The sequence below is a fragment of the Vicinamibacterales bacterium genome, assembly GCA_041659285.1.
In the GTDB taxonomy this organism is placed as follows: domain Bacteria; phylum Acidobacteriota; class Vicinamibacteria; order Vicinamibacterales; family UBA2999; genus 12-FULL-67-14b.
The window spans coordinates 115,343-173,013 of sequence record JBAZYO010000010.1 but is presented as its reverse complement, the minus strand read 5'-3'; the positions used below and the strand labels follow the sequence as shown (position 1 = coordinate 173,013).

Annotated in this window: 45 protein-coding genes (2 of these 45 running past the window's edge); 28 read left to right on the top strand and 17 right to left on the bottom strand. The window is 66.4% G+C overall.

Features of this window, described 5'->3' with window-relative positions; translation table 11 throughout:
• Positions 1 to 1,245: the 3' portion of an aconitase family protein gene (locus tag WC815_16930; protein ID MFA5910470.1), read on the top strand. The gene continues 792 nt to the left of window position 1, outside the view; only the last 1,245 of its 2,037 coding nucleotides appear in the window; its start codon lies beyond the left edge, outside the window; its stop codon occupies positions 1,243 to 1,245.
• A 195-nt stretch (positions 1,246 to 1,440) separates the two neighbouring features.
• On the opposite strand, the gene WC815_16925 is transcribed toward WC815_16930, so the two are convergent.
• A complete protein-coding gene (locus WC815_16925) occupies positions 1,441 to 1,917 on the bottom strand; it encodes an OsmC family protein (protein ID MFA5910469.1) in 477 nt (158 codons plus the stop codon).
• Between the two features lie 264 nt (positions 1,918 to 2,181).
• On the opposite strand from WC815_16925, the gene WC815_16920 reads away from it, so the two are divergent.
• The 9 genes from WC815_16920 to WC815_16880 all read left to right on the top strand — a co-directional run bounded on the left by WC815_16920 (position 2,182) and on the right by WC815_16880 (position 14,796).
• Positions 2,182 to 4,824: a M14 metallopeptidase family protein gene (locus tag WC815_16920; protein ID MFA5910468.1), complete on the top strand. Its 2,643-nt coding sequence runs from the start codon at positions 2,182 to 2,184 to the stop codon at positions 4,822 to 4,824.
• Positions 4,825 to 4,944: 120 nt separating this feature from the next.
• Positions 4,945 to 6,036 carry a serine hydrolase gene (locus WC815_16915; protein MFA5910467.1) on the top strand — a complete coding sequence of 364 codons (1,092 nt, stop codon included), beginning with the start codon at positions 4,945 to 4,947 and terminating at the stop codon, positions 6,034 to 6,036.
• Between the two features lie 229 nt (positions 6,037 to 6,265).
• Entirely contained in the window at positions 6,266 to 7,105 is an 840-nt protein-coding gene (locus WC815_16910) for a sigma-70 family RNA polymerase sigma factor (protein MFA5910466.1), read from the top strand.
• Positions 7,102 to 10,425: a CHAT domain-containing protein gene (locus tag WC815_16905; protein MFA5910465.1), complete on the top strand. Its 3,324-nt coding sequence runs from the start codon at positions 7,102 to 7,104 to the stop codon at positions 10,423 to 10,425. Before WC815_16910 ends, WC815_16905 begins: the two co-directional genes overlap by 4 nt.
• A gap of 32 nt (positions 10,426 to 10,457) precedes the next feature.
• Positions 10,458 to 11,330 (top strand): hypothetical protein, encoded by an 873-nt coding sequence (locus WC815_16900; protein MFA5910464.1) that lies wholly within the window; start codon positions 10,458 to 10,460, stop codon positions 11,328 to 11,330.
• A gap of 9 nt (positions 11,331 to 11,339) precedes the next feature.
• Positions 11,340 to 12,080: a hypothetical protein gene (locus WC815_16895; protein MFA5910463.1), complete on the top strand. Its 741-nt coding sequence runs from the start codon at positions 11,340 to 11,342 to the stop codon at positions 12,078 to 12,080.
• Positions 12,081 to 12,527: 447 nt separating this feature from the next.
• A complete protein-coding gene (locus WC815_16890) occupies positions 12,528 to 13,253 on the top strand; it encodes an iron-containing redox enzyme family protein (protein MFA5910462.1) in 726 nt (241 codons plus the stop codon).
• On the top strand, positions 13,250 to 14,149 hold the full coding sequence (locus WC815_16885; protein MFA5910461.1) for an acyl-CoA desaturase: 900 nt from the start codon (positions 13,250 to 13,252) through the stop codon (positions 14,147 to 14,149). Before WC815_16890 ends, WC815_16885 begins: the two co-directional genes overlap by 4 nt.
• Complete coding sequence (locus WC815_16880; GenBank protein MFA5910460.1) at positions 14,146 to 14,796, top strand: hypothetical protein; 651 nt, start codon at positions 14,146 to 14,148, stop codon at positions 14,794 to 14,796. The genes WC815_16885 and WC815_16880 overlap by 4 nt, the downstream gene beginning before the upstream one ends.
• 53 nt (positions 14,797 to 14,849) lie before the next feature.
• Here WC815_16880 and WC815_16875 read toward each other — a convergent pair whose 3' ends face one another.
• On the bottom strand, positions 14,850 to 16,145 hold the full coding sequence (locus WC815_16875) for a pyridoxal phosphate-dependent aminotransferase family protein (GenBank protein MFA5910459.1): 1,296 nt from the start codon (positions 16,143 to 16,145) through the stop codon (positions 14,850 to 14,852).
• 97 nt (positions 16,146 to 16,242) lie between these two features.
• On the opposite strand from WC815_16875, the gene WC815_16870 reads away from it, so the two are divergent.
• The 4 genes from WC815_16870 (at position 16,243) to WC815_16855 (ending at position 20,653) form a co-directional block, all read left to right on the top strand.
• The gene (locus WC815_16870) at positions 16,243 to 16,830 is read left to right on the top strand and encodes an isoprenylcysteine carboxylmethyltransferase family protein (protein MFA5910458.1); all 588 of its coding nucleotides are present in this window, start codon (positions 16,243 to 16,245) and stop codon (positions 16,828 to 16,830) included.
• 108 nt (positions 16,831 to 16,938) lie between these two features.
• A complete protein-coding gene (locus WC815_16865; protein ID MFA5910457.1) occupies positions 16,939 to 17,511 on the top strand; it encodes an isoprenylcysteine carboxylmethyltransferase family protein in 573 nt (190 codons plus the stop codon).
• A gap of 129 nt (positions 17,512 to 17,640) precedes the next feature.
• Positions 17,641 to 17,970, top strand: coding sequence for a PadR family transcriptional regulator (locus WC815_16860; GenBank protein ID MFA5910456.1), 330 nt, complete (start codon positions 17,641 to 17,643; stop codon positions 17,968 to 17,970).
• A 28-nt stretch (positions 17,971 to 17,998) separates the two neighbouring features.
• Positions 17,999 to 20,653, top strand: a complete 2,655-nt coding sequence (locus WC815_16855; GenBank protein MFA5910455.1) for an ABC transporter permease — start codon at positions 17,999 to 18,001, stop codon at positions 20,651 to 20,653.
• Positions 20,654 to 20,776: 123 nt separating this feature from the next.
• On the opposite strand, the gene WC815_16850 is transcribed toward WC815_16855, so the two are convergent.
• Complete coding sequence (locus WC815_16850) at positions 20,777 to 21,961, bottom strand: dipeptidase (protein MFA5910454.1); 1,185 nt, start codon at positions 21,959 to 21,961, stop codon at positions 20,777 to 20,779.
• A gap of 140 nt (positions 21,962 to 22,101) precedes the next feature.
• Between WC815_16850 and WC815_16845 the strand changes: the two genes are divergently transcribed.
• Together WC815_16845 and WC815_16840 are read left to right on the top strand one after the other, a co-directional pair.
• Complete coding sequence (locus WC815_16845) at positions 22,102 to 24,591, top strand: thiamine pyrophosphate-dependent enzyme (protein ID MFA5910453.1); 2,490 nt, start codon at positions 22,102 to 22,104, stop codon at positions 24,589 to 24,591.
• Positions 24,592 to 24,600: 9 nt separating this feature from the next.
• Positions 24,601 to 25,602, top strand: coding sequence for a hypothetical protein (locus WC815_16840; protein ID MFA5910452.1), 1,002 nt, complete (start codon positions 24,601 to 24,603; stop codon positions 25,600 to 25,602).
• 9 nt (positions 25,603 to 25,611) lie between these two features.
• Here the strand turns inward: WC815_16840 and WC815_16835 are convergent, their stop codons facing one another.
• Positions 25,612 to 25,974, bottom strand: coding sequence for a hypothetical protein (locus WC815_16835; GenBank protein ID MFA5910451.1), 363 nt, complete (start codon positions 25,972 to 25,974; stop codon positions 25,612 to 25,614).
• Positions 25,975 to 26,090: 116 nt separating this feature from the next.
• Here WC815_16835 and WC815_16830 point away from each other — a divergent pair, with 116 nt between their 5' ends.
• The 4 genes from WC815_16830 to WC815_16815 are packed head-to-tail and all read left to right on the top strand — an operon-like array spanning position 26,091 to position 31,781.
• Positions 26,091 to 28,694, top strand: coding sequence for a TonB-dependent receptor (locus WC815_16830; GenBank protein MFA5910450.1), 2,604 nt, complete (start codon positions 26,091 to 26,093; stop codon positions 28,692 to 28,694).
• Between the two features lie 8 nt (positions 28,695 to 28,702).
• A complete protein-coding gene (locus WC815_16825) occupies positions 28,703 to 29,860 on the top strand; it encodes a 3-dehydroquinate synthase (protein MFA5910449.1) in 1,158 nt (385 codons plus the stop codon).
• A complete protein-coding gene (gene eboE / locus WC815_16820) occupies positions 29,857 to 31,053 on the top strand; it encodes a metabolite traffic protein EboE (protein MFA5910448.1) in 1,197 nt (398 codons plus the stop codon). The genes WC815_16825 and eboE overlap by 4 nt, the downstream gene beginning before the upstream one ends.
• Positions 31,053 to 31,781 carry a UbiA family prenyltransferase gene (locus WC815_16815; protein MFA5910447.1) on the top strand — a complete coding sequence of 243 codons (729 nt, stop codon included), beginning with the start codon at positions 31,053 to 31,055 and terminating at the stop codon, positions 31,779 to 31,781. Before eboE ends, WC815_16815 begins: the two co-directional genes overlap by 1 nt.
• Positions 31,782 to 31,908: 127 nt before the next feature.
• Here WC815_16815 and WC815_16810 read toward each other — a convergent pair whose 3' ends face one another.
• Genes WC815_16810 through WC815_16800 form a run of 3 tightly spaced genes read right to left on the bottom strand, consistent with a single transcriptional unit; the run spans position 31,909 to position 34,862 of the window.
• Positions 31,909 to 33,282 carry a nucleotide pyrophosphatase/phosphodiesterase family protein gene (locus WC815_16810; GenBank protein MFA5910446.1) on the bottom strand — a complete coding sequence of 458 codons (1,374 nt, stop codon included), beginning with the start codon at positions 33,280 to 33,282 and terminating at the stop codon, positions 31,909 to 31,911.
• A gap of 15 nt (positions 33,283 to 33,297) precedes the next feature.
• The gene (locus tag WC815_16805; protein ID MFA5910445.1) at positions 33,298 to 34,170 is read right to left on the bottom strand and encodes a TatD family hydrolase; all 873 of its coding nucleotides are present in this window, start codon (positions 34,168 to 34,170) and stop codon (positions 33,298 to 33,300) included.
• Positions 34,167 to 34,862 (bottom strand): EboA domain-containing protein, encoded by a 696-nt coding sequence (locus tag WC815_16800; protein ID MFA5910444.1) that lies wholly within the window; start codon positions 34,860 to 34,862, stop codon positions 34,167 to 34,169. The genes WC815_16805 and WC815_16800 overlap by 4 nt, the downstream gene beginning before the upstream one ends.
• Positions 34,863 to 34,918: 56 nt before the next feature.
• On the opposite strand from WC815_16800, the gene WC815_16795 reads away from it, so the two are divergent.
• Genes WC815_16795 through WC815_16780 form a run of 4 tightly spaced genes read left to right on the top strand, consistent with a single transcriptional unit; the run spans position 34,919 to position 39,913 of the window.
• Positions 34,919 to 35,932 carry a methyltransferase gene (locus WC815_16795; protein ID MFA5910443.1) on the top strand — a complete coding sequence of 338 codons (1,014 nt, stop codon included), beginning with the start codon at positions 34,919 to 34,921 and terminating at the stop codon, positions 35,930 to 35,932.
• A gap of 8 nt (positions 35,933 to 35,940) precedes the next feature.
• Positions 35,941 to 37,215 (top strand): hypothetical protein, encoded by a 1,275-nt coding sequence (locus tag WC815_16790; GenBank protein ID MFA5910442.1) that lies wholly within the window; start codon positions 35,941 to 35,943, stop codon positions 37,213 to 37,215.
• A 3-nt stretch (positions 37,216 to 37,218) separates the two neighbouring features.
• Entirely contained in the window at positions 37,219 to 38,604 is a 1,386-nt protein-coding gene (locus tag WC815_16785; protein MFA5910441.1) for an ATP-binding protein, read from the top strand.
• Positions 38,597 to 39,913 carry a sigma-54 dependent transcriptional regulator gene (locus tag WC815_16780; GenBank protein ID MFA5910440.1) on the top strand — a complete coding sequence of 439 codons (1,317 nt, stop codon included), beginning with the start codon at positions 38,597 to 38,599 and terminating at the stop codon, positions 39,911 to 39,913. The genes WC815_16785 and WC815_16780 overlap by 8 nt, the downstream gene beginning before the upstream one ends.
• Positions 39,914 to 39,938: 25 nt before the next feature.
• Here WC815_16780 and WC815_16775 read toward each other — a convergent pair whose 3' ends face one another.
• From WC815_16775 to WC815_16765, 3 genes are read right to left on the bottom strand one after another with little or no spacing between them, the layout of a single operon-like run.
• Positions 39,939 to 40,568 (bottom strand): VTT domain-containing protein, encoded by a 630-nt coding sequence (locus WC815_16775; GenBank protein MFA5910439.1) that lies wholly within the window; start codon positions 40,566 to 40,568, stop codon positions 39,939 to 39,941.
• A 34-nt stretch (positions 40,569 to 40,602) separates the two neighbouring features.
• The gene (locus WC815_16770; protein MFA5910438.1) at positions 40,603 to 41,709 is read right to left on the bottom strand and encodes a prenyltransferase/squalene oxidase repeat-containing protein; all 1,107 of its coding nucleotides are present in this window, start codon (positions 41,707 to 41,709) and stop codon (positions 40,603 to 40,605) included.
• A gap of 32 nt (positions 41,710 to 41,741) precedes the next feature.
• Entirely contained in the window at positions 41,742 to 42,461 is a 720-nt protein-coding gene (locus tag WC815_16765; GenBank protein MFA5910437.1) for a YdjY domain-containing protein, read from the bottom strand.
• 317 nt (positions 42,462 to 42,778) lie between these two features.
• Between WC815_16765 and WC815_16760 the strand changes: the two genes are divergently transcribed.
• The 3 genes from WC815_16760 to WC815_16750 all read left to right on the top strand — a co-directional run bounded on the left by WC815_16760 (position 42,779) and on the right by WC815_16750 (position 48,511).
• Complete coding sequence (locus WC815_16760; GenBank protein MFA5910436.1) at positions 42,779 to 43,171, top strand: hypothetical protein; 393 nt, start codon at positions 42,779 to 42,781, stop codon at positions 43,169 to 43,171.
• A gap of 20 nt (positions 43,172 to 43,191) precedes the next feature.
• Entirely contained in the window at positions 43,192 to 47,544 is a 4,353-nt protein-coding gene (locus tag WC815_16755; protein MFA5910435.1) for an Ig-like domain-containing protein, read from the top strand.
• 97 nt (positions 47,545 to 47,641) lie between these two features.
• Positions 47,642 to 48,511, top strand: a complete 870-nt coding sequence (locus WC815_16750; GenBank protein MFA5910434.1) for a hypothetical protein — start codon at positions 47,642 to 47,644, stop codon at positions 48,509 to 48,511.
• Between the two features lie 468 nt (positions 48,512 to 48,979).
• Here WC815_16750 and WC815_16745 read toward each other — a convergent pair whose 3' ends face one another.
• The 7 genes from WC815_16745 to WC815_16715 form a co-directional block, all read right to left on the bottom strand.
• Positions 48,980 to 49,210 (bottom strand): hypothetical protein, encoded by a 231-nt coding sequence (locus WC815_16745; protein ID MFA5910433.1) that lies wholly within the window; start codon positions 49,208 to 49,210, stop codon positions 48,980 to 48,982.
• Between the two features lie 228 nt (positions 49,211 to 49,438).
• Positions 49,439 to 49,762 carry a Rieske 2Fe-2S domain-containing protein gene (locus tag WC815_16740; protein MFA5910432.1) on the bottom strand — a complete coding sequence of 108 codons (324 nt, stop codon included), beginning with the start codon at positions 49,760 to 49,762 and terminating at the stop codon, positions 49,439 to 49,441.
• 2 nt (positions 49,763 to 49,764) lie between these two features.
• Positions 49,765 to 51,591, bottom strand: coding sequence for a M28 family peptidase (locus WC815_16735; GenBank protein MFA5910431.1), 1,827 nt, complete (start codon positions 51,589 to 51,591; stop codon positions 49,765 to 49,767).
• 48 nt (positions 51,592 to 51,639) lie between these two features.
• On the bottom strand, positions 51,640 to 52,656 hold the full coding sequence (locus tag WC815_16730) for a hypothetical protein (protein MFA5910430.1): 1,017 nt from the start codon (positions 52,654 to 52,656) through the stop codon (positions 51,640 to 51,642).
• Positions 52,657 to 52,856: 200 nt separating this feature from the next.
• On the bottom strand, positions 52,857 to 53,279 hold the full coding sequence (locus tag WC815_16725) for a type II toxin-antitoxin system VapC family toxin (GenBank protein ID MFA5910429.1): 423 nt from the start codon (positions 53,277 to 53,279) through the stop codon (positions 52,857 to 52,859).
• Positions 53,276 to 53,587, bottom strand: a complete 312-nt coding sequence (locus tag WC815_16720; protein MFA5910428.1) for a hypothetical protein — start codon at positions 53,585 to 53,587, stop codon at positions 53,276 to 53,278. Before WC815_16720 ends, WC815_16725 begins: the two co-directional genes overlap by 4 nt.
• Positions 53,588 to 53,671: 84 nt before the next feature.
• Positions 53,672 to 56,530: a TonB-dependent receptor gene (locus WC815_16715; protein ID MFA5910427.1), complete on the bottom strand. Its 2,859-nt coding sequence runs from the start codon at positions 56,528 to 56,530 to the stop codon at positions 53,672 to 53,674.
• A gap of 175 nt (positions 56,531 to 56,705) precedes the next feature.
• Between WC815_16715 and WC815_16710 the strand changes: the two genes are divergently transcribed.
• On the top strand, positions 56,706 to 57,671 hold the 5' portion of the coding sequence (locus tag WC815_16710; protein MFA5910426.1) for a M20/M25/M40 family metallo-hydrolase. Its footprint extends 411 nt past the window's final position; only the first 966 of its 1,377 coding nucleotides appear in the window; the start codon lies at positions 56,706 to 56,708; its stop codon lies off the right edge, out of view.

The following is a 57,671-nucleotide window of genomic DNA, read 5'->3' as shown; positions in this document are numbered from 1 at the left end:
CTGCTGCCGGCCTCGGATGGCACGGCGCCCTTCTCGATCCACACCTTCAACCAGATCACCGGCGGCAATTCGATTCTTCCGCGCCAGGCCGCGGTGGCCAACGATCACTTCGTCTTCACCGGCAAGGCAGACGACGACAAGCAGACCGGCATCGGGCGGCAGTTCGCCGCGTTCCACGACATCAAGAAGCCGTACTACGCGACGCCGGGCGACGGCATCTTCCACTTCTACTTTCCGGAGCAGGGCCTCGTGCTGCCCGGCCAGTTCATTCCCGGCGCCGACTCGCACAGCCGCGCCTACGGCGCCTACGGCGCGGTCGGCATGGGCGTGGGCTCGACGACACTCGGGTTCGGGTGGTCGACCGGCTACATCTACTTCACCATGGCGGGGCAGCGGCGCGTGACCTTCCGCGGCAAGCTGAGCTCGTGGGTCACCGGCAAGGACATCGTGCTGGAGTTGCTGCGGCGCTGGGGCGCCAGGCAGTCGCAGGGCATGTCGGTGGAGCTGGTGGACGCCGGCCAGCAACTGCCCATCGCCTTCCGCAACACCATTGCCAACATGATGGCGGAGGCCGAGGCGCTGAACGGGATTTTCGCGCCCGACGACATCACCTACGCCTGGTACAAGGCCAAGGGCATGACGGAGTTGCCGTATCCGCACTTCGGCTGCGGCCCTGATGCGGTGTTCGACATCGATGAAGAGCTGGTATTGAACGACATCGCGCCGATGATCGCCAAGCCGTTCAGCCCCGGCAACGCGTTCCCGGCCGAAGACGTGGCGCGCGAGCGCATCGAGTTCGACAAGGCGATGATCGGGTCGTGCACCAACGGCAGCTACGACGACCTGCTCTCGGCGGCGCTGGTGCTGGTGGCGGCGCGCGCGCAGGGCCTCACCAAGGTGCAGAAAGAGCTCGTGGTGTTCCCGGGATCGGGCGGCGTCAAGCTGCTGATCGAGCGCCCCGATCCACGGCTGGGTGGTGAGTCGATTGCGGATGTGTTCCGCAACGCGGGTGGACAGATCCGCGCCTCGTGGTGCGGGCCATGCTTCGGGCAGGGCAGCGACGCGCTGGTCAAGGGACAGCGCGCGATCACCTCGTTCAACCGCAACTGGCAGAACCGCATGGGCCTTGGCGGCGAGGGCTATCTCGCATCGCCGTCGGTGGTGGCCGCTTCGGCACTGGCCGGTTACATGGCGCCGCCCACGGAGCTCGGACTCGTCTGGGACCCGGAGAAATACGGCGTCTAGCGGTCAGATACCAACCGACAGGAGCGGCAAATTCTTCTGACGTGAAGAAACTGACGCTGTTCCTGTTGTTCGTCCTGATCCCAGCACTTGACGCTCGTCAAGCCGCAGCCGGCCCGCCCGTTCTTCACGATCTAGCGGCGCGCCAGCGTGAAGGACCCCTGGCGCTACATCGCCGAGTAGGGCCTGGATCTGAATCTACGCGAATAGAGTCCGCGGCTCACAGCGAACCGGAAAGTTGACCGAGTTGGCGACGAAGCACAGGTGATGCGCACGTTGGTGCAGCGTCTCCGCGAGCGCGGCGTCGCTGCCGGCCTGCAGTGTCACCGTTGGCCGCAGCACGATCTCGGTGAAGTGGCCTCCGGTCGCTGCCACTTCAAGCAGCGTCCCCACCGCTTCGTCATCGTAGGCCGTGACGATGACCTTCGCCTCGGCGCACAGGTGCAGGTACCACAGCATGTGGCACGACGACATCGCCATGACCAGCAGCTCTTCCGGGTTGTAGCGCGTGCCGTCGCCGCGAAAGGCGGGGTCGGACGACCCGGGAATGACCGGCTTGCCCGGCACCGAATACTCGTGCGCGCGGTCGTAGGTGCGGTAGTTCGCGGTGCCGGTGCCGGTGTTGCCGGTCCAGGTCATGCGAATGGGGTAGAGGTGCTGTTTGCCGGCTGACATATCGCCCAGTCTCCCATATTCAGGCGCCTGGCACTCCAGGCGCCCGAGTCCCGAGCCCCAAGCCCAAATGTCATAAGCTATCCGGCGTGCGGAAAGCCTTCAGTCTGGCGGTCATGCTCGCGGGCGCGGCGACGTGATCCCCGGCAACTACGGCGAGGCCGAAGACCGCATTGGCCGCCTGGCGCAACAGCTCCTGGAGTACTTCGACAAATGAGGACCGGCATTTTGTATTTGAAGGCATTGGCTCTGTGTCTCTGTGCCTCGGTGGCCTCCCCTTTGTGGGCCCAGGAGCCGGCGCTCTGGCCCGGCGCGAAGTACGACACCGCCATCCCGACCATCAAGCAGGTGCTGGGCCATGACCACGGCGAGGTCATCACCCCGCCCGAGGGGGTGGCGCAGTATCTCCAGGCCCTGCAGAAGGCGGCGCCCACGCGGACGCGCCTGGTCGAGTACGCGCGCACGTGGGAGGGCCGGCCGCTGTGGCTGTTCGTGATCGGCAACGCCGATCGCATCGCCAGGCTCGATCAGGTGAAGGCGGATCTGCGGCGCTTCGCGGATCCCCGCACCGTGGCGCCGGCGGAATCTGATCGCCTCGCCCGCGAGCTGCCGGTGGTGGTGTGGCTGGTGCACGGCGTGCACGGCAACGAGATCTCGTCGGCCGACGCCGCCCTCGCCGAGGCCTATCACCTGCTCGCCTCGCAAGGGGACGCCGGCGTGGACGCCGTGCTGCGCGACGCGCTGGTGCTGATCGATCCCATGCAGAACCCGGACGGCCGTGCCCGCTTCGTGTTCCAGAACCTGTTGGGCCGCGCCTCCGCGGCGGATTCCGCGCCGTACAGCGCCGAGCACGACGAGCCATGGCCGGGCGGGCGCGTCAATCACTACCTGTTCGATATGAACCGCGACTGGTTCGCGCAGTCGCAGCCCGAGACCCGCGGCCGCATCAGGATCGGCCTCGACTACGTGCCGCAGGTCACCGTGGACCTGCACGAGCAGGGCGGCGACAACGCCTACTATTTCGCGCCGCCGGCGGATCCGTTGAACCCCCACATCACCAAGAGCCAGATGGCGTCGTGGGACCTGTTCGGCCGCGCCAACGGCGGCCGCTTCGACGAGCGCGGCTGGGCGTACTACATCCGCGAGGTCTACGACGCGTTTTACCCCGGCTACGGCGATTCGTGGCCGACCTTCCAGGGTTCGATCGGCATGACTTACGAGCAGGCCTCGGCGCGCGGGCTGGCGTTTGCCCGCAGCGACGGCGACACGCTCACCTATCGCGACGGCGTGATGCACCACTTCAACGCCGCCATCACCACCGCGATCACCGCGGCCCGCAATCGCGAGAAGCTGATGCGCGACTACCTCGACTACCGGCGCAGCGCCGTGGCCGAGGGCGAGAAGGGGCCGGTCCGCGAGTACCTGATCGTGCCGGGCCACGACCCGTCGCGCGCCGACCGGCTGGCGCGCAACCTCGCCACCCAGGGCATCGAGGTGCGGCGGGCCGACGAGCCGATCAAGCTCGCCGCGCGGACCCTGCCGGCCGGCACCTACATCGCCTCGAACACGCAGCCCACGGCGCGCATGCTGCGCAACCTGCTCGACCCGAAGACCGACCAGTCGGCGGAGTTCATCAAGCGGCAGGAGGAGCGCCGCAAGATGCGGCTGAACGATCAGATCTACGACATCACGGCGTGGAACCTGCCGATGTTGTACGACGTGGAAGTGGTGGCCAGCCCGGCGCCAGTGGGCGCCAGGTCAACCCCGGTGCCGGCGCAGTACGACGCGGCGATGCCGGCGCGCGCCGTGGCCCCGGGCAAGGTCGGCTACCTGATGCCGTGGGGCTCCAGCGCCGCCGCCCTCTCGGCCGACGCCCTCCGGCAGGGACTGCGCATCCGCAGCGTCGGCGGCGCTTTCACGCACAACGGTCGCCGCTATCCGATCGGCACGGCGTTCTTCCGCAACGCCGAGAACCCGGCTGACCTCAACCCCAAGCTGGCCGCGCTCGGCACGACATACGGCGCCGAGATCGTTCCGATCGACGCTACGTGGGTGGACGAGGGCACGTCGCTGGGCAGCAACGACGTGCAGGCGTTGAAGTCACCCAAGGTCCTGCTGGTGTGGGACACGCCCACGCAGACGCTGTCGGCCGGCTGGACCCGCTACGTGCTCGAGCGCCGCTTCGGCCAGGACGTGACCGCGGTGCGCACCAGCTCGCTGGGCCGCGCCAACTTCAACGACTACGACGTCATCGTGATGCCGTCGGGCAACTTCAACGGCACCATCAACGACGGCGTGTTGAACCGGGTGAAGGACTGGCTCAGGAGCGGCGGCACGCTGGTCACCATGGCCGAGGCCACGCGCTGGGCCACCGGCGCCAGCGTCGGGCTGCTCGACACGACGGGTCTCCTCAAGGACGGGCGGCCGGATGTGGCGCCGCCCGCGGGTGCATCAGGTGCATCGGGTGCGTCAGGTGCGTCGGGTGCTGCTGGTGCCGCGCCGAAGCCGGGCGAGGTCTTTGACTACGACAAGGCGATTCAACCCGATCGCGAACGCCCCGCTTCGCAGCCCGGCGCCATCCTGCGCGTGACGCTCGACACCAATCACTGGCTGACCGCCGGCAACGACGCCGAGACGCAGGTGATGATCGAGGGCAACCGCGTGTTCGCGCCGCTCAAGTTGAACAGCGGGCGCAACGTCGGCATCTACGCCACCAAGGACAAGCTGATCGCCTCCGGCCTGATCTGGCCGGAAGCCCAGGACATCCTGGTGCAGAAGGCGTTCCTGATGCACCAGCCCTTCGGCCAGGGCCACGTGATCGGCTTCGCCGAAGACCCGAACTACCGGGCGTTTACCGAATCGACGATGTTGTTGTTCATGAATGCGGTGTTGTTGGGCCCCGGTTACTAGGCGGGACTGAAGTCCCGCCCTTCTGGCACTAGTTAGGGGAATGAATCAATGAGAGCGATCAACCTGCGCAACCGGCCTTTGGTTTTGAAGATCCTGTCTTCTCTGTGCCTCTGCGTCTCCGTGGCCACGTTCGTTTCGGCACAGAGCGCCCCGTACTACCCGCCGGCCGGCGCCTGGGCGAAGAAGACGCCCGCAGAACTCGGCATGGACCCGGCGAGGCTCGCCGAGGCCGTCGCCTTCGCGCAGTCGCGCGAGTCCACGCGCGCCATGGATTTCTCCGACCAGGAGAAAATCTTCGGGTCGCTGCTCGGCTCGGTCCCCACCAGGCGCGCCAAGACCAACGGCCTCGTGATCTACAAAGGCTACGTCGTCGCCGAATTCGGCGACACCACGTGGGTGGATCCCACCTATTCGGTGGCCAAGAGCATGATGTCCACGGTGGCGGCCATCGCGGTGCGTGACGGCAAAGTCACCGACCTCGACGCGCCGGTCGGCGCCACGGTGAAGGACGGCGGCTACGACGGCCCGCGCAACGCGCAGGTCACCTGGAAGATGCACCTGCAGCAGGAAACCGAGTGGGAAGGCACGATGTTCGGCAAGAAGGACGACTTCGTCGGCGCCGAGGCGTTCGGCGACGGCGAGCGCAAGCCGCGCGAGTTGAAGCGGCCCGGCACCTTCTACGAATACAACGACGTTCGCATCAACCGGCTCGGCATGTCGTTGCTGCAGACGTTCCGCAAGCCGGTGCCCGAGGTGTTCCGCGATGAGGTAATGGACGTGATCGGCGCCTCCAACGCCTGGAAGTGGGTGCCGTACCACAACAGCTACGTCACCATCGACGGCAAGAAGATGCCGTCGGTCAGCGGCGGCACGCGGTGGGGCGGCGGCGTGTGGATCAACTCGTGGGACATGGCGCGGTTCGGGTACTTGTGGCTGCGCGGCGGCAAGTGGGGTGACAAGCAGGTGCTGCCGCCGGCGTACGTGAAGGCCGCGGTGTCGGCGAGCGCGCACGGGCCCGACTACGGCTACTTGTGGTGGCTGAACACGGCGGGCAAGAACTATCCGGGGTTGCCCACCAACGTCTACGGCGCGCGCGGCGCCGGCAGCAACACCATCCTGATTTCACCCGATCACGATCTGGTGGTGGTGTGGCGATGGCACGCCGGCAACGAAGCGGAGTTCGCCAAGCGCGTGATTGCGGCGATTAAGTAGAGTCCGGCTTCTTGACTAGGCGCCGCGCGAGTTGACTCGCGCGGCGCGCATCGCGTCCAGCAGCGCAAAGCCAAGCCGGCGGGCTTTCCGGTAGGTTCTCAGGAAGGACACGAGTCGTCGGATCACGGTCTCGGGGGGACATTATACGACTCCAGGTGACAAGATAGCGCCGGAAACCCCTTGTTGACGAGCCGGATTGTCACCATAATCCGCGGAACTCCTCCTAAGCGTGTCGTCAACAGATTCGTACTCCGAACACTCGGAGACCATCGAGGCGGTTCTCGCCTTCGTCAGCCGCCGGCATCGGCTCGCACCCGACGACGGCGATGAGTTCTCGTCGTGGGCGCGCCTGCGCCTGATTGCCGACGAGTGTGCCGTGCTGCGGAAGTTCCGGGGCACGAGCAGCCTGCGCACGTACCTCATCTCGGTGGTGCTCCACCTGTTCCAGGACTGGCGCAACGCGCAGTGGGGCCGCTGGCGGCCCAGCGCGCAGGCGCGCACGCTGGGCCCGGTCGCGGTGGAACTCGAAAAGCTGGTGAGCCGCGACGGCCGGGACTACGAAGAGGCCGTGGAGACGTTGGTGACGACGGGCCAGGCGAAATCGCGGCACGAATGCGACGAGGTGTGGGCGAGATTGCCGCGCCGGGGCTCGCGCCGGTTCACCGATCCGGATGTCCTTGACGATGTGCCGGCGCCGGCCGGTTCGACCGACTGGCTTGGCTTCGACGACCCCCATGAACTGGCGACCCGCGCGAGCGAGGCGCTGGCGCAGGCGCTTCGCGGCCTGCCGCCGCAGGAGCAGTTGATCATCCGGCTCCGCTACCTCGATGGCTTCACCGTGCCCCGAATTGCCGACGCCATTGGCGGCGAGCAGAAGCCGTACTACCGGCGCATCGAGCAGATTCACGAGAAATTGGGCGCGTCGATGATGGCCGCCGGGGTGACGGTGGAGGAATTGCACGCCCTGTTCAGCAACCCCGAGGCGGAGCTTGGGGAAATCCTGGCGGCCGAGTTGGGGAAATTGAGAGTCGGGCCGTCTACTTCATCGAACGCCGGGGGTGGCGCATGACGAATGAACCCAGGGCGGGCAAGGCCATCGACCCGGAAACATTGGCGGCGTACATCGACAAGCGTCTCTCCCCGGACGAACGCGCCGTCGTCGAGGCCCAACTCGCCACCGATCGCGAAAGCTATGAGCTGTTGGTAGAGCTAATGAAGGCGCAGGACGAACTCGGCGACGTCGCCTCGGCACCAGCCAAAGCGACGCCGGCGCCGGTCGTTCCGTTGCCGCCGAGAGTGTCGACGACGCGACGTTGGATCGTCGCCGGCGGCGGGCTGCTCGCCGCCGCGGCGGCGCTCGTGCTGGTGGTGCGCTTGCAGCCGGACCTGCTGCAGCGGCTGACTGGCGGAGTAGCCGTCGATCCGCAGCTTGCGAAACTTGTCGCGGCAGTCGGCGAGGAGCGCTACATCGAGGCGCGGCTGAGCGGCGGGTTCAAGTACGGTCCGTTGCGATCGGTGACGCGCGGACCTGGCGATCTGTCGCAGCAGAATCTCGCGTTGCTGGCGGCAGCGGGTGAGCTGCAGAAGAAGGCGCAGCAGGATCCGAGCGCAGAGAACCTCCACGCGTGGGGCGTTGCGCTGGCCACTATGAGTAGATTCGATGAGGCGGTGTCGAATCTGGAGAGCGCGTACGCGCTGGAGCCGAGCGCCGAGGTGCTGGCGGACCTGTCTGCCGCCCATTTCGGTCGCGCCGAAAGTTCCGCTCGTAACGAAGAGTTGGTGCAAGCGCTGGACCTGGTGGAGCGCGTTCTGCTGGACCAGCCCCGACTGCCGGAAGCCCTGTTCAATAAGGCATTGATCCTCGAACGCTTCAACCTGAAGAACCAGGCGCAAAGCGCGTGGCGCGCCTTCCTCGAGGTGGACGCCGAATCCCGCTGGGCGGACGAAGCGAGGCGGCGGCTGTCTTCGACCATCGGCGCCTGGACTCCTCGCGACTATCAGATCGAGCTTGTTCGATTCGAATCTGCCGATGTCGCCTCGACTTGCCGCGAGGTGGGTCGTGACGGTCAACTTGCACGTGAACTGGTCGAGGACTACTTTCTGCCGGCCTGGGGGGACGCAGTCAGGCTCGCCGACGAGGCCGCCGCACGCCACTGGCTGCAACGGGCGCGCGCCGTTGCAGAGTGCCTCTCGTTGCGGGGCGAACGGCCGACCCTGGCCGCTGTCGAGGTCGTCGAGAAGGCGCCGGTGACATCGCGGCTCCAGCTCGCTCAAGCGCACATCACGTGGAAAGCGGCGCGCGCCGCTTATGCGCGCAGTTCCCCGCAGGAATTCGGCCCGATGTTTCAAGCTGCAGGCGCAGTCTTGAAAGCGCACGGAAGCCCCTTGCATTGGTGGGCGCGGCAGTACGGAATCGCGGCCCGCTTTTTCGCGTCAGATCTGGAGGGTGTGGAGCGAGAGACGGAGATCTTGCAGCGCAGTGGCGCGATCGAGGAGAAGACGTCGCTGTGGGCTCGTCTGCAGTGGAATATCGCTGCGGTGCGCTTTCAGCAGGCACGGTTTGGCGAGGCGATCCAACTCTACAGCGTCGCCCTTGATGTCTATCAGGCCCTACCGGAGAAAGACAACACCGTCGCGATGCACCAGTCAATGGCCGAGGCGTTCGGCTACCTCGGCATGAATGACAACGCCTGGATGCATCACCGGCAGGCCCTCGCCGACATAGACCAAGTGCGCGAGTATCGAAAGGTCCAGGCGGTGCTCACCGCTCCCGGGTATACGGCGCACAGCATGGGCGCCGGGATGGCGTCGTACAACTTTTTCGCGGAATCCGGTGCCCTCGCGCGTGCCCAGAAGTCAGTGAACTATCAGTTCGAATCAGCAGTTGGAGCCGGCAGGGCACTTGTCGCGGCCGGCCGATTCAAAGAAGCGAATCCGTTCCTTCAGCACGCCGTGGATCTGCAGCCATCAGTGACGAACCCGAACTTACGGACGCGTCTGACGGGCGACGCCTGGATCGCGATGGCAGAAATGCGTGCGGGTGAAGGCGACAGTGCGGACAGCCTGTTGTGGTCCGAGAAAGCCAGAGCGAACATCGACGCGGTTTCTTCGGAGTATCGGATCGCGCACCTGCGGTTGTTGCGGGGAACGGCAATGCGTCGCCAGGGGCGTTTCGTGGAAGCGCGTGACGAGTTCGCGTTGGGAATCGAGGCACTGGAGTCTAAGCGCGCGCGTCTACAGGAGGCTGCGCAACGCATTTCGTACCTCGACCGGGCATGGGATCTGTATTCAGAAATCGTCGGCGTGTCGGCACTGGATCTGCAGCGACCCGAAGAAGGGCTGGCATGGGCAGAGCGGGGCCGGGCGCGAGTCGTGAAAAGCGCATCCGACGATTCGGTGTTGCACGACCTGACGTTGACGTCGCTGCCGTCCCGTCACGCAGTGCTCTGCCTCTTGATGTCAGACAGGGGCCTTTTCTCGTGGTTAATCACCGATTCAGGCCTTGAATTCAGGCATCTGGAAGATGTGACGGGGCTGAGGGCGTTGGCCAACCGAAGAAGCCCACCGACCACCGGCCAGCTCGAGGAAGCATTTGACGCGATGATCCGCCCGCTGGCCCATCGCCTTTCAGCTGACGATCATCTCGTGGTCGTGCCTGACTGGAACACCCAGAGCATCCCGTTCGCCGGGCTTCGAGACCGAAATACCGGTCGCGTCCTTGCCGATCAACCGTCACTGACGATCGCACCAACGGTGGTGAGTGCGTACAGCCACGCACTGCGAGCGGCGGCGCCGGCACGCCCCGATGCCCTCGCCGTTTTCCTGGCCGACCGTGTGGGCCGCGACTCGCCGGCTCTTCCTGGTGCTCGGTCGGAGGCGCACGCGATCGCCAGCCTATATCACCGATCGCGAGTGCTCGACGGGAACCTCGACACTCGTGCCCTCCAGGCAGCGCTTCGGGAAGCCGATGTGATTCACATCGCGATGCATGCGATGGCCGATGGCCGGTACGCGGATCGGATGACCCTGGCGATTAGCGATCCCGCTACGGGCCGTCCCTTGGACGTCAGTGCGCTCTTGGGGCCCGGGCTCAGCCGGACGCGCTTGGTCGTGCTCGCAGCCTGCCAGACGGCCCGCGGACCGTTTACGCGGGGCGAGGTTCTCATGAACCTCGCAAGGCCTTTCATCGCGGCCGGCGTGCAGCAAGTGCTGGTCACCGTCTGGGACATTCCGGATGAACTGACCGCAACATTGATGTTGGACTTTCATCGGGCTCTCGCATCAGGAATGGACGCTTCCTGTGCCCTTGCCAATGCCCAGCGTCTGGCCAAGCAACGCTCGTCGACCAGTAACTGGTGGAGTGGATTCGTGCTCATTGCGAGTAGTTGACGCCACCATTCTCAACACTGAGGAGTTCGCACATGTCCGTACGCATCAGGTTCGCCGGCCTTACGTTCCTCCATCTCTCCACGACTGGGGTCGAGAAGGGCTACGCCGCAGGAGAGGTGGCATTGATAGACCCATCGGCGGCAGACGCTCATCGCGATCTCGTCAAGGACGTCGGCAGTCACCTGCCATTGCTTGTCGTCAAAGAGTCAAGTGTCAAGGAGGTGGAGGGACCGGACCAACGCTTCCCCCTGGAAGGGGCCATCCGGGCGAACTGGCTGGGCGGTGCGACCAGCGTCGCTGGATTTGTCGGATGGTCACTCAGCGGTGCGACCGTTTCGCTCGCCAATGATATTTCGAAGAAGCTCACGGTGATTCGCGGAACGCCGAACCGTGATTCCGTCAAGGGATGCAACCTCGACAAGACGGACTGGAAGAGCATCGAGTGGATCCCCAGTGCCAACGTCGCCGCTCCAGGATTGGAACTGGCTCCGTACTGGCGTACGAGCCCCCACATCGCCGCCCGCTTCGTGCTCGGCGAGGGAACCCTCAGTTCGACCACTCCGCTCGAACCCAATTCTGGCCAGATTCCCATCAGCTTGTTTCCAGGCGACGGGCCTAAGGCCTACTCGGATGCGCTCCTCTTCGAGAAGACCGTTGTGTTCGAACCCGCAATCACGATCCACAGGCCAGCGTCCAGAACGATGATTCGTTTCGACACCACGGATCTGGACGTGTGGGTCCTTTCACTGGATGATCCGAATCACTCGACCCCATCCTTCGATCATTTCGTGCTGTATTCGCTGCTCCCATGGAGATTCCGCGTGCCGGAGTTCGATCCAAAGAATGCATGTCTCGATTACAAGCAGACGAGCGGTGAGTGCTTTGGTATGCGCTACGAGGACTAGTGGGCCGTCGTGGCTAAGCTGAAGAAATGGCAGTTTGTCGGTCTTCTGCTGCTGGTGGCGCTTCTCTGGGCCGTGATCGACATCCTGGAGAGGCTCCAGGACGGCCCCACCGAAGCGGGACATGCAGAAGTCGTCTGGGTCGACGCGAAGACACGATGCTCGGCGGTCAGGATCGCTGACACGATCCTCCTGACCGCCGATACTGCGCATTGTCAACTGGAGGAAAAGAACGCTGTGAAGGACGACAAGGGCGGCTTTGCTGCCCTGGAAACACTGATCGGCAACAATGCGGCGGCCGGTGTCTCGATCTGGAAGATGAAACTGGACCCGACCGCACCGGCGGGCATGTCGGTGTGGCCCGATGCCTCGGCGGTGAGCGCAGGCACCACGATGCGACTTGTGGGCTATGGCAGACCACCCTCGTCAGCGGGAGTCCGCAAAGCCGCCGTCGGCGCGTTGACGGCGGCCTGCAGTCCGACCGATGGGTGCAGTCAGCAGCCGGCCTGGACGGCGAACATCTTGCTTGGCCGCGCGTGCGGGCATGACAGCGGCGGCGGGCTCTTCACGACTGACCGCAGCGGATCTGCCAAACTTGCGGGACTACATATTGGGCCCGCTCCCAATGCGGGGTTGGATAGGGAATGTTGTGTCGACAAGACCCGCTTTGTTCTGCTCGACCTCACCTTGGAAAAGTGGATCTGCGACCAGTTAAAGGCCGCTGGGATCTCCCATGCGGCCTGCGAACTGTAGTGTGAGACTTACGCCGGATTTCCGTCTGCACATCGCCAGCCGCCTTGAGTCGCGTTGCGGATAGGCGATGCGTGGCAGGGCGGACCGCGTCCGCGATACCCAGCGTCCGACACTCCCGTCCTGCCGCGGACCCCGCCGGACTGGGTGCTCCTCGCCGCCGCCACGGCGGTCATCATCGCGGTGTTGCTGCCCGGACGAGAACAACTGGGGCGACGTGAACGAGTACTAGCACGCGGATGTTTGCATTCACCCCCAATGTCTTACGGTGCCCAATGACGTCGCGGTTGCTGGCGACGCCGCACAGCTCTCTGCATGGGGAACAAGCAGCGCACAAGGCACGATCGGGCCAGCCGACACCGTTAAACCGGCGCACGTCCGCAATCGCCTGAGCCACCACCCCGCCGTGGTGGATGGGAATTCCTTGCGTCTGTCCGTCTCAGTGCCAAGATGAACGGAAGAGCCCCCGACAATCCACCCGATGTCGCCGCGGCGACACTGGCCTGTCTCAGGACATCAATCGACGCGCTGCTGGTCGAAATCAAGGCGATGGACGAGTGGCGACAGTTGACAGAGCCCTCGGCCGACCCGCAGCGCGTGCGCGCGATCTTGCGCGAGGTCTACCGCGAGGTTGCGCTGTATCAGCCCGATGTGATTGAGGCAACCATCGCGGTGATCGGGCAGTTCCCGCGCTCCCTCGCCGCCAAGCAGGTGCGTACCATGCTGATCCACCAGTCTGAGGAGTGGGATCACGGCGAGATGGCAGCTCGCGACTTCGTGGCGATGGGTGGCGACGAGCGTGAGGTTCGCGGCCAGTTGATGACTCACACGGCGTTCGCGACGGCGGCGTTTTGGCGAATGTTGGCGCACAAGCGATTACCGTTTGCCTATCTCGGTGCGCTGTACCTGTTTGAGGGCCTGACGCCGATCGTGACCGGACTGCTGAAAGGGTCGCTGTCCAGCCAGGGCTACACGCCCGATGGCATGGAGTACGTCGAGTTCCACGCTACCGAGGACATCAAGCACGCGAAGGTCGTCGACCACCTCATTCTGCAGACCGTCCGGCAGTACCCGCATTGCGCCGACGAAATCATCTTTGGCTTCAAGGCGTTTCGGCACGTCTACCCGTTGCCTGGCTGGAAGGACGCCGTCAAGCGGGCAGGTGAGTCGAGATGAACGGAACCAGGGACGGCCTGGTCGTCCTCAAGGGGCGCGCGCTCCGAATGTGGCGTTCGGTCCTCACGGCGGTCGTGCTCATTCCGATTCTGGGCACCATCACCGCCAGCGTCACCATCATCCGCTGGGGGATCGAGCCGCGACATGTGTGGTTGGCGGCCGGCCTGTACCTCATCACGGCGCTCGGCGTCACTGCCGGCTATCACCGCCTGTTCGCGCACAACAGCTTCGCCACCAGCACCCCGACACGGCTGCTGCTAGGTGTCGCCGGGTCGATGGCAGTGCAGGGACCCATACTCGGATGGGTGGCCGATCATCGGCTCCACCACCAGCACAGCGACGGTCCCGGCGACCTGCACAGCCCCGCGTTTGGCCGGCAACCGGGGCTCCGGGGTTTCTGTGCCTCGCTGGCCCACGCACAGTGTGGGTGGTTCTTCACTGGCTGGCGAGCCAGTGGGCGCTATGCCAACGACTTGTATCGCGACTCAGTCATCCGCTTCGTTGACCGCAACTACGTATGGTGGATCGGCTTGTCGCTTGCCAGTCCCGGGTTGATCGATTGGCTGATTGCGCGCGACCCGTTCGCCGCAGGACAAGCCGTACTGGTGGCCGGCTTCTCCCGGATCTTCGCGCTGCAGCACGTCACATGGGCCGTGAACTCCGTCGGCCACTCCTTCGGCCGGCGTTCGTTCGAGACCGTGGACCACAGTCGCAACAACGCCGTGTTGGGAGTGCTCGCTCTCGGCGAGGGCTGGCACAATAATCATCATGCGGTGCCGCACTCCGCCAGGCACGGCATGACGGCGTGGCAGCTTGACGTTACGTGGCTGCTGATTCGAGCCCTCGAAGCGCTTGGGCTCGCATGGGACGTGCAACGGCCACGGACGCAGCAATGAAGACTGCCGATTCAGTACGCGTCTGCCTCGCGGATCCCGCGACGCAGCTCCCGGCCGTTCGCAGGTTCTGGTTCGACATCTATTGCCGCCAGATGCAGCGGTTCGGCGCCGTCGCAGAATCAGGGGCTGAGGAGCTTCACGATCCACTCGCCGCACGGTCCCGGATCGCGCTCGCGGTTGAAACGACGACTGGAAGAGTGATCGGCACGTTGATGTCCACGCTCAGCAGCGAGTCCTCGGTCGGCGATTACGAGCACCTCTATGGCATGGGCGACTGCGCGTGTCATCCTTTCGCCACCGCGATCGCAACCAAGTTCATGGTCCACCCCGAGTATCGCCGCAGCGATCTCAGCCTCCGCTTGGCCAGGTTCTCCTACAAGGAGGGTCTTGTTGCGGGCGTGCGGCGCAGTTTCATGGACTGTAATCCGCCGTTGATTGCGTTCTTCCTGAAGCTGGGCTACCGGCCACACCTTGGCTGGATCGATCATCCGCAGTTTGGCCGCGTGTTCTCGATGGTGCTGCACCTCGACGACACACCGTACCTCGAGGCGATTGACTCCCCCTTCTTGCGAACCTCACTTGACGGCAATGACGGCGCGGCGCGCGAACTGGATCACTCAGTCCGGCAACAGCTGGAAAGCCGGTGAAGTCAATGCCGGCGCGCGTGCGGGAAGCAGGCGTGCTCGCGTCTGCGTCGCACTCAGCGCCGTTGTAGCAAGGCATCGTCAACGCTTCTGCGGACGACAGCAGCCACCGTGGGCAGCATCTCATCCTGATGCCGCGGCGACATCTGCAGGCGGAAACGCGCTTCGCCCTTTCGGCAGGCCGGGAACTCGATGCTGTTGACGATGACGCCCCGTCGCAGGCATTCACGCTGCGCGAGCCTGGCGGTTCCTTCCGAGCCAATTCGTGGCAGGACGATCGGCGAGGGGCGGCCCATCACTTCAAATCCCTCGGCGGCAAGCGCGGCACGCAAGACCTGCGACTTGCGCATCGTCTGTCGCCGAAGCCCTTCGCCTTCCTCTGAGCCGATGATTCGAAGCGCCGTTCGGACGGCTGCCACCTGCGCCGGCATCAGGTAGTTCGAGAAGGTGTAGGTGCCGCTGAATCCCCGCACGTAGTAGGACGCCGCCTGCGATCGTGTGGCGACGAAGCCGCCGAGGCAACCGAACGATTTCGAGAACGATCCAATCACCACGTCGATGTCGTTGACTACTCCGGCCTCGGCGAGAACGCCACGGCCACCAGGCCCCATCGCTCCCAGGTCGTGGGCGACGTCGACGAGGATCTGTGCCTCGTGTTCCCGGCATACCGCAACGAGAGCGGTGAAGTCCGGATGGTCCGAGTCCATCGAGAACAGCGACTCGGTGACCACGAGTATCGCGCCGGCAATTGTCTGGTTGCGGATGCGCCGAAGGCGCTTGTCGAGGCTGGCGACGTCGTTATGCGCAAACGGCGTCACCGTGGCGCCGGTCGCCCGGGCACCGTGCTGAAGGCAGTCGTGGGCGAGCGCATCGATGACGATGTGATCGTAAGGGCGGACGAGCGCCTTGATGGCGCCATATCCCGCCCCCCAACCGGTGGGAAACAGCACCACGTGAGGAACCTGAAGGAAGTCAGCCAGCTCCCGCTCAAGCAGTTGTCCATCCGCGAGCCCTCCGCCCATCGGCTCGGAGCCTGCGCTGTGGGTCCCGTGCGCCTCGCACGCCGCGCGGGCGGCGGCGATGACGTCAGGATGCCGCGCCAGCCCCAGATAGTCTTGCGAAGCCAGGTTGATCCCGGAGTAGCGGTGCCCCCCGAAATCAACCACCTCGCTGTGCGTGTCAGGGGAGTGGCTGTGGTGGCGAATGAAGGGGAACAGGCCCTCCCGGCGCGACGCGTCAACCCAGGCGGCAAACGGCTGACACCGATCGGTGAGGTGCCCGCCCTTGGGATCGCGATAGTCAAAGAGACCGCTGTCCAGGCAATCCGGTAACGCTGGGGCGTCCGTGGTCATGTCGTCTGATGGGACGGACCGTCCCTGCAATTTCTCCGCTCCCCGTCACGACCCGTGGTGGAAGCCGGACCCGCATCCGCGATACCCTACACCCACTATGCGCGTCCTGCCGCAGTCACCCCTCGATTGGGTGCTCCTCGCCGTTGCCGCCGCCACGGCGGTCATCATCGCGGTGTCGCTGCAGGACTTCTTTCTCGACTCCCGCACCAACAACCCGAAGATCCGCGCCCTGCAGGATGTCGGCGTCGGCTTCGCGGTGATCCACTTCTTTGGCCTTCTCCTGGTCGGGTCGAAAGGGCCGGCGTGGGCGGGCGCCGCCATCGTGATGTACGTGCTGGCCACGCTCCTCTTTCTCGCCGCGCTCGAGTCGGCGCGGCGCGTGCACCTGCCACGCACGCTCGTGGACGACCCCCTGCCGAAGGCGCTCATCACCACCGGACCGTTCGCGCTGGTGCGGCACCCGTTCTACATCGCCTACTCGCTGGCGTGGCTGGCGGCTCCCGTCGCCACGCACGGGCCGATGATCACCGTCTGCGGCGTGCTCGCCGTCGCCGTCTACGTGGTGGCCGCGCGCCGCGAAGAGCGCCAGCTCGAAGCGCAATTCGGCGATGGCTACCGCGCATATCGCGATCGCACCGGGAGGGTGGTGCCGTCCCTGTTGGGGCTGATGCGCGCCAGCCGCTGATGATGACGAGACATTCCGTTCATCGGCGGCGGACGCCTGGGGTGCGGCATTTATTTCGGCGTTCCTGTTCGGATCGGCCAGTGCGGCGGTAGACTTGTTTCGTTCATCGTGTCAGCACAATTCCCCGACACGTTGCTCGAATGGGCCCTCGCGGTGGTCGGTGGCTCCACACTGATCGTCTTCGCGGTGGCGCTCCAGAACTTCTTCATCCAGCCCGCCACGGTGTCGCGCGCGCAACGGCTGTTCCAGGACTGGAGCGTGCTGTGCGGCCTGATGCACGGCATCGCGCTGATCATGCTCAACGCCGCCACCGACTTCTGGGCCGGCATCGGCATTGCCATCTACTCGGTGGCGCTGGCGCTGTTCCTGGCCGCCATTGAGGCGGCGCGCCGCACGCCGATGACCCGCACCTTCGTCTACGACCCGCCCTGCGACACCATCCTGCAGACCGGGCCGTACCGGATCATCCGCCACCCCATCTACCTCGCCTACTCGCTGGCGTGGACCGCCGCGCCGGTGGCCACGCACAACCTGTTTCTCGCCGCGACCGCGGTGTTCATGATCGGCTGCTACATCTCCTCGGCCTGGGAAGAGGAGCGCCGGCTGGCGACGGGCCGCCGCGCCGCCGAATACGCGACCTACCGCGCCAGGACGTGGCGCATGATCCCGTTCCTCTTCTGATCGGGCCCCTCCCCGACAGTCGTCCCACCGTTTTGCGCCGCTCTTGTTGACATCCGACAGGAGGGCGGGCATGCTTCTGTCGAATGCCGACAAGACTCGCCGCTCACTCAAGGCGCGGAGGGCGCTGACGTGGCCAAACTCGACCTGCTCCAGGGCACCCTCGACCTGTTGATCCTCAAGACGCTCGCGCTCGGGCCGCAGCACGGCTGGGGCATCGCGCAGCGCATCCTGCAGATCTCCGACCACGTCCTGCGCGTCAACCAGGGCTCGCTCTACCCGGCGCTGCAGCGGCTCGAAACCGCCGGCTGGCTCGACGCGGAATGGGGCGCCTCCGACAACAACCGCCAGGCCAGGTTCTACCACCTCACGCGCAAGGGCGAACGCCAGTTGAAGGACGAGACGCGCCAGTGGGAACGCATGACCGGCGCGGTGGGGAAGATACTGGCCAGTGAAGCGTAGTTCTGAAGGGTTCTGAAGGGTTCACGCCATGTGGAAACGGCTGCACGCGCTGATTCGCGGAGGTGACCTCGATCGCGGGCTCAACGCCGAGGTGCGGTTTCACATCGAGATGGAAACCGACAAGAACATCGCGATGGGCATGAGCCCCGACGACGCGCGCACCCGCGCACTCAGGAGTTTCGGGCCAATGGAAAAGCACAAGGAAGACGCCCGCGAGGCGCGCGGCGTGAGCTGGATCGAAACCCTGCTCGCCGACCTGCGCTACGGCGCGCGGGCGCTGGTCAAGCGGCCCGGCTACGCCACGCTCGCCATCGTCACGCTCGGCCTCGGCATCGGCGCCAACACCGCCATCTTCAGCGTGATCAACGGCGTGCTGCTCAAGCCGCTTCCCTACGAGCACGGCGACCGCCTGGTGGTGGTGCAACAGTCGGCGCCACTCGCCGGCCAGCGCCAGACCGGCGTGGCGGTGGCGGAGTACTTCGACTACCGCGCCCGCGCCGCCAGCGTCTTCGACGGCCTGGTCGAGTACCACCAGATGAACTTCGACCTGGTCAACCGCGGCGAGCCCGACGCCGTCGATACCGGAGTGGTCTCCGCCAACTTCTTCGACCTGCTCGGCATCAAGCCCGTCCTCGGCCGCACCTTCGAGCCGGCCGACGATGTGCCGGGCGCGGAGGCGGTGCTGGTGCTCAGCCACACCTACTGGCGCACCAAGTTCGGCGGCGACCCCACGATTGTGGGCCAGGTGTTCGAGATGAACGACCGGCCGCACCGCGTCATCGGCGTGCTGCCCAACGTGCCGCACTACCCGCAGGAGAACGACGTCTACATGCCCGTGCTGGCGTGCCCGTTTCGCGCCGCCGCCGAGCAGAACATCGCGCGGAACCGGCGCGCGTTCAGCGCCTTGAACGTGTTCGGCCGCCTCCGGCCCGGCGTCACCGCCGAACAGGCGGCCAGCACCGTCGGTGCCATCTGCCACACCTTCACGCAGGACCACCCGGCGGCGTATCGCGCCGCCACTTCGGGCTTCCAGGCGACCACGATGCCCGTGCGCGAGGCGCTGACGGGCGGCGCCCGCGAGATGTTGATGATCCTGCTCGGCATCACCGGCCTGATTCTCCTGATCGCCTGCGCCAACGTCGCCAACCTCACGCTGGCACGCATGCTCGGCCGCGATCGCGAGTTGGCGATGCGCGCCGCCCTGGGTGCCGGCCGCGGCCGCCTCGTGCGCCAGTTGCTCACCGAAAGCACCCTGCTCTCGATCGCCGGCGGCATCGTCGGGATGGCCTTTGCGTGGGCCACGGTCGGCATGCTGACGACGTTTGTCGGCCGCTTCACCGCGCGAACCGGCGAGATCACCATTGATGCGTGGGTGCTCGCGTTCACCCTCGGCGTGTCGGTGGTGACCGGTGTGTTGTTCGGCACGCTGCCGGCGCTCGGCACGCGCATCGACCTGGTGTCGGCGCTCAAGCAGGGCGGCAACCAGGCCGGCGACGCGTCGGGCCGCCGGCGCATGCAGGGCGCCCTGATCGTGGCGCAGGTCGCGGTGTCGGTGGTCCTGCTGGTCGGCGCGGGCCTGCTGGTGGCCAGCTTCTACCGATTACAGAAGGTCGAGACCGGCTACCGGTCCGAGGGCGTGTTGTCGGCGCAGGTCTACGGCAACTTCTCGCGCTACGGCACCGTCAACGCGCTGCGACGCCTGTATCTGCCGATGATCGAGCGGCTCGAGACGCAGCCTGGTGTCGTGTCGGTCGCGGTCACCAACGCCGTGCCGCTGGCGGGCGCGCGACCCTCCACCACCCGGTTCGACATCGAGGGCCGCGTCACCGACGATCCGGAGCGCCGTCCGACCACCGACATTCGCGTGGCCAGCGACAACTACTTCGACACGATCGGCATCCCACTGGCGAGCGGACGCGTGTTCAACGCGCTCGACCTGGAGGAGACCCTGCCGGTCGCGGTGATCAATCGTTCGATGGCGAAGTACTGGGAAGGCACCGATCCGGTCGGCTCGCGCGTCTCGACCAACCGCGGCCAAACCTGGTACACCGTCGTTGGCGTGGTCGGCGACGTGAAGCAGTTCGGCCTGGCCACCGAAACCGTGGCCCAGGTCTACATCCCGCTCACACAGACGCCGCAAGGCTTCGCGGGACAGGTGCTCGTGCGCACCGCCGGCGATCCGTCCAGGTTCGGCCAACTGTTGCGCGACACGGTCCACGCCGTGGATCCCAATCAGCCCGTCGAAGCGGTGCAGACCCTCGACGATCTTCGCTCCGAGGCGCTGGCGGCGCCGCGCCTCACCGCGACGTTGCTCCTCGTGTTCGCCGGACTGGCCCTGCTCGTGACGCTGGCCGGCATCGGCGGCGTGATCGCCACGTCGGTGACGCAACGCACGCGCGAGTTCGGCGTGCGCATGGCGCTGGGCGCCAGCCGCGAGAGCGTGCTGACCATGGTGCTGCGGCAGGGGCTGACGCTGGTCGTGACGGGGTTGGTGCTCGGGATTGGCGGGGCGCTGGCGGCGGGGCGCATCCTGTCGTCGTATCTCTACCAGACGGCGCCGCGTGATCCGCTGATCTTCGGGGCGGTGGCCGTGGTGTTCGTGCTGGCGGGCGTGCTGGCGTGCCTGATTCCGGCACGCCGGGCGACGACGGTGGATCCGCTCATCGCCCTGCGAGCGGAATGACGAAAGTCAGCCAGAGAGGACACGGAGGACGCAGAGCCGAATCTGCAAATTCCCAGACAGGCCTTTAGAAAAAAGACTCTGTGCTCTCTGTGTCCTCTGTGGCCAATGTTCGTCGGTGCGTCACTACTTGCCGTCGAGCTGTTCGATGGTCGCCGTTGACGGCTGGCGCGTCTTCTGCAACCCGGCCGCGACCTTCTCGGCCTGTTTCATCACGCGCAGGATGTTCAGGCCCAGGATCTTCCTGATGTCCCCGTCCGTGTAGCCGCGCTTCATCAGTTCCGCGGTGAGGTCGGGGTACTTCGAGACGTCTTCGAGCCCGGACACCACCGCCGTGATGCCGTCGAAGTCTCCCCCCAGGCCGATGTGGTCGATGCCCGCGACCTTGCGGATGTGGTCGATGTGATCGGCGACCTGCGAAATCGTCGCCCTTGGCGCCGGCCCTTCAGCCTTCTTCGCGTCGTGGTCGGCCACCGCCTGTGAGATGAAGCCGGGCACAAACGTCACCATCACCACGCCGCCGTTCTTCGCGGTGAGCTGCAGCACGTTGTCGGGGACGTTTCTCGGCACGTTGCAGATGGCCTTCGCCGACGAGTGCGAAAAGATCACTGGCGCTTCGCTGACCCGCAGCGCGTCTTCCATGGTTCCCGGCGAGACGTGGCTGAGGTCCACCAGCATGCCGAGCCGGTTCATCTCGCGGACCACCTCCTCGCCGAACTTCGACAGGCCGCCGAGCACGGCGGTGTCGGTGCTGGCGTCGGCCCACGGCAGGTTGGCGGAGTGGGTGAGGGTCATGTAGCGCGCGCCGAGGGCGTAGAACATGCGCAGCGTGGCCAGCGAGTTGTCGATGGAATGCCCGCCCTCCATGCCGATCATCGCGGCGATGCGGCCGGCCTTGAACGCACGCTCGACGTCGGCGGCGGTGCCGGCCAGCTCGAACGTCTCGGGCCAGCGCGTGGTCATGCGATGCACGGTGTCGATCTCGTCGAGCGTGACGCGCACGGCTTCCTTGCCCTGCATGGTGGACGGCGTATACACCGACCAGAACTGCCCGCCGACGCCGCCCTGGCGCAAGCGGGGGATGTCGGTCATCAACGCCGGCACCGGCCGGGAGATGTCGGCCTTGCCCAAGTCGCGCCCGGGATCGAGGTCGCGCAGGGCCCACGGGTAATCGTTGTGCCCGTCGATGAGCAGGGCCTGCTTGTGAAGCGCCCGGGCCCGCGCCGCGACGTCGCCTTGCGCCGAGGCCTGGCTGCCGACCGTTACGAAGGCGGCCGCAATGAGAGCGAGAAACGAAACATATCGATACATGGCGTCATCCTGCCACAAGCCAGTGAGCCGCGAAACCCGGAATCGGCCGGCACGGCACCCCGCGCGCGACGGAGGGCAGCACGACGGCGGCCAGCCGACCCGGCGGCGGTGTGCCAAAGTGCCGAGGGTACAATGTCCGCATGTCCCGCACGGTCGATGCCTCGAAGCTGTCCGGCCTGGCCAGCCGCTTTGGCGCGTTTGTCGCCGAACGCCATCCGTTTGCCCTCACGATTGCGCTCGAGGCGTTCGAGAGTGCGGGAGTTGGCGCCATCAAGAGCCGCGACGCGGTGAAGCTGGACGCGGTGCGCACGCCGTTCCGCCGCGCGCTGGCCAAGGCGCTTTACGACCAGGTGGCGGCCCCCGAAGGCATTGCCGAAACGACGCCCGGCACCTCCGCCGTCAAGCGGTTCGAACAGGCGCGCGCGGAAGTGGTAGATGCCTGCGACGGGTTCCTGCGGCGCGCCGCCATCGAAGCGTCACTGACCAAGGCCGAGCGCAAGGAGATCCTCAAGGGCATGTGCCTCACGCGCAGCGTCGACAACCGGCTGAAGCAGTTCTTCATGGGCGGCGAGGTCCGCTGGGGCGACATGGCGTTCCAGGGCAAGGGCTTCCGATCGCTGGGGCAGGAAGCGATCTACGCCGGCGCCGTCCGCCTGCATCGTGGCGCCGCGTATCGCAAGGCCGACGGCACCTGGGGCGGCGACGTGCTGGCCCCGGTGATTCGCGACCTCGGCATGACGCTGGCCATGCGTCACGACCAAGAGGCCGTGGGCATGGTGCTGCGCGCGCAGATGGGGAAGTCCGGTCCGCCGATGGACGGCAAGGACCTGCACACCGGCGACTTCGAGTGGGGCGTGCTGCCCGCGGCCGCGCCGCTGGCCGTGGGCTCGCTCTCCATGGCCGGCATGGCGATGGCGTTTTCGCTCGAGAAGAGCGACCGCGTCGCGCTGGCCTTCATCGGCGAGGGCGGCTCCTCGCTCGGTGAATGGCACGAGGCCATCAACGTCTGCGCCGCCGCCAGGCTGCCGGCGATTTTCTGCCTGCAGAACAACCAGACCGCGCTGTCAACGCCGGTGCGCGAGAACTCCGCGGTCCGCGTGTTCGCCGACAAGGCGGCGGGCTACGGCATCCAGGGCATCACCATCGACGGCACCGATCCGGACGAGGTGGCCTCCGCGTTCACGTGGGCGGCGGAGCGCGCCCGCGCCGGCGACGGTCCCACGCTGATTGAAGTCGTGGCCATGCGCATGTGCGGCCATGCCCACCACGACGACATGCTGTATCTCGGCAAGGACCAGCCGCCGTCGTGGGACTATCACCAGCTTCACGAGACCGGCTACGCCAATCGCGAGCTCTACGAGTACTGGTCCAAGCGCGATCCCATCCCGATGTATGCGCGCCGGCTCGAGGCCGAGGGCGTGATCAAGGCCGGCGATCTCGACGTGATGAAGAAGTGGGCCGATGAACTGGTCGACGGGCAGGCCCAACTGGTCATCGACGCGCCGTGGCCGCGGCCCGAGATGGCCGGCGCCGGCGTGTTCCACGACGAAGCGCCGCGCGAGCGGGTCGAGGTGCTCGAGCCGGAGCGCCGCCTCACGCTACCCATCCACGCCGAGCTGCCGCCGCTCGAGCCGGGGTTGCCGTTCGACAAGAAGGGCAACACGTTCCTCGAAGCGGTGATGCTGGGCGTCGGCGACGCGCTCCGGTCGGACCCGCGGGTCTTCGTCTACGGTGAAGACGTCGGCGGACACTACGGCAACGCGTTCCTGCTGTTGCGGCCGTTGCTGAAGGAGTTCGGCGATCGCATCCACAACTCGCCGCTGGCGGAAGGCGCCGTGCTGGGCGTGTGCGTCGGCGCCGCGCTCGCCGGGCAGCGCCCGATCGGCGAGATGCAGTTCAACGACTTCGTCGCGACCGGCTTCAATCAGCTGGTCAACAACGCCGCCAAGATCCGCTATCGCTGGGGCGGCAGCGTGCCCATGGTGGTGCGCATGCCGTGGGGCGGCCTCCGCCATGCCGGCCCGTACCACAGCCAGAACACCGAGCCGTGGTTCTATCGCACGCCCGGGCTCAAGATCGTGGTGCCGTCCACACCCGAGGATGCTCGTGCGTTGATGGCCGCGGCGGTGGCCGATCCGGATCCGGTGCTGTTCTACGAACACATCGCGCTCTACCGCGATCCGCGGGTCAAGCAGAACCTTCCCGAGGCGGTGCCGGAAGTGCGGATTGGCAAGGCCGCGCTGCGGCGCGCCGGTTCTGACCTGGCGATGATTTCCTATGGCGCCTACGTGCACCACTGCATGCGGGTGGCGGAGAAACTGTCGGCCGAGGGCATCGAGGCCTCGGTGCTCGACCTGCGGAGCCTGGCGCCGCTCGACAAGGACGCCATCCTGGCCGTGACCCGCCACTGCAATCGCGTGTTGATCGTGCACGAAGACTCGCGCACCGGCGGCATTGGCGAAAGCCTGGCGGCCATCATCCAGGAAGAGGCCTTCGAGGCGCTGGATGCGCCCATCCGCATCCTCGGCGCGCTCGACACACCGGTGCCGTATTCGCCGCCGCTCGAAGAGGTGTTCCTGGTCAGCGAGGCGGAGATCCAGGCCGCCGCGAAGTTGTTGGTCAGTTATTAGGAGGTTGCCATGAATCGCGCCCGTGTCCTCGCATTCCTGCTTCTCGTCGGTCTCGCCGCCACGGCCCCGCTCAATGCGGATGTCCGCACCGACCAGCGCGTCAAGTTCCAGCTGGGCGGCGCCATCGGCAAGCTCGTCAACATGTTCGGCGGCAAGGGCGCCCGCGACGGCGTCACTTCCGTGGTCGCCGTCAAGGGCGGCCGCAAGGCGACGATGTCTGACGCGAGCGGCCAGATCATCGACCTGTCGGAGGAGAAGATCTACGACCTCGACATGAAGAAGAAGACCTACCAGGTCACCACCTTCGCCGAGTTGCGCCAGCAGATGGAAGAGGCGAAGCGCAAGGCGGAAGAATCGGCGAAGCGCGAGCAGGCTGACGACAAGCCGGCCGAAAAAGATCCGAACGCGAAAGAAATGGAAGTGGACTTCGACATCAAGAACACCGGCGCCGCGAAGCCGATCAACGGCTTCGATACCAGGCAGACCGTGATCACCGTGACGGTGCGCGAGAAGGGCAAGACGCTCGAGCAGGCCGGCGGCCTCGTGATGACCACCGACATGTGGCTGGCGGCGAACGCGCCGTCCACCAAGGATCTGCAGGACTTCGACCGGCGCTACGCGCAGAAGCTCTACGGCCCGATGGTCGCCGGGGCGTCAGCCCAGGACATGGCGATGGCCATGGCCATGTATCCGCAGATGAAGCCGGCGCTCGACAAGATGCGCGCCGAGGGGAGCAAGGTCGAGGGCACCGCCATCCTGACGACCATGACGATGGAAGCGGTGCAGCCGGCCGGCGCGGCGGCGGAAGAGCAGAAGGCCGGCGATTCGAGCCCGCGGCCACGCGGGCTGGGCGGCATGCTCGGCGGCCTCGCCAAGAAGGCCGCCAAGAAAGACGAGCCCGCCAAGGCGAACGCCACCATCCTGACGACGTCCGTGGAGATGTTGAAGCTGACGACCGACGTCGATGCGGCGTCGGTCGCGTTGCCCGCGGGCTTTACCGAGAAGAAGTAGGCCGGCGGCCTACTTCTTTTTGGCGCCGGTGAAGTCGGCGGTACCCATGCCGAAATCGAGGATGCCCGTGATGGCGTCGCCGTTGACTTCGCCGTTCACCTTTATTTCGAGCGGACCCTGCGGGCCATCGACGTTGAAGGCGAGCGCCAGCGTCTTGCCCTTGAACGTGCCCTTCACCTCCACGGTGCCCTGGGGACTGTCAAACGTTCCCGTCACCGCCTCGCCATCCTGCTTGAGCGTGGCTCCGGCAGTGATCGCGCCCTGGGGGCCGTTGATATTCAGATCCCACGCGCCCGACACATTGCCCTGCGCGCCAATCGCCGCCGACAGGAACAGGAGAAAAGCCGCACAAACCGATAAAACTCGTGACATGTTGAATAGCCTCCAGGAGGGTTGACGATAGCACTTTTATCCTCCTTTGCCGTTGACCTGCCACGGGTAGCCCGCTAAAGTTTCTACCGGGACATTCGATCCGCTTAAGTCATCTGATGATCTCTCTTGTACTGATCCTTAGCCTCGCGTCCCCCCCGCAATCGCTGTCCGGCCGCGTTGTCGACGGCAGCGGCGGAGCTCTGGCCGGTGCCAGTATTGCTGTGGAGTGCGGCGACCACCGGATCTCGGCGGTCAGCGATGCCGCCGGCCAATATCGGCTCGATAACCTGCCGGCGGAGCGCTGCCAGGTCACGATGTCGCTGGACGGCTTTGTCACCGCCCAACAGTCGGTGGAATTGGGCCCGACGCCGGTGGTGCTCGACTTCCTCCTCGCCGTCAGGCCGTTTTCGTCGCAGATTATCGTGACCCCGGCGCGGGGCGCCGAAGAGGACGCCATCCAGGTCGCCCAGGGCGCGGCCGTGGTCCAACAGGCGGACCTGCAGGCGCGCCCGTACACGATCATCACGCAGGCGCTCAAGGAAGAAGCCGGCGTGCTGGCGCAACAGACCACGGCGTCGCAAGGCTCGCCGATTCTCCGCGGCTTCACCGGCCAGCGGAACCTCTACTTGCTGGACGGCGTCCGCTACAACACCTCGGCGTGGCGCGACGGCCCGAGCCAGTACGTGTCGTGGCTGCCGTCGGCCGGGCTCGATCGCATCGAGATCGTTCGCGGTCCCGCCTCAACGCAGTACGGCAGCGACGCGCTGGGCGGAACCATCGGCGTGTTCGCCGAGTCACCGGTCGCCAAGGGTCCGGCGAAGGCGAGCGGCACGCTCGGCCTCACCTTGGGGGCGGCCAACCGGCTGCGCTCGAGCGAGGTTGGTGCGGGCCTGACGACGCGCGGCGTGGCGTTGCGCCTGGCGGCGAGTGTTGGCGCCGCGGCGGACCTTCGCGCCGGCGGCGGCGGCGACTCCCATTCCGCCGTCACCCGCTTCCTCGGCCTGCCGTCGTCCGAGGTGGGCGACACGCTCGAGAACACGGGCTACACGCAGGCCGGCGTGTCGGCCGGCGCGCGCGTCCCGGCCGGTGCCAGCCGCAGCGTGTCGTTGTCGTATCGCCACGCCGGGCAGGGTGATTCCCATCGCTACGACCAGGAGATGGGCGGCAACGGCCGCTACCGCAGCGAGTTCGGTCCGCAGCAACTCGACTTCGGCTTCGTTCGGTTCGAGAGCGCGCGGCAAGCCGTGTTCGACGAACTGTCGGCCACCGTCTCGGTGAACCGCCAGGCCGACGGCCGGCTCGAGCAGGCGCGGCCCGGCGCGCGCATCGACGAGCAGTTCAACACCACGACCGCGGTGGGCTATTCGGTGCAGGCCACTCGCGCACTGGCGCCGCGTTTCAAGGCCCTCTTCGGCGGCGAGGTCTACGACGAGTACATCGCCGGCGCCCGCACGCTGTTCGAGCCGAACGGATCGCGGGTGGCCGCCCGCCCGGACATTCCGGACGGCACGCGCTACACGAGCGCGGGCGTCTTCTGGCAGCAGGACGCCGAGGTGATTCCCGGCCGGCTGCACGTCCGCGGCGGCCTGCGCTACGGCCGCTTCGATTTCAGCTCGCGCCGCGACGCGGCCTTTGGCGTGCCCGACGAGTCGATCCGGACCGCCGACACCACCTTCAACGCGAGCGGCGTCTACAGCGTCACGCCGTCGATCAACCTCACCCTGTCGGTGAACCGCGGCTTCCGCGCCGCCAACGCCTTCGACTTCGGCGCGATCGGGCTGAGCGGCGGCGCCGGCTACGAAATTTCTCCCGGGCGCGCGGCGGAGCTCCGCGGCATCCGCGGCACCACCGACGGCGCCACCGCGGTCAGCACGGATCAGGTCGTGGGCCAGTTGCGGCCCGAGCGGTTGCTCGCCTACGAGGCCGGGCTGCGCTGGTACTCGGGGCGCGCCAGCAGCTCGCTGACCGTCTTCGACCTCGAATTCCACGACGCCATCGAACGCCGCACGCTCGTGTTTGCCGCCGACGTCGTCGGCCAGGATCTGGCCGGCTATCCCATCATCCGGCAGGACGCGGCGGGCCGCGCCTATGTCAGCGGCGAGGCCCGTCCGGTGGTGACGCGCGTCAACGTCAGCCGCTCGCGCATTCGCGGCTTCGAAGCTGATTCGCGCCTGCGCGTGACCGCCGCCCTGCGCGCCCGCGTGTTCGCGTCGATGGCCAACGGCACCGAGCTCGACCTCAACACGCCACGCCGCCGCATGCCCCCGGCCACGGGCGGCGCGTCGCTGACCTGGCAGCCGCCGTCGGCGCGGTGGTGGCTCGAAGGCACGGTGCTCGCGGCGTCGCACCAGGATCGGCTGACCGACGGCGATCTCGGTGACGCCCGCATCGGCGCCACGCGCACGGCGGCGTCGATCGCCTCGTACTTCTCGGGCACCGCCACCGATCGCGGCCTGGTTCGCGATGGCCGGCTGGTGGCCACCGGCGAAACGCTGGCCCAGGTCCAGGCGCGCGTCCTGGGCACGTCGGCGGTGGTCCCGATGTTCACCGCGACGCCGGGCTTCGTGGTGTTCGGGGCGCGGGCCGGCTTCCCGATTGGTTCGTTCCTGGAGCTGACGATCATCGGCGAGAACCTCGCCGACCGGAACTATCGGCTGCACGGCTCCGGCGTGGACGAGCCCGGCCTCAACGTGCTCGCCCGCTTGCGGGCGCGGTTCTAGGCAAGCGAATGGAATACGGATTCTCGGTCCCGTTTGCGTTTCCCCTTCACTTCACCCGTGGTGTGTTCGCGCCAGACAATCCGCTGCTGGCCGGCATCGTCCGCCGGCTCGAGCCGGCCCGGCGGCATCGCCTGCTCGCGGTCGTGGACGCGCGGGTGGCGGCCACCAATCCGGCGCTGGTGGACGGCATCGCGCGCTACGCGGCCGCGCACGACCTCGAACTGGCCGCGGCGCCGGTCATCGTCCCCGGCGGGGAGGCGGTGAAGAACGACCTCGCGCATCCGCTGGCCCTGCTCCAGAAGATCAACGACGTGGGCCTCGACCGCCAGTCGTTCGTGGCGGTGGTCGGCGGCGGTGCGGTGCTCGACACGGCGTCGTTCGCCGCCGCTATTGCCCACCGCGGCATCCGGGTGGTGCGGGTGCCGACGACCGTGCTGTCGCAGGCCGACTCGGGCGTCGGCGTCAAGAACAGCGTCAACCTGTTCGGCAAGAAGAACTTCATCGGCACCTTCGTGCCGCCGTTCGCCGTGATCAACGACTTCGAGTTTCTCGAGTCGCTCGACCGCCGCGACCGCATTTCGGGCATCGCCGAGGTCGTCAAGGTCGCGGTGTTGAAAGACGCGCCGTTCTTCGACGATATCGAAGCCAACGCGACGCAGGTCGCCGCCGACAGCGCCATCCTCGCCCGCGTCATCCGCCGCTCCGCTGAACTGCACCTGCATCACATTTGCGGCAACGGCGATCCGTTCGAGCTGGGCAGCGCCCGGCCCCTGGACTTCGGCCACTGGGCCGCGCACAAGCTCGAGGGCATCACCGGCCATCGCCTGCGCCATGGCGAAGCGGTGGCCATCGGCATCGCGCTGGACCTCACCTATTCGGTCCGCATGGGCTACCTCGATCGCGCCGCCGCCACCCGCGTCACGACGGTGCTCGAGGCGATCGGCTTCCAGTTGTGGGATGACGCGCTGGAGCAGCGCGATCAGGACGGCCGGCTGTCGCTGCTGTCGGGCCTCCGTGAGTTCCGCGAGCACCTTGGCGGCGAGCTGCACATCACGTTGCTGCGCAGCATTGGCGACGGCTTCGAAGTCACTGACATGAATGCAGCGGAGGTGGTCGCGTCGATCGAGGAACTGTCGGCGATGCGCCCGGCCAACGTCGGCCGATGAAGGTCGGCGACCGCTTTCACCTCACCTACTGTTCCAACATTCACGCCGGCGAGGCATGGGCGGACGTGGATCGCGCGCTGCGGGCCTCGCTGCCGGCCATCCGTGGGCACCTCGGCGTGGGCGGCCCGTTTGCGATCGGCCTGCGCCTGTCGGCGAGGGCCGCCGAGGCGCTCGAGCAGCCCGCCGCGCTCGCGGAGTTTCGCGCGTTCCTCGAGGCCGGGGATTACTACGTTCCCACCATCAACGGCTTTCCCTACGGCGCGTTTCACGGCCAGCGCGTCAAGGAGCAGGTCTACCTGCCGGACTGGCGCGATCCCGCGCGGGTCGCCTACACGAACCGCCTGGCCTCGCTGCTGGCGGCGCTGATGTCCAGCCGTCCGGGCGAAGAGGGCAGCGTCAGCACCGTGCCCGGCGCCTTCAAGGGCCATCTGCACTCGGCCGGCGACGCCGACGCCATTGCCGACGGCATGCTCGAGCACGCGGCGCACCTGGTCCGGCTGCGCGGGGAGACCGGCATCACCATCGCGCTCGCCGTGGAGCCGGAGCCGGCGTGCTTCATCGAGACCACGGCGGAAGCCGTGGACTTCTTCACGCGCTATCTGGTCGACGATGCGGCGGTGGCGTCGTTTGCGCGGCGGCGTGGCTGCGCAGTGACGGCCGACGACATGCGCCGTCACCTCGGCGTGTGCTTTGACGCCTGCCACATGGCGGTGGAGTTCGAGGATCCGGCGGCGGCGCTGGCGAGCCTGGCCGCCGCCGGCATCCGCGTGCCGAAGTTCCAGATCAGCTCGGCGCTGCGCGTCACCGATCCCGCACCAGGGTCACGCGGGCGCGCGGCGCTGTCGCGGTTTGCCGAAGACACCTACCTACACCAGGTGGTGCAGTGCTCGCACGGGCACCTCGACCGGTTCACCGACCTGCCCGACGCGTTGTCGGCCGGTGACCAACACCGTGGGCGGGAATGGCGCGTCCATTTCCACGTGCCGATCTTCCTCGCTCGCATGGGCGACCTCGACACCACGCAGCCGTATCTCGAATCCGTGCTCGAGCTCGTGAAGCAGATGCCCGGCTCGACGTGCCTCGAAGTCGAGACCTACACGTGGGACGTACTGCCGGCCGAGTACCGTACGGTGGACATGAACGCCGCGATTGCGCGGGAGCTGGCCTGGGCGCGCGCGAGGCTCGAGGCCTGATGCCGCGCCGATCCAGGGCTGGCGCCGCCGTAGCCCCGGGGCGAAGGCGTGCTCGCGCCTACCTGCTGCTTGCCCGGATCTCCAACCTGCCGACGGTGTGGACCAACGTGCTCGCGGCCGTGATCGTGGCGGGCGCGCCGCTCGGCCTGGTGATGCCCGCGATCGCCGCGGTGTCGCTGTTCTACATGGGCGGCATGTTCCTGAACGACGCCTTCGACGCGGAGTTCGACGCGCGGATGCGCGCCGACCGGCCGATTCCGGCCGGTGATGTCTCGCGCGCGGAAGCCTTCATCGCCGGAGGGGCGTTGATCGCCGCCGGCGAGGGATTGTTGCTGTGGAGCCCGCACCCGCAGCCGGCCCTGGCGTGGGGGCTGGCGCTGGCGGCGGCCATCACCTTCTACGACTACAAGCACAAGGGGCAGTCGTTCGGGCCGGTCGTGATGGGGCTGTGCCGCGGGCTGGTCTACGGCGTGGCGGCCGCGGCGGCGGTGGGCGTGGTCGGCAGTCCGGTCGTGATCGCGGGCGTGGTGATGTGGGGCTACGTGATCGCGCTGACGTGGGTGGCGAAGCACGCCGGCCTCGGCCACGCCGTGCCGTGGATGCTGGCCGGGATCTGCCTGGTTGATGCGGCGATGCTCGTGATTGTGGGAGCACCAGTACTCGCCCTGGCCGCAGCCGCGGGCTTCCCTCTCACGCTGATGTTCCAGCGCGCCGTGCCGGGGACCTAGGCCACAGATCACAGCCACAGATTAGACGCAGATTAGACACAGACTTTGGACAGATCGGGAAGCCAAGCTATCGGGAAAATCGGTGACTAATCTGTGGCTGCCAAGCTCGGTGGCCCAGCTGCGGCTGTCAGTCAAAGAGATGGCCGAGAATCACGTCGCGCACCGACGTTGATTCCACGACGTCTTCTCGAATGCCGTCACGTCGTGACGAGATCATCAGCGGCCCGTCATCCAGCGACTCCGTCACGCGCCCGTGCGACCCGCGCACGAGCGACGCGTCCAGCGGAATCACCTTCATCAGGTAGCGGAAGCCGAGCGCCTTCCTGGCCAGGGTGGCGGCGACGGCCAGCTTCGGCAGCGCCAGCGCCGGATCCACGAACAGCTCGGCCGGGTCGTAGCCCGGCTTGCGGTGGATGTCGACGGTGCGGGCGAAGTCCGGCGCCAGCCGGTCGTCGATCCAGAAGTAGTAGGTGAACCAGCGATCGCGCGCGGAGATGGCCACCAGCTCGCCGGCGCGCTCGTGATCGATCCCGAACTCGTGTTGCTCACGGCGATCGAGCACGAGATCGATGCCGGGCGTCGCCCGCAGCAGCGCCGCCACCTCCGGAATGCGCGCCGGGTTGCGAACGTAGACGTGCGCGATCTGGTGGTCGGCGACCGCAAACGCCTCGCTGGCCCCGGCGTCCAGCGTGTCCGTGCCCAGCTCGTCGCGCACCGCCAGCAGGCCGGCCTCACGGAGCACGCGATTGATGTGCACGGCGCCGGTCACCGGCACCAGGCCGTACTCCGACAGCACGATGACCCGGCGGCCGCGCTCGCGGCAATGCGCGATCAGCTGCCCGCAGACCTGGTCGATCGCCCGGACATCCTCGCGGATGCGTGGGTCGTCAGGCCCGAGCCGCTGCAGGTTGTAGTCCAGGTGCGGCAGGTAGACGAGCAGCAGCGTCGGCGAGAACCACTGGTCCACCGACATCGACGCCTCGGCGATCCACTGGCTCGATCGGAGGTCGGCGGTCGGTCCCCAGAAGTTGAAGAACGGAAAGGTGCCGTGCTCGGCCACGATGCGGTCGCGGACCTCGGCAGGGTTGGTGTAGATGTCCACCACCTTCAAGCCGTCGGCGCGGTAGATCGGGCGCGGTGTGACCGACCACTCCGCGCTGCTGTACATGTTGTACCACCAGAACATCTTGGCGGTGGTGCACGACGGGTCGCGCCGCCGCGCCGTCTCCCAGACCTTCTCGCCCTGCACCAGCTGGTTCGCCTGCTTCCACAACATCACCTGCGCCAGGTCGCGGAAGTACCAACCGTTGCCGACAATGCCGTGGTCGCGAGGGAGCAGGCCGGTGAGGAACGTGGACTGCGCGGAGCAGGTCACCGCCGGCGTGATGGCGCGGATCGGCGCCATCGCGCCGTCCGACGCCAGCGCGTTGAGGTGAGGGGTGTCCGGCCCCATCAGGGCCCTCGTCAATCCGACGACGTTGAGAACGGCGGTCGGGGTCATCGCCGGCGGGCCAGCCTACCGCTGGTCCCCGCGCAACACCGAGTTGGTCTCGAACTTCTGCCCGCGGTCGATGGCCGGCCGCTGTTCGAGGTCGGCGACGTCGAGCCGGCCGCTCTGCGCGAAGAACGCCACCGGGTTGTCCCACACGATCCGCTGGATCGCATCGTCGGGAATACCCTGCTCCTGCATCACCGCGATCGTCTTGGGCACCTTGAGCGGATCGCTGATGCCCCAGTCGGCGGCGCTGTTGACGATGATGCGGTCGGTGCCGTACTTCTTCACGAGCGCGGCCATGCGCAGCTCGTCCATCTTGGTGTTCGGGTAGAGGGTGTGCCCGGCCCAGCATTTGGTTTCCAGGACCAGGGGCAGCGTCTCTTCGTTGTTGTGATCGATCAGCACGCGCTCCTCCGGAAACCCGAGCTTGCGCACCACCTCGATGGTGCGCTGCGTGCCGCGTTTCTTGTCACGATGCGGCGTGTGAATGAGGACCGGCAGCGAGAACTCGGCGGCCAGTTCGATTTGTCGCGCCAGCACTGCCTCCTCGGCGTCGGTCTGGTCATCGAACCCGATCTCGCCAACCGCGACGACGCCGTCTTTCGCCAGGAAGCGCGGGAGCAACGCCAGCACTTCGTCCGACAGCTTCGGGTTGTTGGCTTCCTTGGGGTTGAGGCCGATGGTGCAGAAGTGGCGGATGCCGAACTGCGAGGCGCGGAAGCGTTCCCAGCCGAGCAGGCTGTTGAAATAGTCCACGAAGCTGCCGGCCTGCGTGCGCGGCTGTCCCAGCCAGAACGCCGGCTCGACGATGGCGAGAATGCCGGCCTTGGCCATGGCTTCGTAATCGTCGGTCGAGCGCGACGTCATGTGGATGTGCGGGTCGAAAATCTTCATGAAGGCTCCTGGGCCAGGTCGTGGAGGGCCATCCCGATGTCGGCCGGCACCGTGCGGCCGGCGGCGGTGCGCTCGGCGGCGTAGTCGCGCGCCATGCGTGACAGTTCGGGGTTCAACCGCGAGGGCAGGCCAGCCACTCGACTGAGGGCAATCGAATTGAACAGCGCCTTCAGCACCATCTGGTTGAAGTTGCGCTCGGGGAAATGCGCCGCCGGGTAGGGGTTCTCGCAGGCCAGCGATTCGAACACGGGGATGATGTTGCTGCGGCACGCCTCGATGGCGTGCGGCAGCAACGGGCCGGCTTCCGGCCACAACGGCAGCGCCCGCAGCCAGCTCTGTTGCTCGCGCGCGTCGCCTTCTTCGAAGCAGGCGAGCGCGGCGTCCACGAACGGCTGCCCGGCGCCCGCCAGGGTGCGCCGGGCCATCAGCAACAGCGCCCGCGCCGCATCGTCCTGGGTCCACCGCTCGAAGCCCACGCCCGGTGCGGCCTCGCGCAATTGCTGCAGGCCGGCGGCGCCGATCGGCAGTGATCCGCGGCCGGCGTGGAGCGAGGCGCGTGCGTAGGCGTCGAGCAGGGGCCGCAGCGAGCTGTCGCCGGCCTGCGCCTGGCCGCGGGCGAGCCACGCCGCGGCTTCGGGAGTGGCGCCCTGGCGCAGCGCGGATGCAAGGATGCGTTCAACGACCGTCAACATGAGGGGATGGGTAACTGACCCAATGACTGTACCGGAAGGGTTACTATTCCTGCTACATGAATCCGTCGCAGAACGCCCCCAATCCCGGCCTCATTACCCAGTTAGCCATCGCGTATCGGTCGTCCGCCATCTTCTTCGCCGCGTCCGAGCTCGACGTGTTTTCCGCCCTGGCCGGCGGCGCCCTCACCGCCGAAGAACTGGCCACGAAGTCGGGCGCTCAGCAGGAGCCGTTGCGCCTGGTGCTCGAATCGTGTGTGGATGCCGGCCTGCTGACACGTGACGGCAACCGCTTCGTCAACACGCCGACGGCCGAGACGTTCCTGGTCCGCGGCCGTCCAGCATACCTGGGCGGCGCGCTGACCTACGCGCGCGACCTCTATCCCGCCTGGGGCGGGCTCACCGGCCTGGTGAAGTCCGGCCGCCCGACCATGCCGCCCGAGACCATTCTCGGCGAAGACCAGGCCAAGACGCGCGCCTTCGTCATGGCCATGCACGAACGCGCCAAGGGCATCGGATCGGTGTTGTCGCAGATCGTCGATCTGACCGGCCGCACGCGCTTGATCGACGTGGGCGGCGGCCCGGGCACGTATTCCGTCCTGCTGTGCGCGAGGACACCGGGCCTGACCGCGACCGTGCTCGATCGTCCCGGCGTGCTCGAAGTCACGCGCGAGCTGGTGGACGCCGCCGGCTTCGCCGACCGCGTGTCGCTGCTGCCCGGGGATTACCTGAAGACGCCGTTCGGCTCGGGCTTCGACGTCGCCCTCCTTTCGGGCATGATGCACCGCGAGAATCCGGACAACGTGATGCTGTTGCTCACCAAGACCTTCGCCGCGCTCGAGCCAGGCGGCCAGGTGATTGTCAGCGACGTGTTCTTCGACGACGACCACAAGAACAGTCCGCCGTTCACGACCTCGTTCGCGTTGAACATGATGGTGACCAGCGCCCACGGCTCCGCCCACGCCAAGACCGAGATGCAGCGCTGGCTGGCGGCGGCTGGATTCGGCGCCATCGAAGTGCGTGACATGCCGCGGCCGAATCCGCATTCGCTGGTCCTGGGGGTCAAGCCGTGATGAACGCCGTGCGCCCCCCGGCCTGGCTGATCGCGATCACCGCCGCGATGGCGGCGATCCTGCTGGCGATGGCCGTGACCGAGACCAGCTTCAAGGGCCAGTACCTGATCGATCAGGGCGAGTACCTGAGCCTGGTCGGCCTTGGTTTCATCCTGCTGGCCGGGGTCTACCTCTATCGCCGGCAGCGGCTGGTGGTGTCGATGCCGCTGGTGTTGCCCTGGCTGTTCTACCCGGTGATCACGCAGGGCGACCAGATCATCGACAACCTGCCGATCAACGCCATGCGCTGGATCGTCCACATCCTGCTGGCGGCGATCTTCGCGATGCCCGTGGCGGTGATCGTGATGGCCGCGCGCTACACGGTGTGGCGCGATCTTGGACGCGAGCGGACCGCGATGCTCGCGGTGGCGCTGTTGACGCTGGAGATGATCCTCGCCAACCTGTTTCTGGGCACGCTGATGATCATCACGCTGGTCGTGACGATCCTGGCCGTGATCCTGTATGCATGGCGCCAGCCGCCGGCGGCACCCGCGGATCCGGTCGCCGGGCGCTCCCGCGCCGAGCGGACGGCCGTGATGGCGTTGGTGGCCGGCGTGGTGATTTCGGGCGGCCTCTATCTCGGTTTCAAGAATCGCCCGGGTGCGTATCAGGGCAGCCCCAGCTTCTACATGGATCCGGCGCAGCCCGGCGCCGGCTTCAACTTCGAGGCCATCGCGGTGCCGGCGCGTCCGGCCGCGGCGCCCGCTGAAGCGGAGGCCGTGCAGACCGCGCTCGCGATGTATGCGAGGAGCCTGGAGAAGCTGCTCGACGGTTATTACGTGCTCGACCGCAACTACAACTACCACTTCCACAACGAGCTCTTCCTGCGGTCCACGCCCCTGCTGCCGGACTACCGCGCCGCCGGGCTGCGACTGATCGAAGAGGCGGCCGCACTGCGCACCGCCGCGGAACCGGCGGCCGACCAGGCCCTGGCCTCGCTCGATCCGGCCGATCCGCTGGCGGCGCTGATCGCCGACGTCCGCGGATACGTCGCGTTCAACTTCGAGCGTGCCGCCACCCTCGAACGGATGAGCGGGGTCTTTGAAACCAGCCAAGCCGGCCTGCAGCACGCCACCCACATCTACGAGGGCGAGGGCAAGTTCCTGGGGGTCAGCCTCGCGCGGCTGCTCGACAAGCACCAGGCGGTGCTGGCCGCGCCGGCAGCCACGGCGGTGACGCATGACTTCGTGACCGCCAGCCGCGGCATTCACGACGCCTATGCCAACCGGATTGTCGGGTTCTGAGCCATGGGATGGCGCCTCCGGCTGCATTATCGGATCGTCATCCCGTTCGCCGTGGTCGCGCTGGTCGCCACCTCCGCGTCGGCCTTCCTGGCGCTCCTCGTGGTGTCGCGCGCCTTCGAGGCCAGGATCCAGTCACAAATCCTCAACACCGCCGATGTCATCAGCCGTGGCGGCTTCGCCTTCAACCCCGCCATTCTTCGCAGCGTCAAGGCCATCACCGGCGCCGACGTCGTCGCCTTTGATGACGGCGGTGCGGTCCTCTCCACGACCATCGACCCCGCTCGCGACCGGTTGATTCGCACCGTCACGTCCGGCGAAGACGCCCGCGCCGCCCGCGCCGCCGGGGTGGCGGGCCTCGTGCACGCGCTGGACTGCGATGCCCCGTGCTACGCCGCCTACCGCCCGGTGTCGGACCGGCCCGGCGTGCTGGTGGCCGTGATCGTCGAGACCACCGAAGCCGCCGCCGCCATTCGCACCGTGGCGCGCACCATCCTGTTGACCGCGCTGACGAGCCTCGCCGGGCTCGTCCTCATCAGCCAGGTGGTGGCCAGGCGCGTCACCGCGCCGCTCGAGCAGTTGGTGACCTTCACCCACAACGTCGCCGGCGGCGGCCGCGGCCGCGCCCGCGCCGGGACCGACGAAGTGGGGCGGTTGGGGCAGGCGTTCAACGAGATGCTGGATCAGCTGGACGCGTCGCAATCCGCGCTGGTGCGGTCCGAGAAGCTCGCGCTCGCCGGTCTGCTCGCCGCCCGGGTTGCGCACGACATTCGCAACCCGCTCGCCTCGATGAAGATCCAAGCGCAGCTGCTCGAGTCGCGCGTCAAGGGCGACGCGCGCAGCGGCACGCTCGTGGGCGCCGTGCTCGACGACATCAGCCAGCTCGAGTCGGTGATTCGCGACCTGATCGAGCTGGCGCGGCCGGGCGAGATCCGGCGCATGCCCGCCGACCTGAACGCGCTCATCCGTACCGTGCTCCGCCAGCTCGACGCCCGGCTGCTGCACCGCAAGGTCGCGGTCCAGTTGGACCTGCCGGCCCGGTTGCCGCTGGTCAACATCGACCCCGAGCGGTTGTCGCAGGCCCTGCTCAACGTGATCAGCAACGCCGGGGATGCCATGCCCAACGGCGGAGTCCTTGACATCAGGACGCGCGCCACCGGGGACCATGTGGTGATCGAGATCGACGATGACGGCGAAGGTATCGACCCCGAGATCATGGACCGCGTCTTCGACCCGTTTGTCTCGTCGAAGCCCGGCGGCGTCGGCCTCGGCCTCGTCAATGCCAAGGCCGTTGTCGAAAGCCACGGCGGCCGCATTGCCCTCACGCCTCGTCAACCGCGGGGCACGCGTGCGATGATGACCTTGCCCCTCGGCGCATCCAATCATGGCTGACATCCTCGTAGTCGACGACGACGCGTCCGTGGCGGGCGCGTTGCGCCGGTTCCTCGAGATCGAAGGCCACGCGTGCCGCGTGGCGAGCAACGCCGCCGACGGGCTGGCCGCGATCGACGAGCGCCGCCCCGACCTCGTGCTGATGGACATCCGCATGCCAGGGGTGGATGGGCTGCAGGCCCTCGACCGGGTGCAGGCGAAGTACCAGGGCCTGTGCGTGGTGATGATGACGGGATACGGCACCAGCCAGACCTCGATCGACGCCATGAAGGCCGGCGCGTTCGACTACATCACCAAGCCGCCCAGCCTCGACGCGCTGCGCCGGCTGATTGCCCGCGCCCTGGCCGCCGGCCAGCCGGTTGCCGGCGACGCCGAACCGTCGGAACCGGTGGTGCCGCGGCTCGTCGGCGATACGCCGGCGATGGCCGAGCTCTACAAGATGATCGGCCGGCTGGCGAAGAACGACGTGCCGGCCCTGTTCGTGGGCGAGCACGGCACCGGCAAGAGCCTAGCCGTGGCCATGCTCCACGACAGCAGCGAGCGGCGGCACGAGCCCCTGGTGCGGGTGAACTGCACCATTCCGGTGGCGGCGCTCGAGAGCGCGTTGTTCTCCGGCGCCACGGGCACGCTCCACCTCTCGAACATCGAGGCGATGCCGGCCGCCCTGCAGGCGCGGCTGGCCCGGGCGCTGACCGACAGCGACCGCGCGCGGTCCACCGAACGCATCCGGGCGCGCGTGCTGGCGTCCACCTCGGCCGACCTGGCCGCGGAAGTCGCGGCCGGCCACTTCAACCGCGGGCTCTACGACGTGATCTCGCTGATCACCATCCACATCCCGCCCTTGCGAGAGCGCCGCGACGACCTGCCGATGCTGATTCGGCATTTCATCGGTTCGATCAACGCCAAGCTGAATCGATCGATCAAAGGGGTGGATGAGCAGGCCCTGAAGCGGTTGCAGGAACATCGCTGGCCCGGGAACAGCGGCGAGCTGGAGCGCGTGCTGACCCGCGCCGCCATCCTGGCCGGCGGCGACATCATCACCTCGAACGACATCGCCTTCCTCACCGACTCGGTGTTCCAGGCCGGCACCGACGGCGCCTCAGGGCTCGACCGCGCGGTGCGCGCGGCGCTGCAGGAACGGCTGGTGGATTCGCCGCAATCCAATCGCCTGTTCCATCAGATTGTGGAGGCGGTGGAGACGGCACTGGTGAAGGAGGCGCTGGCCATCACCAACGGCAACCAGGTGAAGGCCTCGGAACTGTTGGGCGTCAACCGCGCCACGCTCCGCAAGAAGGCCCCTTCGGAGTAAATGTGGCGTCCGCCTTCAGGCGGACTTACTGTATCCGCGCGCGGTACCAGACCCACCCGGCCGCGGCCACCGCGACCAGGATCACGATGGCCGGCACGAGGCTACCGGTCTCGCGCGACATCGCGCCGGCATAGGCGTAGACGAGCACGATTGGCGCCGTCCCAATCGCCGACGCCACCAGGAACGTGCGGCGGCGCATGGTTGACAGGCCGGCGACCACGCTCATGGTTTCCATCACCACCGGGAGCGCGCGCGTCACGACGACCGCCGCGGCGCCGTGCTTCAGCAGGATCTGGTTGAGCCGCTCAACTTCATTCGCATCGCCGACGAACCGTGACGACAAGCCGGTGCCGTAGCGGCGCGCCAGCTCGAACCCGAGCCACTCGCCGCCAATCGATCCGGCAAAGGCGAGCAGCGCGCCCCACCCCACGCCGAAGGCGGCGCCGCTGAGGACCATGACGAAGCTGGACGGGATGGGCAGGAACACGTCGGCCGCGAGCAGGCCGACGATGGTGGCGGCGCCCGCGGGACCGGCGTGTTCGACCCACGAGCGCGCCCACGGCTCCAGGTTGATGCCGAGAATGTTCTCGACCAGCAACTTGGAGCCGATGACGACGCCGGCCACGATCGCGATGAGCGCGATCGTACGACTCATCCCTCGACTCGCCATTCGGCTCGCTCAGGACAGGTTACTGGAGGATCGCCTCGATCGCCATCATCGTGAAGCTGGTGACGAGCACCGGGTTGCCCTGCATCTCCGCGGGGTTTTCGTTGACCCAGAAGCCTTCGGGATGCTGCAGCGCGATCAGCTTCTTCGCGAGGTCTTCGCGCCAGTTATGCGCGACGCCCTTGGCGTCAACCACGACCGGGTCGCCCATCGCCTGTAGCGCCTTGGCGAACACCATGTAGTAGTAGTAGAGCGCCTTGGTGCCGATGCCGGGGTTCTCGTCCACGGTGTAGTTGGCCGAGATCCACTTCAGCGCGTTCTGCACGCGGCGATCGTTCTTCTGCAGGTTGGCCCACGCGTAGCTCATCAGGCCGGCGTAGGTGCCGCTGCCGTACGACTGCGTGGTGGCGTCAACCTGGCTGTAGCCGGGGTAGTAGACGAAGCCACCGTCGTTGGTGGACCACGACTGGTCGTTGGTTTCCCTGTGGTTCTGTGTGCGCTGCAGGAAGGTGATGGCCTTCTGCCAGGCCGGATCGTCGGCCGGCAGCTCCGCTTCCTTCATGGCGCGCAAGCCGTACTCGAGGCTGATGATGTCGGCGATGCCGCCGTCGCTGGTGCCGCCGTAGCCCATGCCGCCGTAGAACTTGTCGTTCTTCTGGATGCCTTCGCCTTCGTCCAGCAGATGGTCGGCGAGATAGGCGCGCGCCCTCTCGATGATGGCCTTGTCTCCGGCGCGGCCGCCGGCGGCCAGCGCCTGCACCGACACCGCCGTGATGTAGTGCGGGATCATCTTCTCGTAGATGCCGCCGTCGGGCTTGGCCAGCGACTTCAGGTAGTCGAGAGTCTTGCCCGTGGTCTGCAGCGATTTCTCGCGCGGCACGCCGGTCTGCCGGAGCAGGGCGGCGGCGACCATGGCGGTGACGCCCGGGTGATTCTCCCAGGTGCCGTCCGGCTTCTGCGCCTTGCGCACGTACTCGGCGCCGCGGTTCAGGCTGGCGATCAGCTGCTGCCGCGTCTCGGCGCTGAAGGCGGGGCCGGCCGGCTTGGCGGCGGGCTGGACTTGATCGGCGGCGATTGGCATTGCGCCGACAAACGGAAGGCACAGCGCGACAAAAAATAGGCGTTTCATTCGAGACCTCAAAGGACAGGGACGGGAAAATTCTATTTTGGTTTCGGGCGTCCCGGCAGCGGCAGCGCCCGGATGGTCAACGACACGTTCATGCCGGCCTTGACCAGCTTCGGATTCAGTATGATGGCGCCAAACCGGCCGAGCAGATCGTTACGAGGGTTGTCGATGATGGCCGATGGACCATGCATCAGGCCGATTAGCACGCCATCAGCCTCGGCAAGGAACTTCGGACCATCGCTGGTCGTGACAAATGTCGATCCCGCATAAACCCACGGACCGGCCGGGATCGTCTTCTTGGTCCCCTGGTCGAACAGAATCTCCTCGATCTGGACGCGACGAGTCTTGTCGCCCCCGGGCAGGTCAATCCACAGTTCCACCGGGTCGCCTTCGGGCGCGATGGGATCGAATTGCACCTTGGAGGGCCGGGATCGAGCCGGGTCGAGGCCGATCAGCAACAACGCGGCATTGAAGCTGATGGCATCCGTATCCAGGGTGACGGCGCTTTCGTACGCCTTGGCCCCATCTTTCGCATTGGCGATGAACTCGACGGTCGTGACGTCATTCAGCGTCCCGGGAACGGTGACGTCGCGCCTGGCGGTATCGACCAGCAATGCGCCCACCCGATATGTGTGCTCGCCCAGTTTTTCGACCTGGCTGCGAGCCGTCGAAGGTTGGGGTGACGGTGAGGCAGCCGTTGCATTCAGAACCAGGGTGAACCAAATGCAGCCGAGTAGGCGGATCGAAGAATTCACCGCGCAATTCTAACCGACCCTCAATTGAACCCGCGCGGACGATGTTTTAGACCCAACCAAATTGGTCATGACACCAGATCCTGACGCTAGAGCACGCGACAAAGTCTGTTCTGTCCGACCCTGACGTCACCTGGCAGGCCGTGACCAGTGTCAATATAAACCAATGTAAACAAAAGACTTAACTGCACTGTGTGCAAACATTAATCAGCGAATGCTTAAGTTGCATACATTTTGTTTGACACCTCCGACCCTGCTCCCTGATGATGTCCCTCACGTATTTGTCTGGCAATGACCGTTTCTGTCATCAGGAGTCTCACATGAGTCGCACCTCCGTTCTAATCCTGGCGTTAATGCTCGCCATTGCAGGAGCGATGACTACCGCCATCGCCAAGTCAGACGACTTGTCGGCCACCATGGTGGCCAGCGAAGTCCTGGTCCAGGAAAACCTTGCAGATGCGACGTTCACAATCCAGGTGACGAACGGCGGCAGCACGTCAGCGTCCAATGTCCGGGTGGTTTTTAGTGACGGTGCGGAAGTCGTGATCGGGGACGTGGCCCCCGAGGGTTCGGCTACCAGTGACTCCCAGCGGCGGGTGTTCGACACCTCAGCCACGCCCTCGCGTACCCTCCCCATTCAGGTCACGGTCAAGTACTCGCAGGACGGCGCCGACGTGGAAGTTCCGGCGACCCTGATTCTGAGGACCAACTAATGAAGGTCATCCAGACTGCCATGTCCACTTCACGATCGTTCCTGAGCACCCGCCTGGCGCGCCTGATCGGCCTGGCGGCGTTCATGCTCGCCGCCGCGGCGCCCGTTGTATCCGCCGACACGCTGATGATGCCCAAGCGCGATGCGCGCAAGGGCGTGCCCGTTGTGGTGTGGGGTATCACTACGCAATCGAGCGCCGCTACTTGCACGCTCGACTTTGGCGATGCCACTCCGGTCCAGAATTGCACCGGCGCCGACCGGTCGTACAAGGCCTATGCCCACACCTACGCGAACCAGGGGACCTTCACGGCGACGCTGACCGTCGGTTTGGAGGTTGCCACGGTTAATGTGCAGGTGTTTGACGCGGCGCTGCTTCCCGGTGGCGCGACAGGTGACAACAATCGCAGCCTGGGTATCAACATGGCCATCCAGGATGGCCTGCGGTACATGTGGTACAGCCACGCCAACCGGACGACTTTTGACACGAACCCCCAGGGCTACTGGACCAACGCCGGCTATGGCTCAGCAGAAACGGCGCTGGTCGTTCTTGCGTTCCAGAACCACGGCTACAAACTGCCCAACAACGGCAGCGCGCCCACGGGGTTGTACGAGAAGTACGTCGTCCGTCGCGGGCTCAATTTCGTGATCGCGAATCTCTCGACACTTTCGATCGGCAGCCAGGGGGCAGGCGACCCGCGCGTGGCCGGTTTGGGTGTCGCTGCGGGCGATTCCACCGCACTGAAGGCGCCCTCCCCCGAGGGGTATGCGTCGGCCATCGCGATGCTGCCGCTCGCGGGAAGCGGCGCGCTCAATCGGGTCAATACAGAAGTCGCGGGGTATACGAACGGCAAGACGTTCGGCGAGATCCTGCAGCGCCTGACCAACGGTCTGTCGTGGGGGCAGGGGGACAGCGGCAATGGGCGAGGCAGTTGGTACTATTCTTACAACTCGACCGTTCACGACGGGTCCACGGTGGGCTGGGACATTCTCGCGTACCTTGCAGCCGAGGCGGGCGGCGCGACCGTCCCGGCGTTCGTCAAGACCGAATTCCAGTGGGCGCTTAATTGCCACTTGAACAACGACGGCGGCTGGGACTACGGAGATGACTGCAATCCGAATGCCGGGAGTTACCAGACCACCGAAAAGGGTGGCATTCCGCTGCAGGGAATGGCCTGGACCGGGGACTCCATCAAGGCTCCCTCGGTAGTCAACTGGATCAACCTCCGCTGGACCGGCGGTCAGGCCTGGTCGTGCGCTGCCAACCACGGCTGCGGCTATGCGATGTTCAACAACTTCAAAGGGTTGAAGCTGCAGGGCGTCACCACGCTCTCGAACGTCAACCGCAGCACGCGTCCGTGGAAGTTCCTCGGCACAACGGGGGTGGAAGACGACTGGTATGCCGACTATCAGGACTACCTGGTCTACAACCAGTCCAACCCGACCACCACGACCGGCGGGAATTGGGCAAGCATGCACCTGATCTCAGGCGTGCAGGGAAACTTTGGCAACTCGATCGCGGAACTGATCCTGTCGCCGGTGGCCCTGGTGCTGCCCGACGAAGATAAGTTCTCTACGGTAGGCCTTAGCCCGGCCACGAACACGGCCCTCTACGGCGGCACCCACACGGTGACGGCCAAGGCCGAGAGCACGGGCGGCACGCCGGTGCCCGGCGCCACGGTCACCTTCACGATTCTGACCGGCCCGAACGCCGGCCAAAGCGGCACCAACACGACCGGCGCAAACGGCCTCGCCACCTTCACGTATACCGACACGGGCGGTGCGGGTCAGGACAAGATCCAGGCGACCATCGGCACCCTCTCGTCCAACATCGTTGAAGCGAACTGGACGCCGATCACGGTCACGGCGACGTTCACCGCCGCCAACAAGGTCTTCGACGGGACCACCGCCGCGTCGGTCACGTCCTGCACCCTGGCGGGCTTCTTGGCCGGCGACGATGTGACCTGCGCCTTCACAGGTGCTGTCGTCTCGTTCGCCGACGCAAACGTCGCCAACGGCATCGCAGTGTCCGGTCTTGGGTTCACCCTCACAGGCACCGATGCTGGCAACTACAACATTGGCCCCGTGATGGCCACGACTGCCAATATCACGCTGGCGCCCTCGGTGACGGTGGTGACCTGCCCGGCGAGCGCGACCTATACGGGCGCGCCGATTGAGGCCTGCTCCGCGAGCGTCACGGGCGTAGGCGGGCTGAGCGCCGCGCTGTCGGTTAGTTACAGCGACAACGTCAACGTCGGCACGGCGACCGCGAGTGCGAGCTACGGCGGTGATCAGAACCACACGGGCAGCGGCGACACCAAAACGTTTGCCATTACCCCGGCGCCGTCGCTGACGGTGGTGACCTGCCCGGCGAGCGTGACCTACACCGGCGCGGCGATTGAGGCCTGCACCGCGAGCGTCACGGGCGTGGGTGGGCTGAACGACGTGCTGTCGGTCGGCTACAGCAACAACGTCAACGTCGGCACGGCGACGGCGAGTGCGGCCTTTGGCGGTGACCTGAACCACACGGCCAGCGGCGACACCGAAACGTTTGAGATCACCCCGGCGCCCACGGTGACGGTGGTGACCTGCCCGGCGAGCGCGGTCTACACAGGCGCGGCGATTGAGGCCTGCACCGCGAGTGTCACGGGCGTCGGTGGGCTGAGCGAAGTGCTCTCAGTCAGCCACAGCGACAACATCATCGTCGGCACGGCGACGGCAAGCGCCAGCTACGTCGGTGATGCGAACCACACGGCCAGCAGCGACACCGAAACCTTTGCCATTACCCCGGCGCCTTCGGTGACGGTGGTGACCTGCACGGCGAGTGTCAGCTACACGGGCGCGCCGCAGACGGTCTGCTCGGCCGTGGTGACGGGCCCAGGTGGTCTCAACCAGGCGGTCACGCCGGTCGACTACTCCGACAACACGAACGTCGGGACCGCGGGCGCTAGTGCCAGCTACCCGGGCGATACCAACTATCAGCCCAGCTCCGATACGGAGAACTTCGCGATCACGCCGGCAGCGACCATCACGGTGGTGAGCTGCCCGGTTAGCGTGACCTACACGGGCGCGCCGCAGGCAGTCTGCACGGCGACGGTCACCGGTCCAGGTGGTCTCAACCAGGCCGTGACGCCGGTGACCCACTCCAACCACACGAACGTTGGAACGGCGGGCGCGAGCGCGAACTATCCGGGCGACGGCAACTACGCACCCAGCTCCGACACCGGTAGCTTCGCGATCACGCCGGCGGCGCTGAGCGTGACGACCAACGACAAGGTGCGCTCGCACACCGCGCCCAACCCGCTGCTCGATGGCACGTTGACCGGTGTCATGCCTGGAGATGGCATCACGGCGTTCTACACCACGGCCGCCACTAACATCCCGGGGCCGTACCTGATTGTGGCGGCGCTGAACGACCCGAACGGCAAGCTCGGGAACTACAGCGTCTCGATCACGAACGGCACCATCACACTAACCAACGTGGCGCCAGTGGCAGTGAACGATGCTTACACGGGTCAGTGGAATACCACGCTGACGATTGCCGCTCCGGGGGTCAAGACCAACGACTCCGACGGGGACAATGACAGCTTCACCGTCGCAATGATCTCCGCGACGTCTCACGGCACGGTGACGCCGCAGGTCGACGGCAGCTTCACGTATCTGCCGCTCGGCAACTACTACGGCACCGACTCGTTCACCTACCAACTGAACGACGGCTTCGGTGGCCTCAGCAACACCGCTACGGTGGTGATCACCATCTCCACGCCGTGCCCGCCGAAGGGCAAGAAGCATCACCACCACTACACGGGTGATGGCGACGATCACGACAAGGGCCGCAACGGCCACCGCAAGGGCGATGGCTGCGACCACGATCGCGACGGCGACCACCACGACAACGACGACAACGATCACGACAACGACGACAACGACCACGACGACGATGACGACGTGGTGTGCGCGGCCGGGACGCCGAAGACCAACAAGGACAACTACTCGATGAAGCAGGACACGACCCTGACCCTCACCGCCAAGTCTGGCGTGCGGAGGAACGACGGGAAGACGCCCACCACCATCGAGCTGTGGAGCAACCCGTCGCACGGCACCGTGACCCTCGCTGCTGACGGCTCCTTCGTATACGTGCCGGCCGCCGGGTTCACCGGCACCGACACGTTCTACTACGTCGCCCGAAGCACCAGCGGCATCGCGAGCCACACCGAGCGCGTGACCATCCAGGTGACGAAGAAGCGTGGCAACGACGACGACTGCAGCAACTCCACGCACGACCACGACAAGGACAAGGACTGGTCGCACAAGGGGAAGAAGTACAAGGGCAGCGCCAAGAACGACAACGATGACGACGACCGGGACCGCCGGTAAGGTCTAGCCCGATTCGGCTTGAGACAACGGGCACGCCTTCGGGCGTGCCCGTTTTCTTTTGGTCGGATAGAATGGCCGAGGAGTTGAGAGGTTCCTCATGACCAACACCACTAGTGACAGCCGCCGCATCCGCTCCGTCGACGTCAACGCTGCCGCTGCGGACGATGTGGCCGACGCCATCGCGCAGATGTACGACGACCAGCTTGATGTGTTGATCGTGCGAAAGGCGCTGGCGGTAGGTCCGCTCGCCGCCGTCGGCGATCGCCTGGACCGCGACGACACCGACCCCGGTTGGGCGCGGCCCAACGTGAAGATGCCGGTGGAGGACATCCAGATTCTCGGCACCGACACGCCAGCGACGCCTACCTACCAGGCGCCGCGCGGCGCCTCTCTCGACGCCTATCTTGAAAGCGCCGAGAAGCACAGCGCCGAGGCCCAGGATGTCTTTGACGCAGGCTTCGAGCCGGCGGCGAAGGTCACTGAGCTGCTCGGCCGCTTCGCCGGCGGCCGGCCGGTGGAAGTTGCGAAGGCGGCGGATGGTCGGTCGTACGTGCCGTTCACCGTGCGCCGGCTGGTCAACGGCAAGCAGATCGGTTTGCATCACGACTACCACTACCCGCTGTCGCTGTACAACGAGCTGGCACCCACGGTCGATACGCGGACGCTAATCAGCTACGTCGCGTTGCTGCGCCGGCCCCAAGCCGGCGGCGAGCTGTGCGTCTATGCGGTCACGCCGGATACGCCCAATCCGCCGAAGATGCCCAACGGGCATTCATGGAATCTCGAGGCCGTTGAACAGGGATTCGACTCCGCGAAGTTCACCCTGGATGTCGGCGACTTCTTCCTGCTGGCGTCGGGCCGGTGCCTGCACCGCATTGCCCCTGTCGAGGGCCCACGGGCGCGGGTCACCATGGGGGGCTTTCTGGCCCTCAGCAAAGATCGCGACCGCGTCTACTACTGGAGTTGAGGGTCGGCTGACCTTAGTAGCCTTCGTCCTTCAGTTCCTTTGCAAGACCACACGCACGTTCAAGGCCCAGGTCGCAGGCCCTCTTGATGTCAGCAGCCGCCTTGGAGTTGTCCTTTGGAACCCCGTCTCCAAGACGGTGCATCACGCCAAGGTTGGCGCAACTGCCCGAATGTCCGTTGTCGCAGGCTTGCTGCCAGAGCGTCACCCCTCGAGGCCGGTCCGGGCCCCCTTTCTGGAAGTAGGCGTCGCCGAGGCTTCCACAACCCGCAACCCATCGCTGTGCGCAAGCTCGGGCGTAGACATCGAAGGACGTCGTGTCGGCGATGGGGCCCCGTCCCTCCTGAAGCAAGAGCGCGTAGTCTTCTATCCTGGGGTCGTCGTGCTTGAATGTCCGCGTGCCTGCCGCGAAAGCCCCGATCCGCCATTACAGTACCGCGCGTTGATCTGCGTCCAGGTTCCCGCATGCCTTCACCCGTCCGTCACGGCATGCGTCTTCCCAGAAGGGCACGGTGTGACCAGGAAGATGAAGAGATACATCTGCGGCGGCATGGTTAGCAGCGTGGCGATTTCCTCACCCCACGTGATGTGGGTCGCGCCGGTGAGGATGTCAAAGGCGTACGCAAAAACGATCTGCGCCGCGATCAGGGGAGCCGCCTCTTGAATGGGAGGCCAATAGAATCCCCAGTACACGAAAATCATCGTGTGGGCGATGGCTTACAGGTAGTGCTGTGGACGCAGCGAGATCTCGACCGCGCGCCGGTGTCGGCGGCACGCCGATGTTCTTCATCGGTACCATGGAAGGCGGCAAGGTGCGGGCGTTGCGCCGGCTGAACGGCGCGGTGTCGTTCGCCGCGTTCCAGCAGACGCTGGACGCGTTGCTCGCCTCGCCGACCCCGGCGCCCGCCCCCCGGCGGCGTCGCTCGCGTCTCAGTCCGTCAGCCGAACGGCGACCGCGTCGCCCTCGATCCGCACCTCGTGGCGCGAGACGCCGACGCGGGGATCCTGCACCATGGTGCCGGTGGCAATCTCATACGACCACCCGTGCCACGGGCAGGTGACGACGCCCCGGTCGATCGGGCCCTCACAGAGGGGCCCGCCCCGGTGGAGGCAGAGATTGTCGAGCGCGTGAAACTGGTCGCCGAGCCGGAACAGCGCCACGTGGCGGCCGCTGACCACCACCATGCGGCCCTTGCCCGGCTCGAAGTCGGCGACCTTGCCGACGATCGCAAACCCTGGAACGGTGCCCGACACCGTTACTTGCGCGCCGCCGGCGTCAGCGTGGTTTCCTTGCGCTCGCCGCCGCGCATGAACACCACCTTGGCGGGCTGGCCGATCTTCAGCAACTCCAGCGCGAACGTGTAGTCGTAGATGTTGGTGATCGACTGGCCGGCAATCTCGATGACCACGTCGCCCTTGGTGAGGCCGGCCTGTTCCGCCGGGCCGCCGCCAATCACGCCGCCGAGCAGCAGGCCCTTCACGTCCGAGGCGTAGTCGGGAATGGTGCCGGTGAACAGCCGCAGGCCGGCGCGGCCGCCGGTCTCGGTCTTCTGCTCGACCTTGGTGAACAGCGGGGCGTCGGGCGAATCCATCAGCCGCTTGACGACGCCCGAGGCCAGCTCACCGACGCGGACGAGGTCCTCGTAGTTGATCTTCTCGGCGGTGTCGCTGGGCTTGTGGTACTCCTGGTGCGCCCCAGTGAAGAAGGTGAGGCAGGCCACGCTCGCGATGTTGAAACTGCCGACGTCGGTCGGCTGATAGGGATCTTCCTGCAGCACGAGGTCGAAGCCGGCGGCGACGTTGGCCTGCTCGAGCAGCTTCGGCCACATCGCGCTGGTGCCGGTGGCCTGCACGGTGAGCTTGTTATCGGCGACGCGGCCCACCATGTCGAAGTTGAGGTAGGCGGCCATCGTCTCGAGCGGGAAGGGCGGCTTGGTGACAAACGCGTTCGAGCCCAGCAAGCCGAGCTCTTCGCCGGACCAGAACGCGATCAGCAGGTTGCGCTTGCGCGCCTGCTTGCCGAAGGCCTCGGCCACGGCGAGCGCGGTGGCCGTGCCGGAGGCGTTGTCGTCGGCGCCATGGTGAATGGCGTTCTTCTCATCCTGGCCCGCGAGCGACCCACCGGTGGTGCCGCGGCCGAGGTGATCGTAATGGGCGCCCACCGCCACCCACGGCTTGTTGATGCCCGTCGTCGGGGTAGTCGCCGGCAGGTAGGCCACCACGTTGTTGCCGGTCTGCTGCTGGCGGATGACGTTGGCCTTCAGCGTCACCATGATGCCGGGGATGGCGAAGCCCGCCACGTGCGGGTTGCCGCTGTCGAACTCCTTCTGCACCTCTTCCAGCGACTTGCCCGACGCCGCGATGATCGGCGCGAATGCGTCACTGCCGACGCTGGCGGCGACAATGCCGGAGCCGGCGATGGCGGTGTCGAAACTCATCGGCACCACGGCGCCGGCGTTGGGCGAGCGCGGTCCGGTGATCACGAGCATGCCCTTGGCGCCGCGCTGGCGGGCCGCCTGCGCCTTGTAGCGCAGGTCGGCGTAGCGGGCGAGAATCGCGCGCGTCTTCTGGTCGGCGTCTTCCGGGAAGTAACGCAAGACCACGACGATCTTGTCCTTCACCTCGAGGCCGGCGTAGCTGTCGTAGCCGAAGTTCTGCGCCTCGGGCACCACCAGGCCATAGCCGGCGAAGACGACCCGCCCGGTGGCCTCGGCGGTATCAGAGAACGACAGCGCCTGCACCGTCGTCGCCCCGGTAAAGGTCTGCGCGCCGCCGGCGTCCTTGGTGACGGTGACCGTCGTCCCGCCGTCCTTCGAGCCGGCCGTGAACGTGAACGGAATGCGGAAGTCGGTCATCCCCGGCAGCGGCTTGGCGCCAATGCGCTTCAGCTCGCTGATGATGTAGTCGCCGGCGAGCTTCTCGCCCGGCGAACCGGTGAGCCGGCCCTCGAACTTGTCGGAGGCCAGCGTCTCGACGTGCGTCCTGGTCCGCGACTGCACGGCGGTGGCCGTCTGCGCGTGCGGGGTGGCCACGAGGAAAGCCGTGGCGACGATGCCAAGAATCAGGCGAAATGTGTTTTTCATGTTCGTGTCTCTGCTGCCGGCACTGAAGTGCCGGCCTCCTGGCACTACCTACTTGCCGCCTGGCTTGCGCGGCGGAGCTGCCTTCAGCGCCGCCATCGCCGCCTCGTGGTTCCACTGCGCCAGGTAGATCTGGCCGGCGGCGCCGGTGCCGCCGGCGCGGCTCGACGTGAACGCGATCTGTGTGCCATCCGGCGACGGCACGGGGAGCCCGTCGAAGCCGTCGGTGTAGGTGATCCGCACCGGCTCCTTGGTGCCCGCCTTGTCCACCATGTACACCTCGAAGTTCTCGAAGCCGAGCTTGTTGGAGGCAAACAGGAAGTACTCACCGGACGGGTGCTCGTAGGGCGCCCAGCTCATGGCGCCGAAGTCGGTGATCTGCTTCTTGTCGGTGCCGTCCGCTTTCATCGTCCAGACGTTGGCGATCAGGCCACCCTCGTCGAAGTGGCGCCACACGATGCGGCCGTCTTTCGTGAAGAAGGTGCCGCCATCGTAGCCGGGCAAATCGGTGAGGCGTTTCTGGCCGGAGCCGTCGGCCTTCATGATGTAGACCTCGGCGAAGTACGAGGCGTCGAGTTCGAGCTGCTTCTGCTCGGCCGCCGACAGCGTGCGGTTGTAGGCGTCGCGCATCGACGAGAACACGATCCGCTGGCCGTCGGGCGAGTAGCCGCCCTCGGCGTCGTAACCCTTGGCCGTGGTCAACTGCTTCATCGTCCCGGTCTTCTCGCTGAACGCGAAGATGTCCATCGACGCGTCGTAGTCCCAGGCGTAGCGGCGCTGCTTGCCGGAGGCGCGGAAGGCCAGCTCGTCATCCTGGTACTGCTTCGACTTGGGATCGAGATGCGTGGACCCGAACATGATCTCGTCGCTGCCCGGCCGGAAGAACGCGCACGTGGTCTTGCCCGTGCCGGGCGAGATGCGCTTGGTGCCGCCGGTGGCGAAGTCGAGCACGTAGATTTGGTAGAACGGGTTGGCCGGGTCGCGCTCGCTCTGGAACACCAGGCGCTTGCCGTCTGGCGACCAATAACCCTCGCCGGCGCGCTTGCCTTCCACGGTGAGGCGGCGCACGCGACTCAGAAAGGTGCGTTCAGACGCCGCCGATTGTGCCTCAGGGGCCGCCGATGACACCGACATCACCATCAGAGCCACAGATGACGCAGATAACAACAGAGTCTTCAGGGGCTTAGGCATCTTTTGGCATTTCCTTCTGCGCTATCTGTGTCATCTGCGGCCCTGGTTTGGGCACCTGAGTTGCCTATTCTACCGGCCTACACCCCAGGGACGAAACTGGTCGTGCTGGCCCTGCCGGGTTGCACGACTCGCAGGCGATGCTCGCGGGCCGCCGCCGCCAGGCGCTCGTCGTAGGTGATGAACTCGACTTCATCGTCGATCGACAGCGCCGTGGCGAGGTGAATGGCGTCGAGCGAACGCAGGGTTGCCGCGCCCAACTGCCCGGCGTCTTCGCGGATCCCGGCGTCGAGGTTCAGCAGGAAGAACCCGCGCATCGCTTCCGTGGCCTCCGAGCCGGCCGCGCGCAAGCGCCGCAGCGCCCGCAGCACCTCGACTTCGGCGAGCACCGACGTTGATGCTTCGATCTCCGGATCACCCAGGTAATCGATCAGCGCCTGCGACTCGGGCTCGAGGTGCACGAGTTTGACGATCGCCGACGAATCAAAATACGCGACTCTCACAAGCGCTCGTCACGCAGGTCCGCAATCACATCTTCACTGCGAGGTGCGCCCGGCAGGCCGGGCGTGGCTGGTGGAAGCGCCTTGAGCGATCGGGTTGGGGCGGACGCGCGGCCTTCGCCGACCAGACGTTCCAGGGTGGTGAGTTGTGCGGCCGGCAGCGGCGCGAGAATGGCCACCACCTGACCATACTCGGTGACGCTCAGCGTCTCCCCGAGCTTTACGCGATCGAGGTAAATCGACAGATTCTGGCGCAATTCACGGACACCGACACTAGCTGGGCCGCGTCGCGCCACTTCGATATCCATCATGTAGCACAAGGTAGCACATCGGCCGGGCACTGTCAAAATGCCCGGCCGATGTCTCCTGATCTTGAGAGGGTCCTGATCTCCTCCCTAGAAGCGGTAGCGCACGCCCAGGCGGAACACACGCGGCGCGATGATGTCCGTCGGCGCCAGGTAGGTCGACCCGTTGCGATTGGTCTGCCCGAAGATCGTGTTGGTGTTCAGCGAGTTGAAGAGGTCGAGTGTCCCTTCGACCGACTGGTTGCCGAACGTCTTGAACCGCTTCGACAGCTTGTTGTCCCAAATCTTCGTCCACTCGTAGCGGCCGGCCTGCGGCTCGATGCGGATCGGGATGTTGGTGTTGCTGGCGTCGCGAATCTGCACTTCGCGGAAGTACGGCTCGCCGCTCTGGGCGAGGAATGAGGTGGCGAACATCAGGCCCCAGGGGAGCTGGTAGCTGCCGCTCACACGCACCGAGTAGTTCCACGACGAGGCGGCGAACTGATAGTTGCCGGTGCCCAGGTTGCTACCTGAGATATTGCCGGACTGTGGACCGTACAGCGCCTCGTTCGGATTCCGCGCCGCGTTGTCGCGGAGGTCGCGATAGTCGGCGTCGAACGACACCAAGAACGAGTAGTTGTTGGAGAGCTGCTTGTTCAGCGTCGTGCCAAATGCGTGGTAGCGGTTGTTACCCGCGGCCTGCACGATACGCTCGATGTTTCGACCGAACGTCGGATAGGTGTTCGGCACCGAGTAGACGATCAGCGTCCGGTCGTCGGCGGTGCCGGTGACGTTGTCGCGACCCGGGTCGATGCCCGTCCGTGTTGCGGTGTAGGCCTCGTACGGCAGCGCCAGGTTGATCGACTGGTTGCCGTTGCCGTCCATCTTCCGCACGTAATTGAACTGCAACGTCACGACGCGGCTCAGGCCGAGGTCGAGGCCGGCCGTGTACTCGTCTACGAATGGCCCCTTGAGATTCGGATCGATCGTACGGCTTGTGCCTCCGCCGGCCGTGGAGGTCAGGTTGGCGGCGACGGGCGTGTACGGAATGCGGCCATCCCAGTTCGAGTAGGTCCGCGTGATGATGGCGTTGGGGTTGACGTCGGCGCCGCCCGGTCCGGGATTCGCCGACGCGCCGGAACTGCCGCCGACATAGCGGCCGTAGCTGGCGCGCACCGCCACCCGGCCTTCGCCGGTCAGGTCGTAGACGGCCGACACGCGCGGCACCAGCGACTGGTAGATCGGGAAGTTCTCCTCACCCTTGTAAGGGTAGATGTTCGTGGCCGCGAAGGGGCCGGTGCCGGGGTTGCCCTGCTCGGGCAGGAAGCTCGAGTAGCGATCGAATCGCACGCCGATGTTCAGCGTCAGCTTGCGGCTGAGGGTGATCTTGTCGTTCAGGTAGGCCGAGTTGTACCACTCGCCTGAGGCCGTCGTGTTCGGGTAGTCGTAGACGAGCACCGAGTCGGGCCGCGTGAAACAGCCATCGTAGTTTTGCGCCTCGTTGCATCCCGGATCGCCGGCGAGGCTGCGATAGCGATACTGCTGCTGATTCGGGTAGCCGATGTTCTTGGTTTCCACCATGTTGCGCCAACCGAGGTAACCCGACTTCAGTTCGTGGTTCCGGCCCCACAGGTTCGCGAAGTACGCGAAGGTGGCGCCGTACTGCCAGCGTCGCGGCTTGCGATCGGTTTCGAGGAAGGCGCCGCGCGTCGGGCCGTTGTTGGTCGCCAGATCCGTCTTGCGGACATCCGTCGTCCATGGCACGTCGGGCCACCAGTAGCCGCCGCGCTGCAAGCTGGCGTCAAACGTCGCCCGCGACGAAAGAATCGAGAGCCACTTGAACGACGGACCGACCAGCGACCACGAGTCCTGGTTCTGCGTCGATTCGAGCGGCACGTACCGGCTGGCCGTGCGATACGGCTGCCACTTGCGTCCCACCTGGAACATGCCCTCGAACTTGTTGTTCTTGGTGATCTGGTAGGTGATCTTGCCGGTCGGATCCTGCAGCTTGGTGTAGAACTCGACCTGCTGCCGATCGGCCAGGCTGATGAAGCCCGGGATCAGGTTGCCGGACGACGCGTCGCGGTGGCTGGCGTAGAACCAGAGGCGATCCTTGAGGATCGGGCCGCCGATTTCACCGTAGAAGTCCTTGTAGCTCGTGAACTTGTTCACGCCGGGCGCGTAACCCTTGGCCAGCAGTTCGGGCGTGACGTTCTTGCCCTGGAAGTCGCCGGACTGGTAGTTCGCCGAGCCGACGCCCTTGAAGACGTTGCTGCCCGACTTGACCACCAGGTTCATGGTCACGCCCGGGTTCATCGCGTCGGCGCCCTTGGCGGCCGTCGTGATCTGCGCTTCTTCATACGTGCCGAAGTCGCCGTAGGTCTGGTCCCAGATCATGCCGTCGTAGCTGACCACGCCGCCGCCGGCGCGGCCGAAGGTGCGCGCGGCCGGACCGGAGCCGGTGCCGAAGTTCGAGCCGCCGACGTCGAACGACGTCGCGTAGAGGCCGGGAATCATCGACACCAGGCCGGTCAGGCTGCGGCTGGATGGCAGGTCGTCGAGCTTCTGCTGATCCCAGTTGACCGCGACGTTGGCCGACTCGAGGTCGATGGTCGGCGACTGGCTGGTGACCGTGACGCTTTCCTGCAACGCCGCCACTTCCATCTTGCCGTTGATGGTCGCGGTGGCGCCCGCGTTCAGGTTTACCTGCTGCACGTTCAAGGTCGCGAAGCCCGGGAGCACGAACGAAATCGTGTACTGGCCGCCCGGCAAAAGCGTGAAGCGATAGACACCGAGTTCATCAGTGACCGCGGTGCGCGCACCGCCGATCAGGTTGGGACTGGTCACCGACACCGTCACGCCCGGAAGCGCGCCTCCGCTGGTGTCGGTGGCCCGGCCGGTAATGGCACCGGTTTGTTGCTGCGCTTCGGCCGCACCCGCAAGTGCCACCGCCAGCGCGATCGACGTCATCCACGCCACTCTCAAAGTCTTCCAATTCATACGTTTCCCCCCGCATTACAGCCCTGGGACTCGAGGGGACGGTCCCGGACGAATGCGATAACGGAACCTTATAGCACCGATGCCTGCCAATTGGTGTCAAGAGTTGCACCCTTCGGCCCGCTCCCCGCCGCCTATAATCAACCCCATGCCTCGAGCGTTCAGCCTCTTCATGCTCCTGTCCGTGGCCCTGGTCGCGTCACCGTCGGCGCAGAGCCGTCCGGCCTGGCTCGACCCGTATCGCGACAACGCCGACAAGCTGGTCAGGGCCGCCCTCGCCGACCAGTTTGCGTGGGATCGCCTGGCCGAACTCACCGACACCTATGGCCAGCGCATCAGCGGGTCCGAGAACCTGAACCGGGCCATTGCCTGGGCCGCCGAGACCATGAAGAAGGACGGCCTCGAGAACGTCCACACCGAGCGGGTGATGGTGCCGAAGTGGGTCCGCGGCGCCGAGAGCCTCGAGATCACCAACCCGCCGCACCATGTCGTGCCGTTGCTCGGTCTCGGCGGCAGCATCGCCACGCCTCCCGCCGGCATCGAGGCCGAGGTGATGGTGGTGGCCAATGGCGAGGAGCTCACCAAGCGGGCGGCCGAAGCCAGGGGCAAGATCGTTCTCTTCAACGTGCCCTATACCAACTACGGCGAGACCGTGGCGTACCGCGGCAACGGCGCCCGCATGGCCTCGCAGCATGGCGCCGTCGCGGCGCTGGTGCGGGCGGTGGGCCCCACGGGACTGCGCACGCCGCACACCGGTGGCATGAACTACGGCGACGACACGGTGGCGAAGATTCCCACCGCCGCCATCCCGGTTGAAGACACCATGCGCATCCAGCGGCTCGTCAACCGCGGCCTCCACGTGCGCCTGCGCCTCAAGATGGAGGCGCACTTCGAACCCGACGTCGAGTCGTTCAACGTCGTCGGCGAGATCCGCGGCAGCGAGAAGCCGGACGAGATTGTCCTGCTCGGCGGCCACTTCGACTCGTGGGATCCCGGCACCGGCGCCTCGGACGATGGGGTGGGGTGCGTGGTGACGTGGGAGGCCGCGCGCCTGATGAAGAAGTTGAACATCCGGCCGAAGCGCACCGTGCGGGTGGTGCTGTTCACCAACGAG

What these genes read in the sequence shown, in the direction of transcription:
- WC815_16925 (MFA5910469.1), bottom strand. Translation starts at nt 1,917, where the DNA reads ATGTCAGCCGGCAAACAGCACCTCTACCCCATTCGCATGACCTGGACC.
- WC815_16905 (MFA5910465.1), top strand. Translation starts at nt 7,102, where the DNA reads ATGACGAATGAACCCAGGGCGGGCAAGGCCATCGACCCGGAAACATTG.
- WC815_16900 (MFA5910464.1), top strand. Translation starts at nt 10,458, where the DNA reads ATGTCCGTACGCATCAGGTTCGCCGGCCTTACGTTCCTCCATCTCTCC.
- WC815_16890 (MFA5910462.1), top strand. Translation starts at nt 12,528, where the DNA reads ATGAACGGAAGAGCCCCCGACAATCCACCCGATGTCGCCGCGGCGACA.
- WC815_16885 (MFA5910461.1), top strand. Translation starts at nt 13,250, where the DNA reads ATGAACGGAACCAGGGACGGCCTGGTCGTCCTCAAGGGGCGCGCGCTC.
- WC815_16880 (MFA5910460.1), top strand. Translation starts at nt 14,146, where the DNA reads ATGAAGACTGCCGATTCAGTACGCGTCTGCCTCGCGGATCCCGCGACG.
- WC815_16875 (MFA5910459.1), bottom strand. Translation starts at nt 16,145, where the DNA reads ATGACCACGGACGCCCCAGCGTTACCGGATTGCCTGGACAGCGGTCTC.
- WC815_16870 (MFA5910458.1), top strand. Translation starts at nt 16,243, where the DNA reads ATGCGCGTCCTGCCGCAGTCACCCCTCGATTGGGTGCTCCTCGCCGTT.
- WC815_16855 (MFA5910455.1), top strand. Translation starts at nt 17,999, where the DNA reads ATGTGGAAACGGCTGCACGCGCTGATTCGCGGAGGTGACCTCGATCGC.
- WC815_16850 (MFA5910454.1), bottom strand. Translation starts at nt 21,961, where the DNA reads ATGTATCGATATGTTTCGTTTCTCGCTCTCATTGCGGCCGCCTTCGTA.
- WC815_16845 (MFA5910453.1), top strand. Translation starts at nt 22,102, where the DNA reads ATGTCCCGCACGGTCGATGCCTCGAAGCTGTCCGGCCTGGCCAGCCGC.
- WC815_16840 (MFA5910452.1), top strand. Translation starts at nt 24,601, where the DNA reads ATGAATCGCGCCCGTGTCCTCGCATTCCTGCTTCTCGTCGGTCTCGCC.
- WC815_16835 (MFA5910451.1), bottom strand. Translation starts at nt 25,974, where the DNA reads ATGTCACGAGTTTTATCGGTTTGTGCGGCTTTTCTCCTGTTCCTGTCG.
- WC815_16830 (MFA5910450.1), top strand. Translation starts at nt 26,091, where the DNA reads ATGATCTCTCTTGTACTGATCCTTAGCCTCGCGTCCCCCCCGCAATCG.
- WC815_16825 (MFA5910449.1), top strand. Translation starts at nt 28,703, where the DNA reads ATGGAATACGGATTCTCGGTCCCGTTTGCGTTTCCCCTTCACTTCACC.
- eboE (MFA5910448.1), top strand. Translation starts at nt 29,857, where the DNA reads ATGAAGGTCGGCGACCGCTTTCACCTCACCTACTGTTCCAACATTCAC.
- WC815_16815 (MFA5910447.1), top strand. Translation starts at nt 31,053, where the DNA reads ATGCCGCGCCGATCCAGGGCTGGCGCCGCCGTAGCCCCGGGGCGAAGG.
- WC815_16810 (MFA5910446.1), bottom strand. Translation starts at nt 33,282, where the DNA reads ATGACCCCGACCGCCGTTCTCAACGTCGTCGGATTGACGAGGGCCCTG.
- WC815_16805 (MFA5910445.1), bottom strand. Translation starts at nt 34,170, where the DNA reads ATGAAGATTTTCGACCCGCACATCCACATGACGTCGCGCTCGACCGAC.
- WC815_16800 (MFA5910444.1), bottom strand. Translation starts at nt 34,862, where the DNA reads ATGTTGACGGTCGTTGAACGCATCCTTGCATCCGCGCTGCGCCAGGGC.
- WC815_16795 (MFA5910443.1), top strand. Translation starts at nt 34,919, where the DNA reads ATGAATCCGTCGCAGAACGCCCCCAATCCCGGCCTCATTACCCAGTTA.
- WC815_16785 (MFA5910441.1), top strand. Translation starts at nt 37,219, where the DNA reads ATGGGATGGCGCCTCCGGCTGCATTATCGGATCGTCATCCCGTTCGCC.
- WC815_16780 (MFA5910440.1), top strand. Translation starts at nt 38,597, where the DNA reads ATGGCTGACATCCTCGTAGTCGACGACGACGCGTCCGTGGCGGGCGCG.
- WC815_16775 (MFA5910439.1), bottom strand. Translation starts at nt 40,568, where the DNA reads ATGAGTCGTACGATCGCGCTCATCGCGATCGTGGCCGGCGTCGTCATC.
- WC815_16770 (MFA5910438.1), bottom strand. Translation starts at nt 41,709, where the DNA reads ATGAAACGCCTATTTTTTGTCGCGCTGTGCCTTCCGTTTGTCGGCGCA.
- WC815_16760 (MFA5910436.1), top strand. Translation starts at nt 42,779, where the DNA reads ATGAGTCGCACCTCCGTTCTAATCCTGGCGTTAATGCTCGCCATTGCA.
- WC815_16755 (MFA5910435.1), top strand. Translation starts at nt 43,192, where the DNA reads ATGTCCACTTCACGATCGTTCCTGAGCACCCGCCTGGCGCGCCTGATC.
- WC815_16750 (MFA5910434.1), top strand. Translation starts at nt 47,642, where the DNA reads ATGACCAACACCACTAGTGACAGCCGCCGCATCCGCTCCGTCGACGTC.
- WC815_16745 (MFA5910433.1), bottom strand. Translation starts at nt 49,210, where the DNA reads ATGATTTTCGTGTACTGGGGATTCTATTGGCCTCCCATTCAAGAGGCG.
- WC815_16735 (MFA5910431.1), bottom strand. Translation starts at nt 51,591, where the DNA reads ATGAAAAACACATTTCGCCTGATTCTTGGCATCGTCGCCACGGCTTTC.
- WC815_16720 (MFA5910428.1), bottom strand. Translation starts at nt 53,587, where the DNA reads ATGATGGATATCGAAGTGGCGCGACGCGGCCCAGCTAGTGTCGGTGTC.
- WC815_16715 (MFA5910427.1), bottom strand. Translation starts at nt 56,530, where the DNA reads ATGACGTCGATCGCGCTGGCGGTGGCACTTGCGGGTGCGGCCGAAGCG.